This is a genomic window from Streptomyces sp. NPDC023838 (assembly GCF_040639555.1).
Classification (GTDB): domain Bacteria; phylum Actinomycetota; class Actinomycetes; order Streptomycetales; family Streptomycetaceae; genus Streptomyces.
This window is the reverse complement of record NZ_JBFAAD010000012.1, coordinates 1-55,647: the sequence shown is the minus strand read 5'-3', so window position 1 is coordinate 55,647 and position 55,647 is coordinate 1. Positions and strand designations below refer to the sequence as shown.

At 72.5% G+C, this 55,647-nt stretch carries 52 protein-coding genes; 29 read left to right on the top strand and 23 right to left on the bottom strand.

All coding sequences use genetic code 11. From position 1 onward, the window contains the following. Nucleotides 1-142: 142 nt before the first annotated feature. Complete coding sequence (locus tag AB0G17_RS17240; protein WP_361382533.1) at nt 143-517, bottom strand: STAS domain-containing protein; 375 nt, start codon at nt 515-517, stop codon at nt 143-145. A 241-nt stretch (nt 518-758) separates the two neighbouring features. Between AB0G17_RS17240 and AB0G17_RS17235 the strand changes: the two genes are divergently transcribed. From AB0G17_RS17235 to AB0G17_RS17225, 3 genes are all read left to right on the top strand, one after another. Beyond that, on the top strand, nt 759-1,340 hold the full coding sequence (locus AB0G17_RS17235) for a sigma factor (protein WP_361382530.1): 582 nt from the start codon (nt 759-761) through the stop codon (nt 1,338-1,340). Beyond that, nucleotides 1,337-2,605 carry a zf-HC2 domain-containing protein gene (locus AB0G17_RS17230; protein WP_361382527.1) on the top strand — a complete coding sequence of 423 codons (1,269 nt, stop codon included), beginning with the start codon at nt 1,337-1,339 and terminating at the stop codon, nt 2,603-2,605. Before AB0G17_RS17235 ends, AB0G17_RS17230 begins: the two co-directional genes overlap by 4 nt. A gap of 507 nt (nt 2,606-3,112) precedes the next feature. Then, complete coding sequence (locus AB0G17_RS17225; RefSeq protein ID WP_361382524.1) at nt 3,113-4,435, top strand: hypothetical protein; 1,323 nt, start codon at nt 3,113-3,115, stop codon at nt 4,433-4,435. Between the two features lie 55 nt (nt 4,436-4,490). On the opposite strand, the gene AB0G17_RS17220 is transcribed toward AB0G17_RS17225, so the two are convergent. Then, nucleotides 4,491-5,828, bottom strand: coding sequence for an ABC transporter substrate-binding protein (locus AB0G17_RS17220; protein WP_361382520.1), 1,338 nt, complete (start codon nt 5,826-5,828; stop codon nt 4,491-4,493). Between the two features lie 184 nt (nt 5,829-6,012). Between AB0G17_RS17220 and AB0G17_RS17215 the strand changes: the two genes are divergently transcribed. Both AB0G17_RS17215 and purU read left to right on the top strand, forming a co-directional pair. Continuing rightward, nucleotides 6,013-6,459, top strand: a complete 447-nt coding sequence (locus AB0G17_RS17215; protein ID WP_361382875.1) for a hypothetical protein — start codon at nt 6,013-6,015, stop codon at nt 6,457-6,459. 94 nt (nt 6,460-6,553) lie between these two features. Further along, nucleotides 6,554-7,405 carry a formyltetrahydrofolate deformylase gene (gene purU, locus AB0G17_RS17210; protein ID WP_361382517.1) on the top strand — a complete coding sequence of 284 codons (852 nt, stop codon included), beginning with the start codon at nt 6,554-6,556 and terminating at the stop codon, nt 7,403-7,405. Nucleotides 7,406-7,763: 358 nt separating this feature from the next. Here the strand turns inward: purU and AB0G17_RS17205 are convergent, their stop codons facing one another. Further along, on the bottom strand, nt 7,764-9,146 hold the full coding sequence (locus AB0G17_RS17205; RefSeq protein WP_361382514.1) for a transcriptional regulator: 1,383 nt from the start codon (nt 9,144-9,146) through the stop codon (nt 7,764-7,766). Between the two features lie 330 nt (nt 9,147-9,476). Here AB0G17_RS17205 and AB0G17_RS17200 point away from each other — a divergent pair, with 330 nt between their 5' ends. The 4 genes from AB0G17_RS17200 (at nt 9,477) to AB0G17_RS17185 (ending at nt 13,738) form a co-directional block, all read left to right on the top strand. Further along, the gene (locus AB0G17_RS17200) at nt 9,477-10,154 is read left to right on the top strand and encodes a bifunctional DNA primase/polymerase (protein ID WP_361382511.1); all 678 of its coding nucleotides are present in this window, start codon (nt 9,477-9,479) and stop codon (nt 10,152-10,154) included. 56 nt (nt 10,155-10,210) lie between these two features. Then, nucleotides 10,211-11,026 (top strand): ABC transporter ATP-binding protein, encoded by an 816-nt coding sequence (locus tag AB0G17_RS17195; protein WP_361382508.1) that lies wholly within the window; start codon nt 10,211-10,213, stop codon nt 11,024-11,026. After that, nucleotides 11,023-12,648, top strand: a complete 1,626-nt coding sequence (locus AB0G17_RS17190) for a transporter (RefSeq protein WP_361382505.1) — start codon at nt 11,023-11,025, stop codon at nt 12,646-12,648. The genes AB0G17_RS17195 and AB0G17_RS17190 overlap by 4 nt, the downstream gene beginning before the upstream one ends. 91 nt (nt 12,649-12,739) lie before the next feature. Next, complete coding sequence (locus AB0G17_RS17185; RefSeq protein WP_361382501.1) at nt 12,740-13,738, top strand: polysaccharide deacetylase family protein; 999 nt, start codon at nt 12,740-12,742, stop codon at nt 13,736-13,738. Between the two features lie 31 nt (nt 13,739-13,769). Here the strand turns inward: AB0G17_RS17185 and AB0G17_RS17180 are convergent, their stop codons facing one another. Continuing rightward, nucleotides 13,770-14,753, bottom strand: coding sequence for an alpha/beta hydrolase (locus AB0G17_RS17180; RefSeq protein ID WP_361382498.1), 984 nt, complete (start codon nt 14,751-14,753; stop codon nt 13,770-13,772). Nucleotides 14,754-15,374: 621 nt separating this feature from the next. Next, nucleotides 15,375-16,067: a metal-dependent transcriptional regulator gene (locus AB0G17_RS17175; protein ID WP_344080960.1), complete on the bottom strand. Its 693-nt coding sequence runs from the start codon at nt 16,065-16,067 to the stop codon at nt 15,375-15,377. A 214-nt stretch (nt 16,068-16,281) separates the two neighbouring features. Here AB0G17_RS17175 and AB0G17_RS17170 point away from each other — a divergent pair, with 214 nt between their 5' ends. Then, nucleotides 16,282-17,037 (top strand): SIS domain-containing protein, encoded by a 756-nt coding sequence (locus AB0G17_RS17170; protein WP_361382494.1) that lies wholly within the window; start codon nt 16,282-16,284, stop codon nt 17,035-17,037. 287 nt (nt 17,038-17,324) lie between these two features. On the opposite strand, the gene AB0G17_RS17165 is transcribed toward AB0G17_RS17170, so the two are convergent. Further along, a complete protein-coding gene (locus AB0G17_RS17165) occupies nt 17,325-17,702 on the bottom strand; it encodes a VOC family protein (RefSeq protein WP_361382491.1) in 378 nt (125 codons plus the stop codon). Between the two features lie 10 nt (nt 17,703-17,712). Here AB0G17_RS17165 and AB0G17_RS17160 point away from each other — a divergent pair, with 10 nt between their 5' ends. Together AB0G17_RS17160 and AB0G17_RS17155 are read left to right on the top strand one after the other, a co-directional pair. Then, nucleotides 17,713-18,225 (top strand): GNAT family N-acetyltransferase, encoded by a 513-nt coding sequence (locus AB0G17_RS17160; protein WP_361382872.1) that lies wholly within the window; start codon nt 17,713-17,715, stop codon nt 18,223-18,225. A 165-nt stretch (nt 18,226-18,390) separates the two neighbouring features. Then, nucleotides 18,391-19,770 (top strand): PAS domain-containing protein, encoded by a 1,380-nt coding sequence (locus AB0G17_RS17155; RefSeq protein WP_361382488.1) that lies wholly within the window; start codon nt 18,391-18,393, stop codon nt 19,768-19,770. Nucleotides 19,771-20,103: 333 nt separating this feature from the next. Here the strand turns inward: AB0G17_RS17155 and pdxH are convergent, their stop codons facing one another. After that, a complete protein-coding gene (gene pdxH / locus AB0G17_RS17150; protein WP_361382869.1) occupies nt 20,104-20,730 on the bottom strand; it encodes a pyridoxamine 5'-phosphate oxidase in 627 nt (208 codons plus the stop codon). Between the two features lie 321 nt (nt 20,731-21,051). On the opposite strand from pdxH, the gene AB0G17_RS17145 reads away from it, so the two are divergent. Next, entirely contained in the window at nt 21,052-22,152 is a 1,101-nt protein-coding gene (locus tag AB0G17_RS17145) for a citrate synthase 2 (RefSeq protein ID WP_361382485.1), read from the top strand. A 178-nt stretch (nt 22,153-22,330) separates the two neighbouring features. Then, entirely contained in the window at nt 22,331-22,588 is a 258-nt protein-coding gene (locus AB0G17_RS17140; RefSeq protein ID WP_361382482.1) for a hypothetical protein, read from the top strand. Between the two features lie 46 nt (nt 22,589-22,634). Here the strand turns inward: AB0G17_RS17140 and AB0G17_RS17135 are convergent, their stop codons facing one another. Genes AB0G17_RS17135 through AB0G17_RS17100 form a run of 8 tightly spaced genes read right to left on the bottom strand, consistent with a single transcriptional unit; the run spans nt 22,635 to nt 32,934 of the window. Beyond that, nucleotides 22,635-23,249, bottom strand: a complete 615-nt coding sequence (locus AB0G17_RS17135; RefSeq protein WP_361382479.1) for a TetR/AcrR family transcriptional regulator — start codon at nt 23,247-23,249, stop codon at nt 22,635-22,637. After that, a complete protein-coding gene (locus AB0G17_RS17130; protein WP_361382476.1) occupies nt 23,237-23,974 on the bottom strand; it encodes an enoyl-CoA hydratase family protein in 738 nt (245 codons plus the stop codon). The genes AB0G17_RS17135 and AB0G17_RS17130 overlap by 13 nt, the downstream gene beginning before the upstream one ends. Continuing rightward, nucleotides 23,971-25,608 carry an AMP-binding protein gene (locus AB0G17_RS17125; protein WP_361382473.1) on the bottom strand — a complete coding sequence of 546 codons (1,638 nt, stop codon included), beginning with the start codon at nt 25,606-25,608 and terminating at the stop codon, nt 23,971-23,973. Before AB0G17_RS17125 ends, AB0G17_RS17130 begins: the two co-directional genes overlap by 4 nt. A 20-nt stretch (nt 25,609-25,628) precedes the next feature. Further along, complete coding sequence (locus tag AB0G17_RS17120; RefSeq protein ID WP_361382471.1) at nt 25,629-26,780, bottom strand: acyl-CoA dehydrogenase family protein; 1,152 nt, start codon at nt 26,778-26,780, stop codon at nt 25,629-25,631. Then, nucleotides 26,777-28,690: a biotin carboxylase N-terminal domain-containing protein gene (locus AB0G17_RS17115; protein WP_361382468.1), complete on the bottom strand. Its 1,914-nt coding sequence runs from the start codon at nt 28,688-28,690 to the stop codon at nt 26,777-26,779. The genes AB0G17_RS17120 and AB0G17_RS17115 overlap by 4 nt, the downstream gene beginning before the upstream one ends. Before the next feature lie 7 nt (nt 28,691-28,697). Beyond that, complete coding sequence (locus AB0G17_RS17110; RefSeq protein WP_361382465.1) at nt 28,698-30,305, bottom strand: carboxyl transferase domain-containing protein; 1,608 nt, start codon at nt 30,303-30,305, stop codon at nt 28,698-28,700. Next, a complete protein-coding gene (locus tag AB0G17_RS17105; protein WP_361382462.1) occupies nt 30,302-32,140 on the bottom strand; it encodes an acyclic terpene utilization AtuA family protein in 1,839 nt (612 codons plus the stop codon). The genes AB0G17_RS17110 and AB0G17_RS17105 overlap by 4 nt, the downstream gene beginning before the upstream one ends. Continuing rightward, the gene (locus AB0G17_RS17100) at nt 32,140-32,934 is read right to left on the bottom strand and encodes a TIGR03084 family metal-binding protein (RefSeq protein WP_361382459.1); all 795 of its coding nucleotides are present in this window, start codon (nt 32,932-32,934) and stop codon (nt 32,140-32,142) included. The genes AB0G17_RS17105 and AB0G17_RS17100 overlap by 1 nt, the downstream gene beginning before the upstream one ends. Before the next feature lie 226 nt (nt 32,935-33,160). Between AB0G17_RS17100 and AB0G17_RS17095 the strand changes: the two genes are divergently transcribed. The 4 genes from AB0G17_RS17095 to AB0G17_RS17080 all read left to right on the top strand — a co-directional run bounded on the left by AB0G17_RS17095 (nt 33,161) and on the right by AB0G17_RS17080 (nt 35,160). Then, nucleotides 33,161-33,421 (top strand): hypothetical protein, encoded by a 261-nt coding sequence (locus AB0G17_RS17095; protein WP_361382456.1) that lies wholly within the window; start codon nt 33,161-33,163, stop codon nt 33,419-33,421. Then, nucleotides 33,393-33,923: a DUF6879 family protein gene (locus tag AB0G17_RS17090; RefSeq protein WP_361382453.1), complete on the top strand. Its 531-nt coding sequence runs from the start codon at nt 33,393-33,395 to the stop codon at nt 33,921-33,923. Before AB0G17_RS17095 ends, AB0G17_RS17090 begins: the two co-directional genes overlap by 29 nt. Before the next feature lie 20 nt (nt 33,924-33,943). Continuing rightward, nucleotides 33,944-34,792 carry a helix-turn-helix transcriptional regulator gene (locus tag AB0G17_RS17085; protein ID WP_361382450.1) on the top strand — a complete coding sequence of 283 codons (849 nt, stop codon included), beginning with the start codon at nt 33,944-33,946 and terminating at the stop codon, nt 34,790-34,792. A 62-nt stretch (nt 34,793-34,854) separates the two neighbouring features. Next, on the top strand, nt 34,855-35,160 hold the full coding sequence (locus AB0G17_RS17080) for a hypothetical protein (protein WP_361382447.1): 306 nt from the start codon (nt 34,855-34,857) through the stop codon (nt 35,158-35,160). Here the strand turns inward: AB0G17_RS17080 and AB0G17_RS17075 are convergent. Beyond that, nucleotides 35,157-36,095 carry an EamA family transporter gene (locus tag AB0G17_RS17075; protein ID WP_361382444.1) on the bottom strand — a complete coding sequence of 313 codons (939 nt, stop codon included), beginning with the start codon at nt 36,093-36,095 and terminating at the stop codon, nt 35,157-35,159. The two genes, AB0G17_RS17080 and AB0G17_RS17075, sit on opposite strands and share 4 nt — an antisense overlap. Before the next feature lie 148 nt (nt 36,096-36,243). Continuing rightward, nucleotides 36,244-39,225: an FAD-binding and (Fe-S)-binding domain-containing protein gene (locus AB0G17_RS17070; protein ID WP_361382866.1), complete on the bottom strand. Its 2,982-nt coding sequence runs from the start codon at nt 39,223-39,225 to the stop codon at nt 36,244-36,246. A 145-nt stretch (nt 39,226-39,370) separates the two neighbouring features. Between AB0G17_RS17070 and serC the strand changes: the two genes are divergently transcribed. Beyond that, the gene (serC, locus tag AB0G17_RS17065) at nt 39,371-40,489 is read left to right on the top strand and encodes a phosphoserine transaminase (protein ID WP_361382441.1); all 1,119 of its coding nucleotides are present in this window, start codon (nt 39,371-39,373) and stop codon (nt 40,487-40,489) included. Between the two features lie 52 nt (nt 40,490-40,541). Here the strand turns inward: serC and AB0G17_RS17060 are convergent, their stop codons facing one another. Next, entirely contained in the window at nt 40,542-41,558 is a 1,017-nt protein-coding gene (locus tag AB0G17_RS17060; RefSeq protein WP_361382438.1) for a WD40 repeat domain-containing protein, read from the bottom strand. 68 nt (nt 41,559-41,626) lie between these two features. Here AB0G17_RS17060 and AB0G17_RS17055 point away from each other — a divergent pair, with 68 nt between their 5' ends. Continuing rightward, nucleotides 41,627-42,310, top strand: a complete 684-nt coding sequence (locus AB0G17_RS17055; protein ID WP_361382435.1) for a GDSL-type esterase/lipase family protein — start codon at nt 41,627-41,629, stop codon at nt 42,308-42,310. A 46-nt stretch (nt 42,311-42,356) separates the two neighbouring features. On the opposite strand, the gene AB0G17_RS17050 is transcribed toward AB0G17_RS17055, so the two are convergent. Then, a complete protein-coding gene (locus tag AB0G17_RS17050; RefSeq protein WP_361382863.1) occupies nt 42,357-42,815 on the bottom strand; it encodes a carboxymuconolactone decarboxylase family protein in 459 nt (152 codons plus the stop codon). A 73-nt stretch (nt 42,816-42,888) separates the two neighbouring features. On the opposite strand from AB0G17_RS17050, the gene AB0G17_RS17045 reads away from it, so the two are divergent. From AB0G17_RS17045 to AB0G17_RS17020, 6 genes are all read left to right on the top strand, one after another. Beyond that, a complete protein-coding gene (locus AB0G17_RS17045) occupies nt 42,889-43,419 on the top strand; it encodes a MarR family winged helix-turn-helix transcriptional regulator (RefSeq protein WP_361382432.1) in 531 nt (176 codons plus the stop codon). Nucleotides 43,420-43,522: 103 nt separating this feature from the next. Then, complete coding sequence (locus tag AB0G17_RS17040) at nt 43,523-44,113, top strand: Uma2 family endonuclease (RefSeq protein ID WP_361382429.1); 591 nt, start codon at nt 43,523-43,525, stop codon at nt 44,111-44,113. A gap of 69 nt (nt 44,114-44,182) precedes the next feature. Further along, nucleotides 44,183-45,193, top strand: a complete 1,011-nt coding sequence (locus AB0G17_RS17035) for an aldo/keto reductase (protein ID WP_361382426.1) — start codon at nt 44,183-44,185, stop codon at nt 45,191-45,193. Between the two features lie 59 nt (nt 45,194-45,252). Next, on the top strand, nt 45,253-46,251 hold the full coding sequence (locus AB0G17_RS17030) for an aldo/keto reductase (RefSeq protein WP_361382423.1): 999 nt from the start codon (nt 45,253-45,255) through the stop codon (nt 46,249-46,251). A 313-nt stretch (nt 46,252-46,564) separates the two neighbouring features. After that, on the top strand, nt 46,565-47,191 hold the full coding sequence (locus tag AB0G17_RS17025) for a hypothetical protein (RefSeq protein ID WP_361382420.1): 627 nt from the start codon (nt 46,565-46,567) through the stop codon (nt 47,189-47,191). A gap of 15 nt (nt 47,192-47,206) precedes the next feature. Then, nucleotides 47,207-48,070 carry a hypothetical protein gene (locus AB0G17_RS17020; protein ID WP_361382417.1) on the top strand — a complete coding sequence of 288 codons (864 nt, stop codon included), beginning with the start codon at nt 47,207-47,209 and terminating at the stop codon, nt 48,068-48,070. 14 nt (nt 48,071-48,084) lie between these two features. On the opposite strand, the gene thpR is transcribed toward AB0G17_RS17020, so the two are convergent. Genes thpR through AB0G17_RS17005 form a run of 3 tightly spaced genes read right to left on the bottom strand, consistent with a single transcriptional unit; the run spans nt 48,085 to nt 50,504 of the window. Beyond that, complete coding sequence (thpR, locus tag AB0G17_RS17015) at nt 48,085-48,648, bottom strand: RNA 2',3'-cyclic phosphodiesterase (protein ID WP_361382414.1); 564 nt, start codon at nt 48,646-48,648, stop codon at nt 48,085-48,087. 31 nt (nt 48,649-48,679) lie between these two features. Continuing rightward, entirely contained in the window at nt 48,680-50,029 is a 1,350-nt protein-coding gene (locus AB0G17_RS17010) for an MFS transporter (protein WP_361382410.1), read from the bottom strand. A 31-nt stretch (nt 50,030-50,060) separates the two neighbouring features. Then, nucleotides 50,061-50,504, bottom strand: a complete 444-nt coding sequence (locus tag AB0G17_RS17005; protein ID WP_067162750.1) for a MarR family transcriptional regulator — start codon at nt 50,502-50,504, stop codon at nt 50,061-50,063. Between the two features lie 157 nt (nt 50,505-50,661). Here AB0G17_RS17005 and AB0G17_RS17000 point away from each other — a divergent pair, with 157 nt between their 5' ends. Continuing rightward, on the top strand, nt 50,662-50,844 hold the full coding sequence (locus AB0G17_RS17000; RefSeq protein ID WP_101388865.1) for a ribbon-helix-helix protein, CopG family: 183 nt from the start codon (nt 50,662-50,664) through the stop codon (nt 50,842-50,844). A 43-nt stretch (nt 50,845-50,887) separates the two neighbouring features. Here the strand turns inward: AB0G17_RS17000 and AB0G17_RS16995 are convergent, their stop codons facing one another. Further along, nucleotides 50,888-52,336 (bottom strand): NCS2 family permease, encoded by a 1,449-nt coding sequence (locus AB0G17_RS16995; protein WP_361382405.1) that lies wholly within the window; start codon nt 52,334-52,336, stop codon nt 50,888-50,890. A gap of 241 nt (nt 52,337-52,577) precedes the next feature. Between AB0G17_RS16995 and AB0G17_RS16990 the strand changes: the two genes are divergently transcribed. Both AB0G17_RS16990 and AB0G17_RS16985 read left to right on the top strand, forming a co-directional pair. After that, the gene (locus AB0G17_RS16990; RefSeq protein WP_361382402.1) at nt 52,578-52,841 is read left to right on the top strand and encodes a DUF2530 domain-containing protein; all 264 of its coding nucleotides are present in this window, start codon (nt 52,578-52,580) and stop codon (nt 52,839-52,841) included. Nucleotides 52,842-52,950: 109 nt separating this feature from the next. Further along, nucleotides 52,951-55,368, top strand: a complete 2,418-nt coding sequence (locus AB0G17_RS16985) for an HAD-IC family P-type ATPase (protein WP_361382399.1) — start codon at nt 52,951-52,953, stop codon at nt 55,366-55,368. Nucleotides 55,369-55,647: the final 279 nt, after the last annotated feature.

Sequence of the window (55,647 nt, the reverse complement as noted above, 5' to 3'; positions counted from 1 at the left end):
CGCGCCGTTCCCCGCGCCCCTTAAATGCCGCTGCGCGGCAATCCCCTGGGCGGCCCGGAGGGGCGCATCTCAGGGGCGCGGGGAACTGCGCGAGCAACCCACCACCGGGCCGCAGACGAACCCCGGGCCCCCAGCGGAGCGTTCACGCGGAGAGGGGTTGCTCCTCCTCCCTCGCCGCCGCGTCCACGTCCCCGTACACGTCGAACAGGCGCCGTACCCCCAGGGCCGCCAGCACCCGGTTCACATGCGAGCCCTCGACCGCGCCCCGGGCCGGGAGGATCAGGCGGAGCCTGCCCCGGCAGGAGCGGATCAGGCGGCGGGTGGCGATCAGGACGCCGACGCCGCTGGAGTCGCAGAACAGCACCCCGGACAGATCGAGCACCAGATCGCGCCGGCCCGCCGCCACCGCGTCATGGACCACGCGCCTGACCTGCGGCGCCGTCACCAGGTCCAGTTCCCCGCGGACGCACACCACGGCCCATCCGCCCTGCTCGGCCTCGTTCACGATCAGCGTCACGCGTCCGGTACCTCTCTGTGCCGTCGGCCCCCGCCCGTCCCCGGCGCGCCTGCCCGGACCGGTCCGCGCGAAACCACTTCGCCACTATCACGACCTGCCGCTTCGGGGCGCACTTACCGCAAAGGAGCGTGTCTTCTCGGCCGGGCGCACTACATTCGAGGAGACACGAGTACACAGGGGTGCGGACAAAAGGCACAAAGAACGCACGACGGTACACGCGTAACACGGTTTGGGGAGCCGCATGGTGAAGGACGCACCACCTCGCTGGGACCGCAGGATGCAGCAGCGCCTGGCGCGCGGCGAGGCGGCCGCGCTCGGCGAGCTGTACGACCGGTTCGCCTCGCTCGTGCACAGCCTGGCCCACCGGGTGCTCGGCGAGGACTCCGCCGCCGACCAGATCACCCGCGAGGTGTTCGGTTACGTGTGGGAGAACCCGGACGCGTACGACCCCAAGCAGGGCTCCATGCGCTCCTGGGTCGCCAAGCTCACCCAGCGCCAGGCCGTGCTGCGGCTGCGCCAGGCCGAGGCGGCGCAGTACGCGGAGCACGGCGGCGGCTCCACCGAGGAGCTGGAGGCGAAGGTGCTGCGGGCCACGGCCGCCGCCCGCGCCGACTACATCGTGACGTCGATGCCCGCGCCGCTGCGCCAGGCCCTGGAGCTCGCGTACCACCAACGGCGCGACTACCGCCAGGCCGCCGCCGACCTCTCCATCAGCGAGGACGAAGCCCGGCGCCGGCTGCGGCTCGGACTCCAGCTGCTGTCCACGGCCAACACCCGCCCGCCGGAGGGCTCCTCGCCGCCCGGTTACGGACGTGCGCTGTGAACGGGCCCGCCGAGCACGGTCCTGCGCTTCCCGACGACGAGAACGGCACGCCGCGCATACCGCCACCGCGCCGGGCGGCGGACGACATCGAACGACTGCCGTCGCCGGGGCCGCTGCCGGAGCCGCTGCCGTCCTCCCCGTCGCCCTCGCCCTCGCCGAAGCCGGCCGCCCGTTCGCACGCCGTACTGAAATCGCTGCTCGGGGCGTGGGCGCTGACCGCGTGCTCGGCGGAGGAGACCGAGGCCGTGGAGGCGCACCTCACCGAGTGCGCGCCCTGCGCGGAGGAGGCGCTGAGGCTGCGCGACGCGGTGGGGCTGCTGCACACCGACCGCAGCCTGGACCTGGACCCGCTGCTGCGGTCCCGGGTCCTGGAGAACTGCCTGGGCCGGCGCCCGGCCCGTATCCCGGTGCCGGACTGGGCGTCCGCGTACGACGCGGAGGCCGCCCGGCTCGACGCCCTCCTCAATGACTTCGGCGACGCGGAGTGGCACGCGCCGGTACGGCTGAAGTGGTTCGAGCGCGAGCAGCAGGTGCAGCGCAAGACCACGGTCGCGGGCGTGATCGGCCATCTGATGGCCGTGGACGGGCTGGTGACGGCGGCGCTCGGCCTGGACGACCCGGCGGGCGCGGGCCTGCCGGCGGGTCCGACGGCGCGGACCGAGGCGTTCTGGACCTCGACGCGTTTTCCGCTGACGCGGGCGGTACGGGAGCCGTGGCGCGAGCAGACGCACACGCTGATCCGTACGGTGTCGTTCGCGGGCCGTGGCGCGGCCGAACTCGCCGTTCCCTACGGCGACTTCGCCCTTCCCCTCCAGGACGCGCTGCTCGACCGGGCCTTCGAGTGCTGGATCCACGCGGGGGACATCGCGGACGCGGTGGACTATCCGTACGACCCGCCGTCCGGGGCGCATATGCGCCAGATGATCGGGCTGGCGGCGCGGATCCTTCCGGACGTGCTGGCGGCCCGGCGGCGGGCGGGGCTGGCGGCGCCGCCGCGTCACCTGGTCGCGGCGGGGTCGCCCGGGCGCTCCCTCCGCCTCGAGATCGAGGGCGCGGGAGGAGGCGACTGGTACATCTCCCTCGACTCCCCCGCGGCGGTCGGCTCCCCCGACCACGAGGTGGGCCACATCGCCCTGGACGGCGTCGAGTTCTGCCGCCTGGCGGCGGGCCATGTGCCGCCGGAGGACGCGGCGGCGGGCCGCCTCGGCGACCACGAGGCGATCAGGGACGTCCTACTGGCGACGGCGTCGTTGAGCAGGCTTTAGGGCCCCCACCCCGCCCCTTCCCGAAACCCTCCGGGTGGGCGGGGGCGAAGGCGGTCTCCCGGGGGCTACGCCCCGGACCCCGGGCGGGGCCTGCGGCCCCTGCACCCCGGCAGCGTTCGTCTACAGGTCCTCTGTGGCTGGTCGCGCAGTTCCCCGCGCCCCTAAAAGCGCCCCTCCGGGGCGCCCAGGGGATGCCGCGCAGCGGCACTTAAGGGGCGCGGGGCTGTGACATATGCGGCTCCGCCGCGTGGGCGCGACCAGCCACATACGGCCCGCGGACGAACAGGGGCCCCGGGGCGCAGCCCCGTGAGCGGGGTGCGGGGGCCGCAGGCCCCCGCACAGGGGGCCGGGGGGCGCAGCCCCCGGGAGACCACCTTCCGCCCCCTCTCCCCCGGAGGGTCTCGGGAAGGGGCGGGGTGGGGGCTCAACCCGGTGGGCGTGGCACCCCGCCCCGGGGACCCGGTAGCGTGGCTCGATGATTCCGTAGTCCCACGCGTAGGAGTCCCGGTGACGCAGAGCCGACAGGGTGACGAGCCGCAGCTTCCCGCTGTACGGCCCGCACACGAGGGCGTCGTGCTGCCCGCCGACGGATCCGCCCCGCTGCCCCCGTCGCCGCCCGGCGCCCAGCCCTGGGGGCAGCCGTGGGGACCCGAGGCCCCGGCACCCGCCTGGGGGCAGCCCCTGCCCGCCGAGAGCGGCGAGGCCACGCAGTACATCGCCCCCGTCCCGGCGAACGGCGGCGGCGCCGAGGAGACCCAGTACCTCACCCCGCCCCCGGTGGACCCGGCGAACCCGGCGAACCCGGCGAACGCCTCGGACGCGACCCAGTACATCGCGCCCATCCCCTCCGCCTCGGAGGCCACGCAGTACATCGCGCCCGTATCCCCCGGCGCCCTCCCCCCGGAGGCCCCCGGCGGCAGCGAGGCCACCCAGTTCCTGCCGCCGGTTCCGGCCGCCCCGCAGGACACGCCGTACGGCATCCGTCCGGGCGCGCCCGAGGAGCGGCAGCCGCCCGCCGAGTTCGACAGCCTCTTCAGGAACGACGGGCCCCCGTCGCAGGGGCAACGCCCGGGTGAGCAGCAGTTGCCGCGGTTCGCCCCGGCGCCGCCCGTCCAGGTCCAGATGCAGACCCCGCAGGCGCCGCCGCAGCAGGCCCCGTACGACGCGTACGACTCCTACGACGACGAGCCCCCGCGCCGCTCCCGCCTCGGCGTCATCGCCGCCGTCGGCGTCGGCCTCGCCGTCGTCGGGCTCGGTGCCGGGTATCTGATCAGCGGCACCGGCGGCGACGGCGGCGAGAAGAAGAACGACAACGCGCCCATCGCCGCGACCACCCCGACCACCGGCGGCGGTGACGGCAAGGCCGAAGCCGACCCCGCCAAGGCGCAGGCCGTCGAGCTCGACAAGCTGCTCGCCGACAGCAACAACAGCCGGGACGCCGTCATCGGCGCGGTCGCCGACATCCGCGGCTGCGACAAGCAGGCCGCCGCCGCCGCGACCCTGCGCGACGCGGCCCGCCAGCGCGGCGAGCTGGTGACCCGGCTCCAGAAGGTCGCCGTCGACAAGCTGCCGAACAACGCCAAGCTCACCGCCGAGCTCACCAAGGCGTGGCAGGCGTCCGCGTCCGCCGACAACCACTACGCCGCCTGGGCCGACCAGTCCGGCAAGGACAAGGGGTGCAAGCACGGCCACGCCCGCCGTACGGCCGACGCCGCCCAGGGCGACCGCGCCAGCGGCGAGGCGACCCTGGCCAAGAAGCAGGCGGCGGGGCTGTGGAACGCCATCGCGACCAAGTACGGCCTGACCAAGCGCTCCTCCGCGCAGCTGTGACTTTTGGGCTCGGTTCGCCTCCGGGGCGCCCGTAACGGCGTACGAGAGGCGCGCCTCAGCCCAGGGCCGACGCGTCCTCCAGCGTCGCGCTCACGTCCGTGAAGCCGCGTTGCGCCGCCGTGAGGCGGCCCGCCTTCACCACCTGGAACGTCACATCGCGGTTGACGATCCGGGGGAAGTCCGGCGCCGCCAGCATGTCCTCGAACTTCCACCGCAGCGTGGGCGTCAGCCCGCCCGTCTCCACGCTGACGCCCCTGTTGAGGGCGCGTACGAGGTCGTGCGCGGCCACGCCGCTCTGGTCGAGCGACTCGACGACCTTCTTCAGGACGGTGTACGCGATCCAGGTCGTCTGGACGCCCGCGTCCGCCGCGTCGATGGTGTCGTCCCGGAACGCCTGCTCCCGGATGACCTGCCGCATCGGCCCCCAGCGCGCGTCGCCCGCCTCCGGGTACCAGCCGGTGATGTACGCGCCCTCGAACGGCCCGTCCGCGCCGCCCGTGCGGTCGACCAGGGGCTGGCCGACCGAGCCGAGCACCGAGGCGATCTGCACCTTCTGGTCGTCGCTCTCCACGCGCCGGAACGAGTCGAAGAACGTCTCGGTGCGGTCGCCCAGGACCGCGGTGACACACCCCTTGCGGGCCCGTTCCGCGGCCGCCTTCCTGCCGACCTTCCCGGGCAGTTCCGGGTCCGCCCCGGCCCGTACGAGAGCCTCCTGGGCCTGCGGGGTGTAGTCGCCCGCGTCCTCGGTCGTACGGATGTCGGCGGACGGCTTGCGGTGGCCGGCGGCCAGGCCGGAGTTGAGGAGTAAGGGCATGATGTCGCCGGAGACGGTGTCCGGCCGCACCAGCGCGACCTTCTCGCACCACACCGCGAGCTGCTTGCCGGTGCCGGCGAGGAGCGTGGCCTGGCCGCCGTTGACGGGGTAGGAGAGCGCGCTGGTGAACTCCTCGTCGGAGACGCCGTATCCGCCTATGTACGGGATCCCGGCGGCCTCCAGGGGGGCCATGAAGGCGCGGCCGTGCTGGCTGTAGGAGCCGACGACGGCGACCGCGTTCTCCTTGACCGCGCGGCGCGCGCACTCGGCGGCGCCGGTGGCGGTGTTGTGCTCGTTGCAGGTGAGGACCTGGAGCTTGTGCCCGTCGATGCCGCCGTGCGCGTTGACCCAGCGCGCGTACGCCTGCGCCATGGACGGCATTCCGGGCATATTGGTCGCACGGGTCTCGTCGGGCGCCCAGGTCATGACCGTGACGGGCTCCCTGGATCCCCCCGTGGTCCCAGGGAGCGCGCCACAGCCGGTCACCAGCGGGGCTCCGACCGCCGCACACGCGGCGACCAGCGCGGTCGCCACGGAGTGGAAGGGGCGGGGAGAGGAGGAGCTGCGCCATCCGGTCATGTCCCTGCACACTTCCGCCTCATGGGTAACGGCAGAGTGAGCACTTCCCAACACTGGGTGACGCACGGGTGAATTACGGAGTCGCCCGGGGCCCCCGGGAGGGTGGGGGGAGAGTGAACGTACGATCGTCCGCGTGCAGCAAGGTTCAGCCAGCTCTTCCCGTCGCGGCCGTCGCTCCCCCACCATGGGCGGCATGCCGTTGAATGACATGCCGTGGTGGCGCTGGCGCGCGAACGTGCGATCCGCGCTGCACATGCTCTCCGACGAGACCTTCCAGCAGGAGGTGTGGCTGGCCGGGCGGGAGGGGTACGGGGACATCACCGACGCCGTGTACCGGCTGGTGGAGGACACCTGGCTGGACAACTGGTCGGCCGAGAAGTACGTGGGCACGGTCTTCCGGGACTCCGGCGAGGCCGCGCTCGTCGACGTGGCGGTGCTGCGGGTGCTGCGGATCATGCACCAGGTCGGCGCGGACGCCCCGGTGTCGGCGTTCCTGGCCCACCACGGGTGGCCGGAGGCGGTACGGGCGGCGCGCGACGCGCACGTACGGCTGGCGGCGAACGACGGGGAGGACCCGGACGAACAGCCGCGCTCGCTGGAGGTCCTGCGCATCCTGACGCGGGCGGCGTAGGGGTCCACGCGGGGGTCCATGCTGGGAGTCCACGCAGGGGTCCGCATCCTGAGCGGTGCCCGGCGGGCCGACGGGGTTGTGGCATCCTGCCTGGATGACTGACCAGTACGTCCTCACGCTCTCCTGCCCGGACAAACAGGGCATCGTGCACGCCGTGTCGAGCTATCTCTTCATCACCGGCTGCAATATCGAGGACAGTCAGCAGTTCGGAGACCGCGACTCGGGTCTCTTCTTCATGCGGGTCCACTTCTCGGCCGAGGCGCCGGTGACGGTGGAGAAGCTGCGGGCCAGCTTCGCGGCCGTGGGCGACTCGTTCCAGATGGACTGGCAGATCCACCGCGCGGACGAGCGCATGCGGATCGTGCTGATGGTGTCGAAGTTCGGCCACTGCCTCAACGACCTGCTCTTCCGCTCGAAGATCGGCGCGCTGCCGGTCGAGATCGCGGCGGTCGTCTCGAACCACACGGACTTCGCGGAGCTGGTGTCCTCGTACGGGGTCCCCTTCCGCCACATCCCGGTGACGAAGGAGACGAAGGCGGCGGCGGAGGCGGAGCTGCTGTCGCTCGTACGGGAGGAAGGCGTCGAGCTCGTCGTGCTCGCCCGCTATATGCAGGTCCTCTCCGACGACCTCTGCAAGCAGCTCAGCGGCCGGATCATCAACATCCACCACTCCTTCCTGCCGAGCTTCAAGGGCGCGAAGCCGTACCACCAGGCGCATGCGCGCGGCGTGAAGCTGATCGGCGCGACGGCGCACTACGTCACCGCGGACCTGGACGAGGGCCCGATCATCGAGCAGGAGGTCGAACGGGTGGGCCACGAGGTCACCCCCGACCAGCTGGTGGCGGTCGGCCGCGACGTGGAGTGCCAGGCGCTGGCGCGGGCGGTGAAGTGGCATGCGGAGCACAGGATCCTGCTGAACGGCCGCCGCACGGTGGTCTTCGCGTAACCCCATCTGGGGGGAGGCCCCCAGTCCCCTTATGGCCGTTCCCCGTCGGGGGTGCGTGTTCGCCTGCGGGCCGGCAGGGGCTTTCGAAGGATGCGTGTTCACCTGCGGCCCGGTGGGGGCTGGTCGCGCAGTTCCCCGCGCCCCTAAAAGATTGGCCGTCAGTCGGGTGCAGGTCCGTTTGGGCTGAGCGCGCAGTTCCCCGCGCCCCTGAGATGCGCCCCTGCGGGGCGCACAGGGGATGCCGCGGAGCGGCATTCAAGGGGCGCGGGGAACTGCGCGGCCAGTTGGGGACGGCCCGCAGACGAACGAACACCCCGGGGCCCGGGGGCGTAGCCCCCGGGAGAGGCACGGTGGGGGCTCAGGCCGCCTGGAGTTCCAGGCGGGCGCCGAACTCCCGTACCGACGGCTCGTCCGCGTACGGCTCCAGCCGCTGCTGGAGGTCCTCGAGATAGTCCGCGCCGCGGTTCGTGCGCAGCGTGGACAGCAGGTCGACTGCCCGAGAACCCGTCGCGCACGCCAGCTCCACCTCCCGCTGCTGCACCTGCGCCGTCGCCAGCAGGATCAGCCCGATCGCCCGGCGCCGCGCCCGCGTCTCGGGGAGGCCCGCCAGGGACTCCTCGGCGCGCCGCGCCGCCGCCTCGGGCTGCCCCAGATCCCGGTGGCAGTGGGCGAGTTCGTCCGACAGGTACGCGTGGTCGAAGTGGGCGATCCACGACGGGTCGTCGCCGGAGTCCGAGGACGCCGCCTCCATCGCGGCGAGGGCCCGCCCCGCCACCGTCTGGCACGTACGCGCGTCCCCGAGCAGCGCGTGCCCCCGCGCCTCCGCCGCGAAGAACATCGCCTCGGCGCGAGGGGTGACCCGGCCCCGGGAGCCCTCCTGAGCCGCGCGCGCCAGCTGCGCGATCTCGCGCGGATTGCCCAGCTGCGCCGCGAGGTGGCTCATGGAGGCGGCCAGCACGTACCCCCCGTACCCCCGGTCCCCCGCCGCCTGCGCGAGCCGCAGCGCCTGGATGTAGTAGCGCTGGGCGAGACCGGGCTGGCCGGTGTCGACGGCCATGTAGCCCGCCAGCTCCGTCAGCCGCGCCACCGCCGCGAACAGCTGGCGCCCGACCGTCTCCCGGTACGAGCCGGCGAGCAGCCCGGACACCACGCTGTTGAGGTAGTGGACGACGACCGGACGTACATGCCCGGACCCGAACCGGTGGTCGAGCTCGACCAGCGCCTCCGTCATCGCCCGTACCGCGTCGACGTCCGCGACCCCGACCCGCTGCCCGGCGTTCCGCGCGACCTGCGTGTCCGCGCCGGTGATCAGCCAGTCGCGGCTCGGCTCGACGAGCGCCGAGGCGGCGACCGTGGAGCCGGTCAGGAAGTCGCGGCGGCCCACGTCGCTGCGCCACAGCTCGCAGACCTGCTCGATCGCACCGAGGACGGTGGGCGAGAACTGGAGCCCCACCCCCGACGCCAGGTTCTTGCCGTTCGCCATGCCGATCTCGTCGATCGTCACGGTGCGCCCGAGCTTGCGCCCCAGCGCCTCCGCGATGATGCCCGGCGCCCGTCCCCTGGGCTGCTGGCCGCGGAGCCAGCGCGCCACCGATGTCTTGTCGTACCGAAGGTCGAGCCCGCGCTCGGCGCCGACCATGTTGACGCGCCGGGCTAGACCCGCGTTGGAGCACCCGGCTTCCTGGATGAGCGCCTGCAGCCGTTCATTGGGCTGGCGGGCGACTAGAGGCCTGGCTGCCATGTGAACCCCCTGATGCGGCAGTTGATCACTCGTGTGATCACTGCCCTGCGAAAAGGCAGAGAATGCGGCGGAAGCGAAGGGAACGAAGAAAAGCATGGGAAACAGAGAATGTGCGGTAAATCGGATGAATGCCGGTCACGGATGATGTCGGACGAACGCGCGCATTGCCTGATTCCCCGGAGCCCCCCGCTTGTGGCTACCCGCCACGAGAGGCGCGGCCGCACGCGCGCCCCCGTCCATGCACCCATGCGCCCCGGATGCAGGATCGATGCTCCTGCCCCGCCCGCCGCGCGCCCGTAACCCGCGGTGATGGCGGGAGTTGAGTTCTGCGTGGAAGAGACCATCACAGGCACGGAAGCCGCACAGATTCCCAAGCAGCGCGGTGACCAGCTCCTCGACAGCGCGGTGCGGTACGCGGAAGAGCGGCACTGGGACGTGTTCCCCGGCACCTGGCTGGAGGCGGCCGAGGGCGTGGAGCACTGCTCGTGCGGCGACGCCGCATGCCCGTCGCCGGGGGCGCACCCGTCCCGGCCGGACTGGGCGACCCAGGCCACGGGGAGCGCGGTCGCCGCCCGCCGCCTGTGGTCGAAACAGCCGAAGGCGTCGATCCTGCTGCCCACGGGGCGCACGTTCGACGCGATCGACGTCCCGGAGTCGGCGGGCTTCCTCGCGCTCGCCCGCATGGAGCGCATGGAGCTCACGCTCGGCCCGGTCACCTGCACCCCGGACCGCCGGATGCTGTTCTTCGTGCTGCCCGGAGCCGGCGCGAAGGTCCCCGACCTGGTGTGCAAACTGGGCTGGACGGCCGCCTCGATCGACCTGATCACCCGGGGCGAGGGGGAGTACGTGGCGGCGCCGCCGACCCGCATCGGCGGCCGCGGCGCGGTGCAGTGGGCCCGCCGCCCCACCCCCGCCAACCGCTGGCTGCCCGACGCGGAGGAGCTCATCAGCCCCCTCGCGTACGCCTGCGGACGCGAGGCCGCCGCCGCCCGGGCGCGCCGCTCGTAGGGTTGTCCCCACAACGTACGTAAGGACGTACGGACGGGGACGAAAGGCGCACCACCATGCCGGACCAGACATTCGACGGCGGCTTCGAGCCCGCTCAGCCGCCTCCCGCCGTCCGGGTCAGCGACCTGTGGAAGCGCTTCGGCGAGCAGATCGCCGTCGCCGGGATCGATCTGGAGCTTCCGGCGGGCAAGTTCATCGGCCTGGTCGGGCCGAACGGGGCGGGCAAGACCACCACCCTGTCGATGGTGACCGGCCTACTCCGCCCCGACCGCGGCACGGTTGAGATCGGCGGCCACGACGTGTGGCGCGACCCCGTCGCCGTGAAGTCCCGGATCGGCGTGCTGCCGGAGGGCCTGCGGCTCTTCGAGCGCCTGACGGGGCGCGAACTGCTCGGCTACACCGGCCGGCTGCGCGGGCTGCCCGGCGCCGAGGTCGACAAGCGGGCCACCCAGCTCCTGGACGTCCTGGACCTGGCGGGCTCCCAGCACAAGCTCGTCGTGGACTACTCGACCGGCATGCGCAAGAAGATCGGGCTCGCGGCGGCGCTGCTGCACAACCCCGAAGTGCTCTTCCTGGACGAGCCGTTCGAGGGCGTCGACCCGGTCTCCGCGCAGACGATCAGGGGCGTCCTGGAGCGCTACACCGCCTCCGGCGCGACCGTCGTCTTCTCCAGCCACGTCATGGAGCTCGTCGAGTCGCTGTGCGACTGGGTCGCGGTGATGGCCGCCGGGCGCATCCGCGCGCAGGGCACGCTCGCCGAGGTCCGGGGCAGCGCGAGCTCCCTGCAGAACGCTTTCCTCGAACTCGTGGGCGCCCAGGGCCGCGACACCGGCGAGACCCTCGACTGGCTCGGCGGCGGTGCGGCCCGATGAGCACCACGGCCCCGAAAGCCCCCGCGACGCCGGGCGCGCCCTCCCTCACACCGCTCTTCGTACGGCTGAAGCTGTCGCTGCTCAAGAACGGGCTGCGGCAGTCCGGCGGGCGCAAGGCCGCGTACATCACCTCGGCCGTGCTCGCCCTGCTCTTCGCCGCCCTCCAGCTCCTGGGCCTGCTGGCGCTGCGCGGCGACGCCCACGCGGCCACGGTGGCCGTGCTGGTCACCGCCGTCCTCGCGCTCGCCTGGACCGTGATGCCGCTCTTCTTTCCCAGCGGCGACGAGACCCTGGACGCGACCCGGCTGGTGATGCTGCCGCTGCGCCCGCGTTCGCTGATCGTGGCGCTGCTCGCCGCCTCCCTGGTCGGCATCGGGCCGCTGTTCACGCTCTGCCTGGTGCTCGGCTCGGCGATCGCGGTGGCACAGAGCGCGGCGGCGGGCGCCGTCGCGGTGCTCGCCGTACCGCTGACGATCCTGGTGTGCGTGGCGCTCGCGCGGGCGGTGGCGACCGCCAACACCCGGCTGCTGACCTCCCGCAAGGGCCGCGACCTCGCCGTGCTCAGCGGTCTGGTGATCGCCATCGGCTTCCAGTTCGTCAACTTCGGCGTACAGAAACTCGGCGACTCGGGCGGCCTCTCCGCGCTCGACCCGGCCGGGAAGGTGGTCCGCTGGCTGCCGCCCGCCGCCGCGATCGGCGCGGTCGACGCGGCGAGCGAGGGCGCGTACGGGCGGGCGTCACTGCAACTCCTGCTCACCGCCGTGGCGTTGGCGGCCCTGCTGTACGCCTGGCAGCGCTCGCTGGTACGGCTGATGACGACCCCGGACGGCTCGACGCTGCGGCCCGCCGACACGGCCCGCAAGCAGGCGGACCGGCCGGGCCTTACCGGGCTGCTGCCCGAGGGCCGCACCGGCACAGTGATGCTGCGCACCCTGCGGTACGCCTGGCGCGACCCCAAGACCAAGGCGCAGTGGATCACTTCGCTCGCCCTCGGCCTGATCGTCCCGGTCGTCAACGCGCTCCAGGGCAACGGCACGCTCTACTTCGCCTCGTTCGGCGCGTTCATGCTGGGCTCCCAGATGTACAACCAGTTCGGCCAGGACACCTCGGCGTTCTGGATGGTCGTCCAGACGATCTCCACGCCCCGGGACGCCTTCCTGGAACTGCGCGCCCGGGCGTACGCGATCGCGCTGGTGACGGCCCCGTACACGGTCCTGATCGCGGTGGTCACCGCCTCGCTGGTCGGCAACTGGCCGGCGTTCCCCCAGGTACTGGGGCTCTCGCTCGGGCTGCTCGGCGCGATGCTGGCGACGGGCGCGGCCGGCTCGGCGCTCTTCGCGTACTCGGTCCCGCAGGACAGCCGCAAGAACGTGGCGCCGGGCCAGGGCGGCATCGCGGCCCTGGCCATCCTCGGCGGGATGCTCACCAGCGCTCTGCTCTGCGCGCCGCTGATCGCCCTGACGATCTGGCTGCATGTCTCGGACCGGCACGGCGCGCTGTGGCTGCTGCTGCCGGTGGGGGCGGCGTACGGGGCGCTCGTCGCGTACGCCGGGCTGCGCGTGGCGGCGCCGCGCACGGCGAGGCGGCTGCCGGAGATCCTGACGGCGGTCAGCCGGGGCTGACCGCTCCGGCCGGGCGCTTCGCTGGGCGGGCGTCACCCACGTGGGTGACGCCCGCATGCGCGGCGGACGGGGGCCTGGGTAGATCTTCTGTGTGACCGCGTATCGAGTGACCCTCAGGGCCGCGACCGCAGGGCTGGCCGCCGCGGTACTGCTCGCCTGCGTCGGCTGCGCCACCGGCGCGGGAGCCGTCTCGGACGCGCCCCGGGCCACTCCCGTACACCATGTGCACGAGGGCGACGAGATGCCGCCGGAGGTCATACCGCAAGGCGGCCGGGGGCCGCGCTCGCTGCCGTACTCACCGCTGTGCCGCACCGCCAAGTGCATCGCGCTCACCTTCGACGACGGGCCCGGCCCGTACACCGCACAGCTGCTGGACATACTCGGCCGGGAAGGCGTGCGGGCGACGTTCTTCCTGGTGGGTGAGAAGCCCGTGCACACCTATCCCGATCTCGTACGGCGGATCGCCGCGCAGGGCCACACGATCGGCAACCACACCTGGACGCACCCGGTCCTGACCGGTCTGCCCGAGGCGGAGGTCCTGCGCCAGCTCAGCCTCACCCAGTCGGTGCTCCAGCAGCTCACGGGCGTCAAGCCGACGCTGATGCGGCCGCCCAAGGGCCTCACCGACGCCCGGGTGACGGGCGCGGCCCGGGCGCTCGGACTCGCCCAGATCCTGTGGAACGTGACCGCGACCGACTACCACAACACGACCACCGAGCTCGTACGGAAGCTGGTCCTGGAGCGGGCGCGGCCGGGCGGCGTGGTCCTCCTGCACGACGTCCTGAAGTGGACCGTGCCCGCCGTGCCCGGCATCATCACGGGGCTGCGGGCGGCGGGCTACACGCTGGTGACGGTCCCTCAGCTGTACGAGAACATGCAGGCGGGCGAGCAGTACCCGGTGTGGGCGACGCCGACGCCCAGCAGGCCCGCGGCCAGTACCCCGACGCCCAGCAAGACCGCGACCGGTACCCCGGCGCCCGCCAAACCGACGCCCAGTCAGCCCGCGGCCAGTACCCCGCCGCCCGCCAAGCCGGTGCCCGGTCAGCCCCTGGCCAGTGCCTCGGCCCCGGCGGCCTCGGGGCGCGGCTGACGCCCCCGCACCGGCCCAGTGCGCGACCGGCTCAGGTGGACGACGGCACCGGGTGCCCGGCCGTCTCCTGGAGGAACGGTTCGACCACCGACCGCCAGCCCTCCGGCTGGTCGTAGTGGACGAGATGGCCGGCGTCGGCCACTTCCGCGTACTGACCGCGGGGCAGGACGCGGACCATCTCCTGGGCCTCGGCGCGGCCGAGCTCGCCGTCGAGCCCGCGGACCACCAGCGCCGGGCAGCGGACCTGGGCCAGCTCCTCCCAGTGCGCGTCGTACACCCACGTCTCGCGGGACTTCAGCATCTGGCGGCGGGAGAAGACCGGGCGCCAGCCGTCGGCGCGCTCGGCCATCACCTCGGCGAAGAACTCGCCGCGCGCGGGGCTGGGGCGCTCCACCCAGGGGTCGTCCTCGCCGAACCACTTCCGTACGTCCGCGAGCGTCGCGAACGGGACCGGCCAGGACCTGAACCAGTCCTCCCACTCGCGCTGGGAGGCCGCGCCGAGCGCCGAGGCGCGCATGTCGCAGATCACCAGGGCCCGGACGAGCTCGGGGCGGCGGGCGGCGAGCTGCCAGGCGGTGAGGGCGCCCATGGAGTGGCCGACGAGGGTGACCGGGGCGAGGCCGAGCTGCTCGATCGCCGCCTCGGCGTCCGCCACGTAGGCCTCGCGGGTGAAGGGGCCCTCGGCGGGCTTGTCGCTGCGGCCGTGGCCGCGCTGGTCCAGGGCGACCGCGCGGTGCTTCTCGGCGAGCCAGCGGGCGGTGGGCGCCCAGTGCGCGGCGCGGCCCATCAGTCCGTGGAGCAGTAACACCCCGGGAGCCGGGTCGGTCTCGGGCCCGGGGCCCGGCCGGCCGTTCTCCCGGCCGCCCTGCTCCTGACGGTCGCTCTCCTGGCGGTCCTTCTCCGGGCCGTCCCTTTCCGGGCCGTCCCTCTCCGGGCGGTCCTTGGGCGGGTCCGCGAACTCCCAGGCAGCGAGGCGTACGCCATCGGATCCCGTCACGTCGCTGCGTCGCACCATGTGTCCTGGCACCCCCTTCAGTCCCCCGAAGCTCTGAGGTCAGTTCACGGCAGGGTATCGAACCTCTATTCGAAAACTCGCGTCTCTCGCGCAACACCCCTCGTTCGAGTGACCGGACTCAAGGATTGACGGCCCGCCCCGAGGGGAGATCTTCTGCGGGAGGCGGGCGGCCACGGTGGAACCGACCGGCCGGCCCGAGGGAGCTGACCCCGAGAGCTCGGGGCTCCGGGTCAGCACCGGGGAGGGACGGCCCCGGCGTCGCAGGGCGCCGGGGCCCTCTGCGGCTCCGGGGCGCCCGCCGGGCCCGCCGGAGGCGGGAGACGCCGGCAGCAGGGCTTTCGACACGATCCCCCCTCCCCTCCGCTCCTCGGCCGTACTCCTGCGCTCCTGCGCTCCTTCAGGTCTTCCCCGTCAGGTCCTTCACGTCATATGCCTCACCCGACAGCGTGGCACGCGAACCGCCCGCCCGCTGCCGATCCGACCGGAATGGGCGGGCGGGCACAGCGGTCGGCCCACCCTCTCAACTCCCGTACGCCCCAAAGGAAACGGGGGCGGCGCCGCGCACCCGCGCGACACCGCCCCCGTCCAGCGCCTTGGCGCCCGCCTCTTCCGCCTCTGCTTCTACCTCTTCGCCACAAAGACGTGGGAGGCCACGTCCGCGCCGAGCTCGGCGGCCTCGCCGCTGCTGCCGACCAGGACGCCGCCCGGGGACCGCGTCACGCTGACGACCGCGCCGGGCTGCACGCCCGCGCGACGCAGCGTGTACATCAGCTGGGCGTCCGTCTGGATCGGCTCGCCGATGCGGCGCACGACGACCGTCATGCCGTCCTCCGTCGCCTCCAGCTCGTTGAGGCTGATGATGCCGTCCTCCAGGAAGGCGTCGGCCTCGGCCTTCTCGCCCAGCTCCTCCAGGCCCGGGATCGGGTTCCCGTACGGAGACTCCGTGGGGTGGCGCAGCAGCTCAAGGACGCGCCGCTCCACCGCCTCGCTCATCACGTGCTCCCAGCGGCAGGCCTCGGCGTGCACCTGCTCCCACTCCAGGCCGATCACGTCGACGAGCAGGCACTCGGCGAGGCGGTGCTTGCGCATGACGCGCGTGGCCAGTCGGCGGCCCTCGTCGGTGAGCTCCAGGTGCCGGTCGCCCGCGACCTGGACCAGGCCGTCGCGCTCCATGCGCGCGACCGTCTGGCTCACGGTCGGCCCGCTCTGGTCGAGTCGCTCCGCGATCCGGGCGCGCATGGGGACCACACCCTCTTCCTCAAGTTCGAGGATGGTGCGGAGATACATCTCCGTCGTGTCGATCAGTCCGGACATACGTGCCCCTCGATGCTGTGAATGTTGAAAGCACTCGTGCGCTGGCCCTGGCTCAATTCTGACGCATACCACTGACAACCGTGTCCCGGCCGGGGCGGCGGCCCGGGTGCGGGCGTATTGACAGGGCAATGGTCCAGACCGCAACGTGTGCGGCGGCACGGACATTCCCTCCCCCGAGTATTCCCCCACGCATCCCCCGGAAAGGGTCCAGGCGATGAGCGAGAGCAAACTGGCCGGTCAGTTCTTCGACGCCGCCATCGGGCTGCTCCAGCGGGTACGGGACGAGGAGGCCGGGAACGTCGCCGCCGCCGGGACCGCGATCGCGGACACCGTCGCGGCGGGCGGCCGCCTCTTCGCCTTCGGCGCCGGTCACTCCTCGCTGGCCGCGCAGGACGTGGTGTACCGGGCGGGCGGCCTCGCCCTGATGAACCTGCTCGCCGTGCCCGGCACGGTCGGGGTCGACGTGACGCCCGCGACGCTGGGCTCCGCCCTGGAGCGGGTGGACGGTCTGGCGGGCGCGGTCCTCGACTCCAGCCCCGCCAAGCCCGGCGACGTCCTCGTGATCGTCTCCCTCTCCGGCCGCAACTCCCTGCCGGTCGAGATGGCGATGAACGCGCGCGCTCTGGGCCTGAAGGTCATCGGCGTCACGTCGCTGGCGTACACCGAGGGCACGAAGTCGCGCCACGCCTCCGGCACGTTCCTGCGCGACCACTGCGACATCGTCCTCGACAGCAAGATCGCGATCGGCGACGCGGAACTCACCCACGCCTCGATCCCGGCCCCGTTCGCGCCCGCGTCGACGGTCGTCACGAGCGCCCTGATGCAGGCGATGATGGCCGCGGCCGCCGAGTCCCTCGCGGAACGCGGCATCGAGCCGCCGCTGCTGCGCTCCGGGAACGTGGACGGCGGGCACGAGTGGAACGGGCGCGTGCTGACGGAGTACGGGGACCGGATCTTCTTCCGGCACTGAGGCCGTGCGGGGGCGTGGTTTTGTCCGCGGGCCGGTGGGGGCTTGTCGCGCCCGCGCGGCGGAGCCGCAACTGTCACAGCCCCGCGCCCTGAAGACGCCCCTGCGGGGCCGATACGTGTGATCGCCCCGCAGGGGCGCCCAGTAGGGGCGCGGGGAACTGCGCGAGCAACCCCCACTGACCCGCAGACGAACAGAATCCGGGGCGCAGCCCCGAAAGCGGGGTGCGGGGCCGCAGGCCCCGCCCGGGGCCCGGGGGCACAGCCCCGGGAAAACGCCCCCCTCGGACGCTACTGTCCCGCCCGCTCCCCCGCGCTCCGCTCCACGCAGAACTCGTTGCCCTCCGGGTCGGCCAGGGTGGCCCAGCCCGTGCCGTCGGGGCGGCGGTGGTCGCCGACCAGGGTGGCGCCGAGGGTGAGAAGGCGTTCGACCTCCTCGTCGCGGGTGCGGTCCTGGGGCTGGAGGTCGAGGTGGACGCGGTTCTTCACGGCCTTGGCGTCGGGGACGGTCACGAAGAGGAGGGCGGCGCCCTCACTGGTGACCAGCGCCTCCTCGTCGCCGGGGAAGTCCTCGTCGGAGAGCTTGCCGTCGAGGGCCGCCGCCCAGAACGTGGCCAGGGCGTAGGCGTCGGTGCAGTCGAACGTCACGTGCCGTACAAGTGAGGTCATGAGCGTCACTATGTTCGAAGAGGGTGCGGCGGGAAAGGTCTTTTCGGGGGCGCGGACCGAGCTGGAGCCCCTGAGGGTGGAGCACGCCGAGGAGATGGCCCGGGTGCTCGGGGACCCCGCCCTGCACCGCTTCATCGGCGGCGCGCCGGACACCGCCGAGCGGCTGCGCGCGCGGTACGCGCGGATGACCGCCGGGTCGCCTGACCCGGGGGTGCGCTGGCTCAACTGGGTGGTGCGGCTGCGCGAGGAGGACCGGTTGGTGGGTACGGTCCAGGCCACTGTGGAGGGCGGTACGGCGGAGATCGCCTGGGTCGTGGGGACGCCCTGGCAGGGGCGGGGGCTCGCCCGGGAGGCGGCCCGCGCTCTCGTCGACGGGCTGCGCGCCCACGGCGTACGGGACTTCGTCGCGCACATCCACCCCGATCACACCGCGTCCGCGGCCGTCGCGCGCGCCGCCGGGCTCGCACCGACCGGCGAACGCCAGGACGGGGAGGTGCGCTGGCGCGCGGAGTTCGGCGAGTGAGCCGGTGGGCCCGGTTGCCGACCGCCGCCCGCGTCGAAAAACGATCCCTCCCGTGAAGGGATTTCCGGGAAGTCGATGTGGGATGCGTCACGTTCCAGTTGAATGATCCGACGAGGGTCGGTGCGTCGGTGTGACGCGACGACACGTCCTGCAGGGGGTACCAGGATGAGTGCTTCCCGGAGTGAGACCACCCACGCCCTCGGTCCCGACGAGCCGGACCGGGGACACGACGACGACCCCGGCGGTCCGCCGGCGCCCGAGCCCGAGCACGGCGGCGACCTGCTCGCCGCGCTGCTCGACGGCATGGACGCCGCGCTCTGCGCATTCGACGCGGGCGGTGCGGTCACGCACTGGAACCGCGAGGCCGAGCGGATCCTCGGCTGGAGCGCCGAGGAGGCCGTCGGCCGCCAGGGCTTCGCCGGGTGGGCGGTACGGGCCGCCGACGCCGGTGAGGTGGAGGCCCGGTTGATGGCCGCGATGAACGCGCCGGGCCGCCAGGTGCACGAGTTCGCGCTGCTGACGAGGGACGGCGGGCGCGTTCTCGTACGGACGCAGTCGGCCGGGGTCCGGGGCGCGGACGGCAGACCGGCGGGCGTGTACTGCGCGTTCAGCGAGGTGCACGCGCAGATCGACCTGGAGCGGTCGATCGCGCTGAGTGAGGCGCTGTTCGAGGACGGGTCCTGGGGCGTGGTCCTGGTGGACGTGGACCTGCGGCCCACGGTCGTCAACGCGTACGCGGCGCGGGCGCTCGGCACCGGGCGGGCCACCCTGCTCGGGCGGCCGCTGGGCGAGCTGATCGTGCAGGGCGTCAAGGAGCTGGAGGGCGCGCTCCACCACGTCCTCGCGGAGGGCGCGCCCGCCTCGCCCGCCGAGCTGTGGGTGACGCTGCGCACCGCCGAGGGCGAGCGGCGGCGCTGCTGGCGCACCGGCTTCCTGCGGCTGGCCTCGCCGCTGGCGGAGGAGCCGGTGCCGCTGGGGGTCGCCTGGCTCTTCCAGGACGTGACCGCCGCGAAGCTGGCCGAGCAGGAGGCGGACCGGCTGCGGTTCCGCTGGAACCAGCTGTACCGGGCGGCGCGTACGGCGGCGGAGTGCGAGGACCCGTCGGAGGCGGCGATGGCGTACCTGGACTTCGCGCTCGCCGGGTTCGCGGAGCACGCGCTGGTCGATGTGGCGGTGGGTGAGCGTCTGGTGCGTACGGCGGCGTCGCCCGCGAGCGCGCCGGGCCCGGTCGCACCGGTGTCGGGCGGCGGCATCCCGGTGCGTTACGCGCCGGGCCACCCCGCCCTCCAGGCCGTCGACCGGATCGGCTCGGTGCGGGCGAGCGCGGGAGCGGACGCCCGGAGCTGGGCGGAGGACCGGCAGTGGCCGGCGGACTCCCGGCACGCGCTGTGCACGGTCCTGCGCAGCCGGGGCCGAACCCTGGGCGTCCTCACGTTCCTGCGCGGCCCCGGCCGCCCGGCCTTCGAACGCCCCGACGCGGAGTTCGCGGAGAGCGTGGCGGTCCGGGTGGGAGCGGCCCTGGACCTGGCGTCGGCACTGGGTTAGGCCCACGGTCAGGCCCACCCTCGCTGGTCTCCGGCTGCTCATGCGGCGCCTCGAAAAAGAGACCCCCGAAAATCGGTTGAGGCGCCCCAGAGGCCTGTCTAGTGTGTTGTTCAGCGAAGAAAGGAGGTGATCCGGAAGTGATTTCCAACCGGACGCGTGAGGTGACTGCGGGCTAGCGCCTGCCAGTCGCACTCTTTGTGCAGTGCCGGCTCGTCGCCGGCCGAAATTCCCAGCAGTCACCGACCCGCGGGCTCGCCGGTACGTCCGGCCGGCTTCTCTTCGGAGGAACCCGAGCCCGCGGGTTTCTGCATGCCCGGGACCGAGGACCGAGACCTACGGAGCGAGGCGTTCCACTCGCCAGGCCTCCGGGGGCGCCGGGACGTAGCGCAGGCGGTCGTGGAGGCGGTTCTCGTGACCCTGCCAGAATTCCACCGTTTCCGGGACGATCCGAAAGCCGCCCCACTCCGGGGGGACCGGGACCTCGGCGCCTTCGGGGTAGCGGGTCGCCAACTCCTCGTAGTGGGTCTCCAGTTCCCGGCGGGAGGCGATCACCGTGGACTGGGCGCTCGCCCAGGCGCCCAGCTGGGAGCCGTGCGGGCGGGTGCGGAAGTACGTCTCGGTCTCCTCGCGCGGGACCCGCTCCGCCGTGCCCGTCACGATGACCTGGCGGGAGAGCTGGTGCCAGGGGAAGAGCAGGGAGACATGGGGGTTGGCCGCCAGCTCCCGGGCCTTGCGGGACGCGTAGTTCGTGTAGAAGACGAAGCCCCGGTCGTCGTAGGCCTTGAGCAGGACCGTGCGCGTCGACGGGTGGCCGTCGGGGGTCGCCGTGGCGACCACGACGGCGTTGGGCTCGTGCAGGCCGCCGGTGACGGCCTCCTTGAACCAGCGCGCGAACTGGGCCATGGGGGTGGCGGCGAGGTCCGTCTCGTCCAGGAGCGTGGTGCGGTACTGACGGCGCATGGCGGCGGGGTCGTGATCGGTCACGGCGTCATCCTGCCGCAGGAATGCGCGGGCGCGCCCGGGCTCCCTTCCTCGCATGGCACGGCGTGTCAGTTTTCCCGGCACGGAGGGTCGCCAACCCTCCGCGCGGCAAATGGGGCAGTGTGCCGGATGTCACGCTTCCCCGCACCCGTGGAACCCGCCAAACTCTCCGCTGGGCCACTGTGGCCCCCCTACGACCCGGTGGGTGACTTTCCACCGCACGGGGCATCACGGGGGAAGGGGCGCCCCCTGCCCGACCCAAATCCCGCAGCTGTCGCACGCATCACGAGGAGCCGCCTGATGTCCGACTTCGTACCCGGACTTGAAGGAGTCGTCGCGTTCGAGACCGAGATCGCCGAACCCGACAAGGAAGGCGGTGCTCTGCGGTACCGAGGCGTCGACATCGAGGATCTCGTCGGCCATGTGTCGTTCGGGAACGTGTGGGGGCTGCTCGTCGATGGCGCCTTCAATCCCGGGCTGCCGCCCGCCGAGCCGTTCCCCATCCCCGTCCACTCCGGGGACATCCGCGTCGACGTGCAGTCCGCGCTCGCGATGCTCGCCCCGGTGTGGGGGCTGAAGCCGCTGCTCGACATCGACGAGCGCACCGCCCGCGACGACCTGGCGCGCGCCGCCGTCATGGCGCTGTCGTACGTCGCCCAGTCGGCGCGCGGGCAGGGGCTGCCCATGGTGCCGCAGCGCGAGATCGACAAGGCCGAGTCCGTCGTCGAGCGGTTCATGATCCGCTGGCGCGGCGAGCCGGACCCCAAGCACGTGAAGGCCGTCGACGCGTACTGGACGTCGGCCGCCGAGCACGGCATGAACGCCTCGACGTTCACCGCCCGCGTCATCGCCTCCACCGGCGCCGACGTCGCCGCCGCGCTCTCCGGCGCGGTGGGCGCGATGTCCGGGCCGCTGCACGGCGGCGCCCCCTCCCGCGTCCTCGGCATGATCGAGGAGATCGAGCGGACCGGCGACGCCACGGCGTACGTGAAGAAGGCCCTCGACAAGGGCGAGCGTCTGATGGGCTTCGGCCACCGCGTCTACCGCGCCGAGGACCCCCGTGCCCGCGTGCTGCGCCGCACCGCCAAGGAGCTGGGCGCGCCGCGCTTCGAGGTCGCGGAGGCGCTGGAGAAGGCCGCCCTGGAGGAGCTGCACGCCCGCCGCCCCGACCGCGTGCTCGCCACGAACGTGGAGTTCTGGGCGGCGATCATGCTGGACTTCGCGGAGGTCCCGGCGCACATGTTCACGTCGATGTTCACGTGTGCCCGTACGGCGGGCTGGTCGGCCCACATCCTGGAGCAGAAGCGGACGGGCCGCCTGGTGCGCCCGTCGGCCCGCTACATGGGGCCTGGCCCGCGCGACCCGCGCGAGGTGGAGGGGTACGGGGACATCAGGGCCTGAGCCCCGGTTCCGTAGGTCTGTACGTGTGGCGTCGCCCCGAGGACGGGGGCGGCGCCACACGTGTATGTGCCGCCGCCGCAACCCCCATGATCGACTCGCGGTCCCGATTCGATAGGGTTTTCGCGTACCAGTCCCCCCCACAACGGGCTCTTCGGGCCCGGGATTTGGAGTACCACTCATGCGTCGTACTGTGACCGCTGTTCTGTCCGCCGCGCTGCTCGCCGGTGGCCTGGCCGTGACCGTCGCGCCCGCCGCGCAGGCCGGTGTCATCATCTGCAAGCCGGCCGAACTGCGCCAGCAGGCCGACCAGCTGGACCGCCAGGCCGCCGAGCTCAAGGCGATGGGCGAGCGCACCGCCGCCGCCAAGAAGCACCAGCAGGCCGAGGCCCTGCGCAAGAAGGCCAAGATGTGCGAGGACGCGGACAACAACGCGTAGTCGGCAGGGCGGGTACGGGGGCCGGGCACACGCCCGGCCCCCGTTCTCATGCCCGCTCCAGCGCCTCGTCCACCAGCTCCGCCCACTGCGCCACGACCCGGGCGCGCCGCGCCCCGTCGTCGGTGAGCAGGTTGGCCAGGCCCAGGCCGCGGGCCATGTCGAGGAGGCCCTGGACCGTTTCGCGTACGCCGGGGACCGACTCGTCCGCGCCCAGCAGCGCCACCGCGATGCGGTGCGACTCGCGGCCCACGCGGGCCTCCAGCTCCCGTACCCGGGCGTGCAGTTGGGGCTCGTTGGCGGCGGCCACCCACAGGTGCAGGGCGGCCCGGAACAGCGGGCCGGTGTAGAGGTCGACGAGGCTGGCGACCACGGTGTGGCGGTCGGTGGGGCCCAGGGCGCGCAGGGCCGACGAGCGCTCCTCGGCCACGTATTCGACGGCCGCCGTGAACAGGTCCTCCCGGGTGGGGAAGTGGTGCTGGGCCGCGCCGCGTGAGACGCCGGCGCGTTCCGCGACGACCGACACCGTGGAGCCCGCCCAGCCGTGTTCGGCCAGGCAGGCCACCGCGGCCTCCAGGAGGCGCTGCCGGGTGAGCCGGCTGCGGTCCTGCTTCGGCGGGTTGGGGCCCTTCGCGGAGGCAGTCGCCGAGGTCACAACACCCATGGGGGCTCCCGTCGTTCCAGGAACGCCGTCACGCCCTCCTTCGCCTCGGCGGAGGCGAACAGGGCCGCCGAACGCGCGCTCAGATCTTCCGTCCAGCGGTCGAAGGTCTCCACCACGGTAGCCGTGACCAGTGCCTTCGATGCGGCCAGGCCCTGCGGGGAGGCCCGGCGCAGCCCGTCCAGGACCGGGGCGAGGGCCGCGTCCACGTCGTCGGCCGCCTCCGTGAGCAGCCCGGCCCGTACGGCCTCGGCCGCCCCGAACCGTTCCCCGGTGAGGTAGTAGCGCCCGGCGGCGCGCGGGTCCATGCGGGGCAGCAGCGGCATGGAGATCACGGCGGGGGCGAGCCCGAGCAGGGCTTCGGTGAAGGCGTAGGTGGAGTCGGGGCCCGCCACCGCGATGTCGCAGGCCCCCAGCAGCCCGAGCCCTCCTGCCCGTACGTGCCCGGTCACCCGTGCCACGACGGGCTTGGGCAGTTCGACCACGGCCCGCAGCAGCGCCACGAAGGCCGCCGGGTCGGCCGGTGACCTGAGGTCGGCGCCCGCGCAGAACGTGGAGCCGGTGTGGGTGAGCAGCACGGCCCGTACGCCCGGGTCCCCGGCGCAGTCCGCCAGCGCCGCGCCCAGCTCGCCGACGAGCGCGGCCGACAGGGCGTTGCGGTTGGCGGGCGAGTCCAGCGTGAGGGTGGTGATGCCCCGGTCCCGCGAGCGGTGGACGACAGTGGTCATGCGGTGCCCTTCCGGCTCTCCCGGGCTTCCCTGGCTTCCCTGGCTTCCCTGGCTTCCCTACGGTCGCGCAGCTCCCGGCGGAGGATCTTGCCGGTGGCCGCGCGCGGTACCGCGCCGATGAACTCCACCCGGCGGACCTTCTTGTACGGGGCGACGCACTCGGCCACGTACGCCATGACGTCCTCGGCGGTCAGCTCCGGGGTGCCCGGCGCCCGTACGACGTAGGCGCACGGCACCTCGGTGCCGTCCTCGTCGTGGACGCCGACCACCGCCGCGTCCGCGACGGCGGGATGGGTGAGGAGGAGCGCCTCCAGCTCGGCGGGGGCGACCTGGAAGCCCTTGTACTTGATCAGTTCCTTGACCCGGTCGACGACGAAGAGCCAGCCGTCGGCGTCGACGTGGCCGATGTCGCCGGTGTGCACCCAGCCGTCGGCGTCGATCATTTCGGCGGTGGCCTCGGGGCGGCCGAGGTAGCCCTTCATGACCTGCGGGCCCCGGATGGCGATCTCGCCGGGCTCGCCCGGGGCCGCGTCGCGGCCGGGGTCGTCGAGGCAGAGCAGGCGCATCTCGGTGCCCGGCAGCAGTTTGCCGACGGTGCCGGGCGGCGGGTTTGCGGCCGACAGCGGTACGGCGTGGGTGCCGGGCGAGAGTTCGGTCATCCCGTACGCCTGGCGCACCGGCGGGAGCCCCAGCCGGGCCGAGCAGGCGGCGGCGAGCCGGGCGTCCAGCGGGGCGGCGGCGCTGACGATGTACTCCAGGCAGGAGAGGTCGTACTGCGCGACCGCCGGATGCTTGGCGAGGGCGAGCACGATCGGCGGGGCCACGTACAGCCCGGTGATGCGGTGGCGCTCGATGGTGGTGAGGAACTGGCCGAGCTCGAAGCGCGGCAGCACCACGACGGTGGCTCCGTGCCGCAGCGGGGCGTTGAGCAGCGCGGTGAGGCCGTAGATGTGGAAGAAGGGCAGGACGGCGAGGATGCGGTCGCCGGGCTTCATGGGGACGAGCGGGGCGAGCTGGGCGAGGTTGGTGGCGATCGAGCGGTGGGTGAGCATCACGCCCTTGGGGACGCCGGTGGTGCCCGAGGAGTACGGCAGGGCGGCGATGTCCTCGCCGGGGTCGATCTCCACGTCGGGCTCGGGGGCGGTGGAGGCGAACATGTCGAGGACCGAGCGGTGGCCGTCCGCCCGGTCGCAGACGAAGATCTCCGCTATGCAGCCGCTGAGTTCGGCGGCGCGGCGGGCCGTCTCCAGAAGTGGCGCGATCGTGACGATCCAGCGGGCCTTGGAGTCCGCGATCTGTTTGGCGAACTCCTCGGCCGTGGCCAGCGGATGGACGGTGGTCACCGACGCCCCGGCGCGCGTCGCCCCGTAGAACACGGCGGGGAAGAGGACCGAGTTGGGGCTGTGCAGGGCGAGGACGTCGCCCTTGCGCAGCCCGGCCTCGGCGAGCGCCGCGGCGACCCGGCGGTGACGCATGTCGAGCAGGGCGTACGAGACGGAGGTGGCGCCCGTCGGGTCCGTGCCGTCGATGAGGGCGGTGGCGGCGCCGTAGCGGGGCGCCGCGTGCCCGAGGACCGCCTGGTGGATGGGCTCGTCGACGACCGGGACGGCCGCGTACTCGCTGTGGAAGACCATGGGGGCACGTCCTAGTACGGCTAGTAGGACTTGGGAAGCCCCAGCGTCTGATGCGAGACATAGTTGAGGATCATTTCGCGGCTGACCGGCGCTATCCGGGCCACCCGCGCCGCCGTGATCAGCGCGGCGAGCCCGTACTCGCGGGTGAGGCCGTTGCCGCCGAGGGTGTGCACGGCCTGGTCGACGGCCTTGACACAGGCTTCGGCGGCCGCGTACTTGGCCATGTTGGCGGCCTCGCCCGCGCCCGTGTCGTCGCCCGCGTCGTAGAGCGCGGCGGCCTTCTGCATCATCAGCCTCGCCAGCTCCAGCTCGATGTGCGCCTGGGCGAGCGGATGGGCGATGGCCTGGTGGGCGCCGATGGGCTGCTTCCACACCTGCCGTTCGCGCGCGTACGTGAGCGCTCGCCCCAGCGCGTACCGGCCCATGCCGATCGCGAAGGCGGCGGTCATGATCCGCTCGGGGTTGAGCCCGGCGAAGAGCTGGAGCAGCCCGGCGTCCTCGTCGCCGACGAGCGACTCGGCGGGCAGCCGCACCTCGTCGAGGACCAGCTCGAACTGCTTCTCCTGGGCCTGGAGCTCCATGTCGATCTGTGTGCGCCCGAAGCCGGGGGTGTCGCGGGGGACGATGAACAGGCAGGGCTTGAGGCTGCCCGTACGGGCGTCTTCGGTGCGGCCGACGATCAGGGTGGCGTCCGCGATGTCGACGCCGGAGATGAAGACCTTGCGGCCGGTGAGGATCCAGCCGCCGGTCTCGGTGTCGCGCCGGGCGGTGGTGGTGATGCGGTGCGAGTTGGAGCCGGCGTCGGGCTCGGTGATGCCGAACGCCATGGTCCGCGAGCCGTCCGCGAGCCCCGGCAGCCAGGTGCGCTTCTGCTCCTCGGTGCCGAAGCGGGCGATGACCGTGCCGCAGATCGCGGGCGAGACCACCATCATGAGGAGAGGACAGCCCGCCGCCCCCAACTCCTCCAGGACGATGGAGAGTTCGGCCATGCCGCCGCCTCCGCCGCCGTACTCCTCGGGCAGGTTCGCCCCGAGGTAGCCGAGCTTGGCGGCCTCGGCCCACAGCGCCTCGCGGTCGTGTCCCCGGCCGTGCCGCTGCCCCAGGGCGGCGACGGCGGCCCGCAGGTCCTTGAGTTCCCGGCTCTCGATGGCGCTGCTGCGTGCTCCGGTCATGACGGCTGGTCCTCCTGTGCTTCGGGGGCGTCCTGGACGACGGCGAGCAGGGCGCCGACCTCGACCTGGCGGCCGGGGGCGGCGTGGAGTGCGGTGAGCGTGCCGGAGGCGGGGGCGGCGATGGGGTGGGTCATCTTCATCGCCTCCAGCCAGATCAGTGGCTGCCCCGCCGTGACCCGGGCCCCTTCGGCGAGCCCGTCCGCGACCTTGACGACGACGCCCGGCATGGGGGCGAGCAGGGATCCGGGGGCGACGAGTTCGCTGGGGTCGGTGAAGCGGGGGTGTGCGGTGAGGGCGTACGAGCCGGTGGCGGTGTCGACGTACACCTGGTCGCCGTAGCGGGTGACGTGGAAGTCCCGTGCGACTCCGTCGATTTCGAGGCGTACGCGACCGGGCTCGGCCGCTTCCAGGCGTACGTCCGGGAAGCCCTCGGCGAGGAGTCCGTCCCGGGTGAGGCGGTAGCGGATCTCGTGGTCGCCGTACCGTTTCGTCTGCGGCTGGGACGGCAGGTTGCGCCAGCCGCCGCCGAAGCGGGAGGCGCGGCCCGCCGCGTCGGCGAGGGCGGCGGCGAGGGCCGCGTGCGCCTCGCCCGCGCGGGGCTCGGTGAGGGCGTCGAGGTGGCGGTCGTAGAAGCCGGTGTCGACGCGGCCGGAGGTGAAGTCGGGGTGGCGCAGGGAGCGTACGAGCAGGTCGCGGTTGGTCTTCGGGCCGTGGACGCGAGCCAGCTCGAGAGCGCGGGCGAGGGTGCGGACGGCGGCGGCGCGGGTGGGGGCGTGGACGATCGCCTTGGCGAGCATGGCGTCGTAGTGGACGCCGATGGTGTCGCCGTCGCCGTATCCCCGGTCGAGGCGGATGCCGTCGGGCAGGGAGAGGTGGTGCAGGACGCCCGTCTGCGGGGTCCAGCCTCCCGCCGGGTCCTCCGCGTACAGGCGCGCCTCGACGGCGTGCCCGCTCGGCCCGGGTGGCTCGGCGGGCAGGGCGGCGCCCTCGGCGACCTGGAGCTGGAGCGCGACCAGATCGACCCCGAACACGGCTTCCGTCACCGGGTGCTCGACCTGGAGGCGGGTGTTCATCTCCAGGAAGTACGCCCGGCCGGAGGCGTCGACCAGGAACTCGACCGTGCCCGCGCCCCGGTAGGAGACGGCCCGGGCGGCGGTCACGGCGGCGGTGCGGAGCCTGGTGCGCAGGGTCTCGGGCAGGCCGGGCGCCGGGGCCTCCTCGATGACCTTCTGGTGGCGGCGCTGGAGCGAGCAGTCGCGGGTGCCGAGCGCCCAGACGGTGCCGTGCGCGTCGGCCATGATCTGCACCTCGACGTGCCGGCCGCGCTCCACGTACGGCTCGGCGAACACCTCGCCGTCCCCGAAGGCGGACCGCGCCTCGGCGGACGCGGCCTCCACCTCCTCTGACAGGGCCTTGAGTTCGCGTACGACGCGCATGCCGCGCCCGCCGCCGCCCGCCGCCGCCTTCAGCAGGAGCGGCAGGTCGGCGTCGGTGGCCTTCGCCGGGTCCACGGGGGCGAGCAGTGGGACCCCGGCCGCCGCCATCAGCTGTTTGGCGCGGGTCTTGGAGGCCATCGCCTCGATGGCGGCGGGCGGCGGGCCGATCCAGGTGAGCCCGGCGTCGAGGACCGCCCGCGCGAAGTCGGCGCTCTCGGAGAGGAACCCGTACCCGGGGTGCACGGCGTCCGCGCCCGCCGCGAGGGCCGCCTTCACGACGAGGTCCCCGCGCAGATACGTCTCGGCGGGCGTGGCCCCCGGCAGCCGCACGGCCGCGTCGGCCTCGCGGACGTGGGGCAGCGGCGCGTCCGGGTCGGAGTACACGGCGACCGTGAAGATCCCCAGGTCACGGCAGGTGCGGAAGACCCGGCAGGCTATCTCGCCCCGGTTGGCGACAAGTACGGACTGGATCATCAGCGCCTCACATCCTGAAGATGCCGAAGCCGCCGCGCGCGCCTTCGACCGGGGCCGTGTGGACGGCGGACAGACAGATGCCCAGGACCGTGCGGGTGTCGCGGGGGTCGATGATCCCGTCGTCGTACAGGCGCCCGGACAGGAACGCCGGCAGCGACTCGGCCTCGATCTGCTGCTCGACCATGGCGCGCAGCCCGGCGTCCGCGTCCTCGTCGTACGGCAGCCCCTTGGCCCGCGCGGAGGCGCGGGCGACGATCGACAGGACGCCCGCGAGCTGCTGCGGCCCCATGACGGCGGACTTGGCGCTGGGCCAGGCGAAGAGGAACCGGGGGTCGTAGGCGCGCCCGCACATGCCGTAGTGCCCGGCGCCGTAGGAGGCGCCCATGAGCACCGACAGGTGGGGCACCTTCGAGTTGCTCACCGCGTTGATCATCATCGCGCCGTGCTTGATGATGCCGCCCTGCTCGTACTCCTTGCCGACCATGTAACCGGTGGTGTTGTGGAGGAAGAGGAGCGGGATGTCGCGCTGGTTGGCGAGCTGGATGAACTGGGCGGCCTTCTGCGACTCGGCGCTGAACAGCACGCCCTGGGCGTTGGCGAGGACGCCGACGGGGTAGCCGTGCAGCCGCGCCCAGCCGGTGACCAGGCTCGGCCCGTAGAGCGGCTTGAACTCGTCGAAGTCGGAGGCGTCGACGATCCGGGCGATCACCTCGCGCGGGTCGAAGGGCGTCTTCAGGTCGCCCGGCACGATACCGAGCAGCTCGTCCTCGTCGTACTTGGGCGGCTCGTACGGGACGGACGGGCCCGGATCCGGGTGCGCCTTGCGGTGGTTGAGGCGGGCGACGATGCGCCGGGCCTGGCGCAGGGCGTCCCGCTCGTCCACGGCGTAGTGGTCGGCGAGGCCCGAGGTGCGGGCGTGCATCTCGGCGCCGCCGAGCGACTCGTCGTCGCTCTCCTCGCCGGTGGCCATCTTGACCAGCGGCGGCCCGCCGAGGAAGACCTTCGACCGCTCCTTGATCATGACGGTGTGGTCGGACATCCCGGGCACGTACGCGCCGCCGGCGGTCGAGTTGCCGAAGACCACCGCGATGGTGGGGATCCCGGCGGCGGAGAGCCGGGTGATGTCGCGGAACAGCGCCCCGCCCGGGATGAAGATCTCCTTCTGGGAGGGCAGATCGGCGCCGCCGGACTCGACGAGGCTGATGCAGGGCAGCCGGTTGGCGTACGCGATCTCGTTGGCCCGCAGCGCCTTCTTCAGCGTCCACGGGTTGGAGGCTCCGCCCCGCACGGTCGGGTCGTTGGCGGTGATCAGGCACTCCACCCCCTCGACGACCCCGATCCCGGTGATCATCGAGGCGCCGACGGGGTAGTCACTCCCCCAGGCGGCGAGCGGCGACAGCTCCAGGAACGGGGTGTCGGGGTCGACGAGCAGCTCGATGCGCTCGCGGGCGAGCAGCTTGCCGCGCCCCCGGTGCCGTTCGGTGTACTTGGGGCCGCCTCCGGCGAGCGCCTTGGCGTGCTCGGCGTCCAGCTCGGCCAGCTTGGCGAGCATGGCGTCGCGGTGGGCGGCGTACTCGGGACCGCCGGTGTCGAGGGCGGTGGGCAGAACGGTCACGGCCGGGCCTCCGGGTTCTGCGGGTTCTGCGGGTTCTCCGGGTTCTCCGGGTTCTCCGGGTTCTCCGGGTTCTCCGGGTTCTCCGGGTTCTCCGGGTTCTCCGGGTTCTCCGGGTTCTCCGGGTTCATGAGTGCCTCCAGGTCCATCAGCGCCTCCGGGATGTCCAGGTGGCGCGAGCGCAGCCATTCGCCGAGCGCCTTGGCCTGGGGGTCGAAGCGGGCCTGAGAGGCGACGCCCTCGCCGAGGAGGCCGTGGACGGTGAAGTTGAGGGCGCGGAGGTTGGGCAGCTGATGTCGGACGACTTTCAGCTGACGACTTTCAGGTATCAACTCCTGAAATCGCTCAACTGTCAGCGCATGAACCAACCATCGCCAGGCGTCATCGGACCTCACCCACACACCGACGTTGGCGTCCCCGCCCTTGTCCCCGCTACGGGCCCCCGCGACGAGCCCGAGGGGAGCGCGCCGGGTGGGGCCGTGGGGCAGCGGCGCGGGCTGCGTGGGCTCGACGACGGGCTCCAGTGCCCGTGTCCGTACGGAATGGGGCAGCACCTCCCGTACGCCATCGGGCAGAACGGCGATGTGCGTGACCTCGTCCGCCGGGATGTACTCCGCCTCGAACACCCCGTACGGCGCGCCCTTTCCGGGCGGGGCCGTGACGTGGAAGCCCGGGTAGCTGCCGAGGGCCAGTTCGATGGCGGCGCCGCTGACGGTACGGCCGACGGCGTCCGGGTCGGGGTCGCGGACGACGAGGCGCAGGAGCGCGCTCGCGGTCTCCTCGGTGGAGGCGTCGGGGTGATCGGTGCGCGCGAGCTCCCAACAGATCTCGGCGGGCCGGGACTTGGCCCTGTGGAACACGTCCTCGATCTGCGCCCGGACGAGGTCGGCCTTGGCCTCGATGTCCAGCCCGGTGAGGACGAAGACGACCTCGTTGCGCCACCCGCCGATGCGGCACAGGCCCACCTTGAGAGTGGGCGGCGGCGCCTCCCCGCGCACGCCGCTGATCCGCACCCGGTCGGGCCCGTCCTGTGCGAGCCGTACGGTGTCGAGCCGGGCGGTGACGTCGGGCCCGGCGTACCGGGCGCCCCCGGTCTCGTAGAGGAGCTGTGCGGTGACGGTGCCGAGGTCGACGGTGCCGCCGGTACCGGGGTGCTTGGTGATGACGCTGGTGCCGTCGGCGTGGATCTCGGCGAGGGGAAAGCCGGGGCGGCGGAGGTCATGGTGGTGGAAGAAGGCGTAGTTGCCGCCAGTGGCCTGGGTCCCGCACTCCAGGACGTGCCCGGCGACGACGGCCCCGGCGAGCGCGTCGTACTCCTCGGGCCCCCACCCGTGCCACCAGGCGGCCGGGCCGGTGACGAGGGCGGCATCCGTCACCCTCCCGGTGACGACGACATCGGCCCCGGCCGCGAGGCAGGCGGTGATGCCAGTGCCGCCGAGGTAGGCGTGGGCGGTGAGGCCGCCAGGGCGGGGAGGGAGGGCGTCGCCCTCGACGTGGGCGACGCGCACGGGGAGGCCGAGCCTGGCGGCCAACTCCCGTATCTCGTCCGCGAGTCCGGCGGGATTGAGCCCGCCCGCATTGGTGACGATCCGCACCCCGCGTTCGTGGGCGGTCCCGAGGCACTCCTCCAGCTGGCGCAGGAACGTCTTGGCGTAGCCGAGGCGGGCGTCCTTGAGGCGGTCGCGGCCGAGGATGAGCAGGGTGAGCTCGGCGAGGTAGTCCCCGGTGAGCACGTCGAGCGGCCCGCCGGTGAGCATCTCGCGCAGGGCGTCGAAGCGGTCGCCGTAGAAGCCGGAGGCGTTGGCGATGCGCAGGGGCCGGGGGCTGGGGTCGGGCATCAGGCCCCCTTGGGCGCGCGCCCGGGGCCCGCCGGGCCCGCGAAGGCCTGGGCGATGTCGAGCCAGCGGTCGGCGTCGGCGCCCTCGGCGCGTACGGCAGTGTCGGAGCGGTGGACGCGCTGGGTGACCAGGAGACAGAAGTCGAGGGCGGGGCCGGTGACGCGCTGGGGCGCGTCCTCGGGCCCGTACGTCCACAGCCCCTGTCCGTCCGGGGCGGCAAGCTCGACCCGGAACGCCTCACCGGGCGCGGCGAGACCCCGTACCGCGAAGGCGAAGTCCCGGGCCCGCACCCCGATCCGGGCCACGTGGCGCAGGCGGTCCGTGGGCTCGCGGGTGCGGCCGAGCGCGTCCCAGACGTCCTGGCCGTGCGCCCAGGTCTCCATCAGCCGGCCGGTGGCCATGGAGGCGGTGGACATGGGCGGGCCGTACCAGGGGAAGCGGGCCCCGGCGGGCGCCGCCTCCAGGGCCTCGCGCAGTCGTGCCCGGCCGTGCCGCCAGCGGCCGAGGAGCTCGTCGGGGGCGAGCCGGGCGCCCGCGTCGGCACCCTCGTCGACGAAGGTGTCCGGGGCGGCGGCGGCCTTCTCGACCTCCGCCGCGAACGCGTCCGCGTCGGTGACGGCGAGCAGCGCGGCCCCGTCGGTCCAGGCCAGGTGCGCGATCTGATGGGCGATGGTCCACCCGGGGGCGGCGGTCGCCGTCCGCCACGCGTCCGGGTCCAACTTCGCGACGAGCCGGTCGAGTTCGTCCCCCTCGGCGCGCAGGTCGTCGAGCACGGCGGCGGTCGGATCGGACACGGGGCGCTCCCCCTCGGTCGGGTCGGGACACGGCGGTGTGTCCCGGAGCATGGCAGCGCCCCGTAAAACAAGCAAGCGTGCTTGCATTGTTTTTTGCCCAGGGGGCGCAGGGGGGGCGTGGGGTGGTGACCTCAGGTGCTGGAGTGCGCCGTTGACGGTGTGGGACGGGCGGCGGGATGGTCGTGTGTGCAAGTCGGTGTAACCCTCGTCGGCTCGGGAGGCTGACATGGCGCTACGGTTCATCGGGATCGATCCGGAGACCGGACGGGAGGGGTCTCCCACCATTTGGGTGGACGAGAGTCAACGGGAGCTCGTGCTCCAGGGATTCAAGCCGGATGCGGAACTCGAAGCGGAGTGCGCGGCGTTCGAGGCGCCCGGGCACGCACGCGGCATCCCGCCGCACGAGTCAGTGGTCCGGATGCCTTTCCGCATGGTGCCGATGCTGAAGGAGGCATGCGATGTCGCAGAGCGAACCGGGCTTCTTTGAGCTGGTGGAGACGGCCGAGTTCCAGGCCGTGCACCTCGAAATGCGGGACGTGTACGGGGTCGGCACCGAGGCCGAGGACTTCGCGTCCTGGAAGCGGACGGGCGTGTGCGACACGGACCCGGCGTCGGAGCGATGGGCGCCGTGGGTCGATCTGGTGCGCAGGACCATCGGGCGGGGCGTCGCCATGCGGCGCGCTCGCATCGTCTCGGAGCCGGTGACGGACTACATCAAGTACGAGCACACCATCACCGAGGTCAACGTCCACGCCGGCGAGCAGGTCCGCTGGCTGCCCCGCCGCCTGGCCTCCGACCTCGCCCTACCAGGGAACGACCTCTGGTTGTTCGACCGGAAGACGGTCCTCTTCAACCACTTCACCGGCGACGGCGAATGGGCCGACCCCAAGTGGGAGGTCCGGACCGAGCCCGAGGTCGTCCGCCTGGTCTCCACGGCCTTCGAGGCGGTGTGGGAACGGGCGTTCCCGCACGAGAAGTACGCGGTCTGAGCCGCCACGCCGAGAGCCACATGTCCGCCTCGCCCTCGTCCGGAGCCCAGGCCGCCCGCGAAGTGATCGCCGGGCGGCTGCGGGACCTGCGCGTCGAAGCGGAACTGACCGGTCACGAACTGGCCGTTCGCTGCGGCTGGAGCCCCGCGAAGTCATCACGCATCGAGCACGCCCGTACGCCCCCGTCCGACGCCGACATCCGGGCGTGGTGCGCGGCCTGCGGGGCCGATGAGCAGGCCGCGGATCTCGTGGCGGCGAACCGTCACGCCGACCAGATGTACGTGCACTGGAAGAAGCTCCACCGGCACGGGATGCGGCGGGCGCAGGAGGAGGTCGTCCCGCTCTACGAACGCACCCGGCTGTTCCGCGTGTACTGCTCGAACGTCATCCCCGGCATGCTCCAGACCGAGGCGTACGCCACCGCGCTGCTGTCGACGATCGCCGCCTTCCAGAACACGCCGGACGACTCATCCGAGGCTGCGGCCTCGCGGATCGCGCGCTCGCACGTCGTCCACGAGGGCGACCACCGTTTCGCGCTGCTCCTGGAGGAGACGGTCCTGCGCTACCGCATCGGCAGCGCCGACACGATGGCCGGACAACTCGGCTATCTCCTGGCGGTCATGGCGCTGCCGAACGTCAGCATCGGCATCATCCCGTTCACCGCGCAGCGCCAGGTGTGGCCCCTGGAGGCCTTCTACCTCTTCGACGGCCACCGGGCGAGCGTGGAACTGCTGACCGCCGCGGTCACGGTGTCCGCGCCGAGCGAGATCGCCGTGTACGCGAAGGCGTTCGCCGGGCTGTCGAAGATCGCCGTGTACGGCACAGCCGCCCGGGCCCGTATCGCGGAGGCGATCAGCTCTCTCGGGTGATCGTGGTGCAAGGCTATGCAAGACCGTGGCCCGGGGGGCCGATCCGGCCCAACCATGACCCCATGCCCACAAAAAAGCAGACCCCCCAACCATCCCCCCGAGGCTGGCGCATCGACCCCATCCCCAGTCGCCCCGCCTACCGCGACAGCGAGGGGAACATCCGCGTCCCGATGTGGCTGGCCCGGGACGGGAGGCATGTGGCCGACACCGAGATGGTGCTGCTGCCCTCAGAGGCCGAGCTGCTCGCTGAGCGGCTCGCCGACGCCCTCGGCGGGGTCCGGGCCAAGACCCGGGAGCTGTTCGACGGGCGGGCCGGGGTGACTCACATCGGCCCGCCCGTATGGAACTGCGGACCCCCCTGGCGCTAACGCACCTGCGACCGCACAGCCCCCATGCTCGCCCCGATGACCAGGGCGATCGCCAGCGCGTCCGTGCCGGACAGGGCCTGGTGCAGGACCAGGAAGCCCGCCGTCGCCGCGATGGCCGGTTCCAGGCTCATCAGGATCGCGAAGGTGGGCGCGGGGAGGCGGCGCAGGGCGAGGAGTTCGAGGGTGTACGGGAGTACGGAGGAGAGGATCGCGACCGCCGCGCCCAGGCCGATCGTCGACGGCACCAGGAGCTGCGAGCCCGACTGGATCGCGCCCAGCGGGAGCGAGAGGACCGCCGCCACCGCCATCGCCAGCGCCAGCCCGTCCGCCTGCGGGAAGCGTCGGCCCGTACGGGCGCTGAACAGGATGTACACCGCCCAGCACGCCCCCGCCCCGACCGCGTACGCCGCCCCGGCGACGTCCAGCGATCCGAATCCCGCGCCGCCGCTCAGCAGCGCCACCCCCGCCAGCGCCAGGCCCGCCCAGACCACGTTCACCAGGCGGCGGGACGCCAGCACCGACAGGGCCAGCGGGCCGAGCACCTCCAGGGTGACCGCCGTGCCGAGCGGGATGCGGTCGACGGCCTGGTAGAACAGGCCGTTCATTCCGGCCATCGCGACGCCGAAGGCGACCACCGTGCCCCAGTCGGCGCGCCGGTAGCCGCGTACCTTCGGGCGGCACAGGATCAGCAGCACCAGCGCGGCCGCCAGCAGGCGCAGGGTCACTACGCCCGCCGCGCCCGCCCTCGGCATCAGCATGACCGCGACGGCCGAACCGAACTGCACCGATATGCCGCTCGCGACCACCAGCGCGACCGGCGCGAGCGCCGTCCGGCGGCTCCGGGCCCCGCCGAGCCCGCCCGCCGCCTCCGGGGTGGCGACGGTCGCCGCCGCAGTGGCGGTCGTCGGCTCTGCGGCGGCGTGCGGAGTGGTCACCGGGGTTCCCCTAGTTCATTGCATTGGACTGTATAGACAAAATATTGCACCACCGAGCCCGCTCGGTCCAGCACTTTTCTCGCGCTGGCGGAATGGTGCCTTCCGGTTGGCTCCATCCAATGTAAGCGGCGCCGAGCCCTGCTGCCTGCTACCCCTCGTCCGGAAGCCCCTCCCGAGGCCCCTCCCCAGGCCCCTCCGCAAGCCCCTCCGCGAGGACCTCCGCCAGGTGCCGGGCCCGGCGGCCCGCCAGCTGCTCCAGCTGCGTACGGCACGAGAACCCGTCCGCCAGCACCTCCGCCCCGGGCGCCGCCGCCCGTACCGCCGGCAACAGTTCGTCCTCCGCGCAGGCCACCGACACCTCCCAGTGACCCCGCTCGAAGCCGAAGTTCCCCGCCAGACCGCAGCAGCCGCCGCTCAGCGCCCCCGTCAGCCCGGCCCGCTCGCGCAGCCGGCGCTCGGCCGCGTCCCCGAGCACCGCGTGCTGGTGGCAGTGGTTCTGCCCGACGACCGCCCGTCCCACGTACGGCGGGGTCCACTCCGGCGCGCACTCCTCCACCACCTGCGCGAACGTACGCACCGACGCCGCGAGCCGCCCCGCCCTCGGGTCGTCCGGCAACAGCTCCGGCAGGTCCGTCCGCAGCGCCGCCGCGCAGCTCGGCTCCAGGACCACGACCGGCAGACCCCGGTCGAGCAGCGGCTCCACCGCGTCCAGCGTGCGGCGCAGGACCGCGCGGGCGCGGGTGAGCTGGCCGGTCGAGACATAGGTGAGGCCGCAGCAGACCCGGCCCCGGGGCACCACCACCCCCACCCCGGCCGCCTCCAGGACCCGTACCGCCGCCCGGCCCACCTCCGGGGAGAGGTGGTTGGTGAAGGTGTCCGGCCACAGGACGGCGTCGATCGACGCGGCCGACGCGCCCGGTGCGCCCGGTGCGGCCGACGCGGCCGGTGCGGCCGATGCGGCCGATGCGGCCGATGCGGCCGACGCGGCCGACGCGGCCGACGCGCGCCCCCGCAGCCACCCCCGCAACGTCTCCCCCGCCAGCACCGGCAGTGCCCGCTCCGGCGCGATCCCCGCCAGCCGCCTGACCAGAGCCGCCAGCGGCCGCACCCGGGCCAGCGCGTTCAGCCCGCGCGCCCACGGGGCCGCCAGGCGCAGCCAGCGCGGCAGCCACCCCATCGCGTAGTGGGACGCGGGCCGCAGCCGCCCCCGGTAGTGGTGGTGCAGGAACTCCGCCTTGTACGTGGCCATGTCCACCCCGACCGGGCAGTCGCTGCGGCAGCCCTTGCAGGACAGGCACAGATCGAGCGCGTCGCGCACCTCCGGCGAGCGCCAGCCGCCGGTGACGACCTCGCCCGCCAGCATCTCGTGCAGCAGCCGCGCCCGGCCCCGCGTCGAGTGCGCCTCCTCGCCGGTGGCCCGGAAGGACGGGCACATCACGCCACCGCCCGAACTCGCCTCTGCGGTACGGCACTTGGCCACCCCCACACACCGCCGCACCGCCCCCGCGAAGTCCCCGCCGTCCTGCGGATAGCCGAACTCCACCTCCACCGGCCGCCTCGGCAGCACCTCGAAGCGCAGGTTCTCGTCCAGCCGGGCCGGGCGGGCCAGGATCCCCGGGTTGAGCAGCCCCGCCGGGTCCCACACGTCCTTGAACCGGCCGAAGAGCGCGACCAGTTCGTCCCCGTACATCGTCGGCAGCAGCTCCGCCCGCGCCTGGCCGTCGCCGTGCTCGCCGGAGAGCGAACCGCCGTGCGCGGCCACCAGCACGGCCAGCTCCCGCGAGAACCGGCGGAAGCGCGCCACGCCCGCCGCGCTCAGCAGGTCGAAGTCGATGCGCACATGGACGCAGCCGTCGCCGAAGTGCCCGTACGGCGTGCCGCGCAGGCCGTGTGCGCCCAACAGGGCCCGGAAGTCCCGCAGATACGCGCCGAGCCGCGCGGGCGGCACCGCGCAGTCCTCCCACCCGGGCCACGCCTCGCTGCCGTCCGGCATCCGGGTCGCCGTCCCGGCCGCGTCCTCGCGCACCCGCCACAGGGTTCGCTGCCCGGCCGGATCGGTGACCACGGCCGCGTCCAGCGCGCCGGCCGCGCGCACCACCTCCCGGGCCCGCGCCAGCGCCTCGGCCGGTCCGGAGCCGCCGGTTTCCACGAAGAGCCAGGCCCCGCCGCGTGGCAGCCCGGTGTGCCCGCGCACCAGGTCCGCCGCCATGCCCTCGACGGTGAGCGGCCCGTACCCGAGGAGCCCGGGCGCGGCCTCGGCCGCCGCGCTCTCGTCCGGGTAGCCGAGCACCGCCAGTGCCCGCGCCCCGGGCGTCTCCACCAGCCGTACGGTCGCCTCGGTCAGGATCCCCAGCGTGCCCTCGCTGCCGCAGAACGCGCGCGCCAGATCCGTCCCGCGCTCCGGCAGCAGCGCGTCCATGGCGTACCCGGAGATCCGGCGCGGCAGATCCTGCGGATAGCCGGTGCGCAGGGCGGCGAGGTGGCGCTCGGTGAAGGCGCGCAGGCCCGCCGGGGCGCCGCTCCAGCCCCGGCCGAGGCGGAGCGGTTCGCCGCCGCCGCTCACCACCGCCAGTTCGTGGACGTTGTCGGCGGTCGTCCCGTACGCCACCGAGTGCGCTCCGCACGCGTTGTTGCCGATCATCCCGCCGAGGGTGCAGCGGCTGTGGGTGGACGGGTCGGGGCCGAACGTCAGCCCGTACGGGCGGACCGCCTCGCGCAGCACGTCGAGGACGAGGCCCGGCTGGACCACGGCCGTGCGAGCCTCCACGTCGACGGAGAGCAGGGACCGCATGTGCCGGGTGAAGTCCAGGACGACGCCGGTGCCGGTGGCCTGGCCCGCGATCGAGGTCCCGCCGCCGCGCGGCACCACCGGCACGCCGTGCTCCCGGCAGACGGCGAGCGCCGCCGCCACGTCCTCGGCGTCGCGTGGCGCGACCACACCGCGCGGCACCCGCCGGTAGTTGGACGCGTCCATGGTCATCAGCGCCCGCGCGCCCGCCGAGAAGTCGACCGCCCCGCGCACGGCCGCGCGCAGGTCCCGCGCCAACGCGTCCGTCGCCCTGGCCGCGTCCGCCGCCCCCGCCGCTTCTGCTGCTGCCCTCGCCACGCCCGTGCGCCCCCTGTCGTCCATGGCTCGTTCGGCTCCCATGGCTCGTTCGGCTCCCATGGCTCCCAGCCTGCCCTGCGGGGGCCGCCGGGGCCGGGCGGTCCGGCGCGCGCGTCTCGGGAGGTGGACCGGGACCTCGGACTCCCCGGCGGGCCGATACCCTGCGCTCGTGGCTGAGATCCAGATTCCCGCTGACATGAAGCCCGCCGACGGCCGTTTCGGCGCGGGCCCCTCCAAGGTGCGTACGGAGGCGCTGGACGCCCTGGCCGCCACCGGCGCCTCGCTCCTCGGTACCTCCCACCGCCAGGCCCCGGTCAAGAACCTGGTCGGCGAGGTCCGCCAGGGCGTACGCGACCTGTTCTCGCTGCCCGAGGGGTACGAGGTGATCCTGGGCAACGGCGGCTCGACCGCGTTCTGGGACGTCGCGACGCACGGGCTGATCGAGAACAAGTCGCAGCACCTGAACTTCGGCGAGTTCTCGTCCAAGTTCGCCAAGGCCGCCAAGCTCGCGCCGTGGCTGGCCGAGCCGTCGGTGATCTCTTCCGAGCCCGGCACGCACCCGGAGCCGGCCGCCGAGGCGGGCGTCGACGTCTACGCCTTCACCCACAACGAGACCTCCACCGGTGTCGCGGCCCCCGTCAAGCGGGTCGCGGGCGCCGACGAGGGCGCGCTCGTCCTGGTCGACGCGACCTCGGGCGCGGGTGGCCTCCCGGTCGACATCACCGAGAGCGACGTCTACTACTTCGCCCCGCAGAAGTCCTTCGCCTCCGACGGCGGCCTGTGGATCGCGGCGTTCTCCCCGGCCGCCCTGGAGCGCGCGGCGCGCGTCCACGCGTCCGGCCGCCACATCCCGGAGTTCTTCAGCCTCCCGACGGCGATCGACAACTCCCTCAAGAACCAGACGTACAACACCCCCGCGCTCGCCACGCTCTTCCTGCTGAACGAGCAGCTGAAGTGGATCAACGGCCAGGGCGGCCTGGAGTGGTCGACGGGCCGCACCAAGGACTCCTCGACCCGCCTCTACACCTGGGCGGAGGAGTCCAAGCACGCGGCGCCGTTCGTCACCGACCCGGCGAAGCGCTCGCAGGTCATCGGCACGATCGACTTCGCGGACGACATCGACGCGGCCGCGATCGCCAAGGTGCTGCGCGCCAACGGGATCGTCGACACCGAGCCGTACCGCAAGCTGGGCCGCAACCAGCTGCGCGTCGCGATGTTCCCGGCCATCGACCCGTCGGACGTCGAGGCCCTGACGGCCTGCATCGACTACGTGATCGAGCAGCTCTGACGGAGGGCGGCGGCCCCGACCGGGGCCGCCGCACCCGTCCGCCCGGCGGGCCTCACCCCCGCCGGAACTTCCGCTTCAGCCCCACCCAGGCCGCGCCCGCGCCCACGATGACGATCGCCCCGTACACGAGGTTGCGGTTGTCGCCACCGGAGCCGGAGCCGCCGCTGCCGGAGCCGGAGCCGCCGTTCGAGGGCGAACTCCCCTTCCCCGAAGGGGAGTTCCCGCCGTCCGACGCGACCGGCACCCGCACCACATCGCTCTGCGCCCCCTCGGTCCCGAAGAGCAGCGCCTTCCCGTCCGGCGTGTACGTGACGGACTCCGCCTGGCGCATCAGCGGCGCGTCCACGCCGTGCCGCGCACCGAGCTTCCCGTCCTTCCAGTCGTACTCGGCGGCCCAGAGGTAGCCGCGCAGCGCCAGCTTGCCGCCGTCCGGGGAGAAGGCGCCGTCGGTGACCCACGGCACGTCGCCGATCCGCCGGAACACGTTGGTCCCGGCCGTGGAGAGCCGCTCGGGGCCCTCGTACAGCCCGCCGCCGCCTTCCTTCTTGGAGGCGATGTAGAGGCGGCCGGTCTTCGGGTGGACCATCAGCGCCTCGGCGTTGCGCGGACCGTCGGCGTACTTCACGACGTACTGGGTCGCCTTGACCGTCGCGTCCTTCAGCTGGGCGGGCTCGCGGAACTTGTAGATCCAGACGTTCTTCCAGGTCCCGCCCAGATTGTCCCCGATGTCCCCCACGTACACGTTCCCGTCCGACCCGACCGAGATCGCCTCGACGTCGCGCGGGCGCCCGACGCCGGTCATGGTGATGGTGGCGACGGTCTGCCCGGTCTTCGAGTCGACGGCGTAGACGTACGGCCCGTCGTCGCTGTCGTTGTGCGTCCAGTAGATCCCCGGGTGGGCCCGGCTGGCGGCGAGGCCGCTGGACTCCTTGATCCGGGGGTCCTTGATGGTGAAGCCGCCGTCACCGCCGTCGGCGGCGGCCGGTCCGGCGGCCCCCAGCAGGACGAGCCCGGCGGCCGTCGAGACGGCCGTGGCGAGGGACAGAAGCGAACGCATCGGGAAACGCATGGCACCAAGTGTCCATCGTCACGTGGCAGCCCGTCGAAGCCGCCCAGGTGATCCGCCATCATGGCCCCATGCGTTTCATGTTCGTCGGCGACTCCATGACCATCGGACGCGCCGGCGACATCACCTGGCGCTACCGCATGTGGCAGCACCTCACCGCGTCCCTCGACGGCCCCTTCGAGATCGTCGGCCCGCGCACCGAGCTGTACGACACGGACGCCGGGGCGCCGTTGTCGTACGCGTACGGGGCCCCGGACTTCCCGGCCCCGGCCCGCCGCCACCTCTCCGGCTGGGGCGAGGGCTGGCTGCACATGGCCCCGCTGATCGGGGACGCGGTGACGGAATCGGCCGCCGACGTACTGCTGGTCTCCCTCGGCCTGATAGACCTCGGCTTCTACACGGACAGCGCCCAGACGAGCGCGAACGCCCGCACCTTCGTGACCGAGGCCCGGAAGGCGAACCCCGCCATCCGCATGGTCCTGCTCCCGGTCATCCCGAACATCCGGGCCGAGTCGGACGCCCCCTTCGCCGCCGAGGTGGCCCGCTTCAACGAACTCCTGGCGAAGGCGATCGCCGACCTGGACCACCCCTCGTCCCCCCTGCTCCTCGCCTCCCACCCGCCGACGTACGACATCCACCAGGACACGTACGACGGCACGCACCCGTCGGCCTCGGGCGAACACAAACTGGCGGCGGCGTTCGCGGACGCGATGCACCAGGGGTGGGGGCTGGGCGGGGCTTACGGGGGCCGCTGACGCCGGGCGACACCGGGGCGCACGGCCCGTGGAGATCACGCGGCCGTCAGTGCGACGCCCCCGTCAGGCGGTTGGCGAAGGTCGAGACCGTGTACGTGCCGATGCCCAGGACGACCTCCAGGGCGTTCTGGCGGGTGTGACCGTGGGCCAGGAACGCGTTCAGGGTGTCGTCCGGGACCGCGCCCGCCGTCGCGTAGACGGCGAGGGTGAACTCCCTTACCGCGTCCAGGCGTTCGTCCGTCAGCGGCTTCCCCTCGCGCAGCTCCGCTATCAGCTCCTCCCCGGCGCCGAGCTGGCGCAGCCTGGCCGTGTGCATGTTCACGCAGAGGTCGCACGCGTTGCGGGTGGCGACCGTCATGATCACCACCTCGCGGGCGACCGGCTCCAGCGTCGTGCCCTCGAAAAGGGCGCTCATCCTGAGGAAGCCTTCGAGCGTGTGCGGCGAGGTGGCCAGCCGGGCCACGGCCGGGGAGAGGTGCCCCAGCTTCTTGATCGTTCCTTCCATCGCCCGGCGCGACTCGGCCGGTGCGGACTCCAGGGTGTGCTCGACGAAGGTCACTGCGGCCTTGCCCCTTAAGATGGACAACGTGGTTGACGACAAGAAGGTAAACCAGGTTGTCGGTTCTCGCAAGGGAGAAAACCCCGGCGACACCCCCGGCTACGAGCTCCCCCTGCTCCTCCTCGGCGGGTTCCGCTCCCTCATCGACCGCCTCCACGCCGAGCTGGCCCGCCAGGGCCACCCGGACCTCCGGCCCGCCCACGGCTTCGCGCTCCAGGCCATCGGGCCGGGCGGGGCGACCGCGAGTGAGATCGGGCGGCGGCTCGGCGTGTCCAAGCAGGCGGCCGGCAAGACCGTCGACCGCCTGGAGGCGCTGGGCTACGCCGAACGCGGCGACGACCCCTCCGACGCCCGCCGCAAGGTCGTCCGCATCACCCCGCGCGGCCTCGACGCGCTGGCCCGCTCGGCGGCCGTCTTCGACGAACTGCGCGCCGACTGGGTCCGTACGCTGGGCCCCGGCCCCGTACGCGACATGGAGGCGGCCCTGCGCACGGTGGTCCCGCCGGAGGCCTTCCGCCTCGACGCGTCGAGCTGGTTCGCGGGGGCTTAGCCGCGTACGCACTTGCGTTCGACGGGCCGTGTCCTTGCCCCGTGCGTATCGTTGTACCGGGTGGCTGGCCGCCGGGGAGCGACGGCCGGGGAGGAGCGCCACGATGATTGTCGTAGAGACCGACAGGATCGAGATGGCCGAGAGCAACGACGAGCTCACTCTGGACATGTTGTTCGAGTGGATCGAGAAGATGCCCGTCCCCGAGGATTACCGGACCGAGATCGTCGGTGGACACATCTTCATGGCGCCGCAGCGGGACACCCACTGGGAGATCATCTTCGACATCGCCGAGCAGCTGCGCGCCAGGTATTCGAGGAAACAGCTCAAGTCCGACGTCCGCATCGACTTCCCCGGCCATCTCAACGGCTTCGCCTGCGACGTCGTGGCGTTGAAGGACGGAGCGGTCCGGGACGACAAGGGGCGCTGGCGCCATGAGGACGTCGAATTCGTCGTCGAGGTGATTTCCAAGGCCACGGCCTCGAACGACTACGGGCCCAAGAAGACCGCGTTCGCCGCCGCCGGCGTCCCGGCCTACCTGATCGTCGACCCGTACACCGGCAAGTGGCACCTGCACACCCTGCCCAAGGACGACGAATACCACTGCACGCTTTCGCTCGGTTTCGGCGACGCCATCGATCTCACGCGGACCCCCGTCGGACTCACCCTCACCACCGACGAGTTCCCCCGCGACTGACCGCCCTGCCCCGACCGCCGACCGACCGCCCTTGCTTCGAGCGCACTTCAACAGGTTCGCTGGTGCCTCATGAAGTACACGCAGCTCGGACGCACCGGACTCAAGGTCAGCCGCCTCGTCCTCGGCACCATGAACTTCGGCCCCCTCACGGACGAGGCCGACAGCCACGCGCTGATGGACACCGCCCACGACGCGGGCATCAACTTCTTCGACACCGCCAACATCTACGGCATCGCCGAACACAAGGGCCTCACCGAGGAGATCGTCGGGTCCTGGTTCGCGCGCGGCGGCGGGCGGCGTGACAAGACGGTCCTGGCGACCAAGGGCTACGGGAACATGACCCAGGACGGCAGCCCCTGGAGCACCAGCGTCTGGCCCAACCACGACCACCTCTCCGCGCTCAACATCCGGCGCTCGGTGGAAGCCAGCCTCAAGCGGCTCGGCACGGACTACATCGACATCTACCAGTTCCACCACGTCGACCGTCAGACCCCCTTCGAGGAGATCTGGCAGGCCATGGACGTCCTCGTACAGCAGGGCAAGGTGCTGTACGTCGGCACCTCCAACTTCCCCGGCTACAAGATCGCCCAGGCCAACGAAGCGGCCGCGCGGACCGGGCGGTTGGGGCTCGTCAGCGAGCAGTGCCTGTACAACCTCGCCGAACGCCGCGCCGAGATGGAGATCATCCCCGCCGCGCAGGAGTACGGCGTCGGCATCATCCCCTGGTCCCCGCTCCACCAGGGCCTCCTCGGGGGCGCCCTGCGCAAGGAGCGGGAGGGCGACGGGTCGCGCACCAAGGGCGGCCGGTCCGCCGCCGGGCTCGCGGATCCGGCGGTACGGGCGCAGGTGCAGGCGTACGAGGACCTGCTCGCGAAGCACGAACTGGAGCCGGGCGAGGCGGCGTTGGCCTGGCTGCTCACCCGCCCCGGCGTGACCGGCCCGATCGTCGGCCCGCGCACCGCCGAGCAGTTCGCCTCCGCACTGCGGGCGGTGGAGCTGGAGCTGAGCGAGGAGGTGCTGGCCGGGCTCGACGAGATCTTCCCGGGACCGGGGCCGTCGCCGGAGGCGTTCGCCTGGTAGGCGCGCGGCACCGCGTGGCACTTGCTTCGAGCACGCTTCAAGGGGTTCGCTGGTGCCTTATGAAGTACACGCAGCTCGGACGCACCGGACTCAAGGTCAGCCGCCTCGTCCTCGGCACGATGAACTTCGGCCCACAGACGGACGAGGCCACCGGCCACGCCATCATGGACGCCGCCCACGACGCGGGCGTCAACTTCTTCGACACCGCCAACGTGTACGGCCAGAGCGCGGGCAAGGGCCGTACCGAGGAGATCATCGGCAGCTGGTTCGCGCGGGGCGGCGGGCGCCGCGACAAGACGGTCCTGGCCACGAAGGTGTACGGGAACATGTCCGTCGACGGCGCCCCCGTCTGGCCGAACCACGACAAGTTGTCGGCGCTCAACATCCGTCGGGCGGTCGAGGCCAGCCTCAAGCGGCTCGGCACGGACTACATCGACGTCTACCAGTTCCACCACGTCGACCGGGCCACTCCCTTCGAGGAGATCTGGCAGGCGATGGACGTGCTCGTACGGGAGGGGAAGGTGCTGTACGTCGGCACCTCCAACTTCCCCGGCTACAAGATCGCCCAGGCCAACGAACTCGCCGCCCGGACCGGGCGGTTGGGGATCGTCAGCGAGCAGTGCCACTACAACCTCGCCGAGCGCCGCGCCGAGATGGAGGTCATCCCCGCCGCGCAGGAGTACGGCGTCGGGATCATCCCGTGGTCCCCGCTGGGCGGGGGGCTGCTCGGAGGCGCCCTGCGCAAGGAGCGGGACGGGAGCGGGTCGCGGTCCATGGGCGGGCGCGCGGCGGCGAGGCTCGAGGACCCGGCGGCGCGCGGGCGGATCCAGGCGTACGAGGACCTGCTCGCGAAGCACGGCCTGGAGCCGGGCGAGGTGGGGCTGGCCTGGCTGCTCACCCGGCCGGGGGTGACCGGCCCGATCGTCGGCCCGCGCACGGCCGAGCAGCTCGCCTCCGCGCTGCGGGCGGTGGAGCTGGAGCTGAGCGAGGAGGTGCTGGCTTCCCTGGAAGAGATCTTCCCGGGGCCGGGGCCGTCGCCGGAGGCGTTCGCCTGGTAGGGGGCTCGCGGGCGGCCTCGGGGGCGGCTTCGCGGGTGGCTTCGCGAGCGGCCTCGCGCGGCGGCTTCGGGGGTGGCTTCGCCTCGCCGGGGGCGCGGCCGCCCTTGGCGAGGCCCGGCGGCCCGCGTGCCTCAGCCGCGTGCCGCCGCCACCGCCACCACGACGAACATCAGCACGAGCACGCCGGCCATGATCCGGTTCCTGGTCTTCGGGTTCACGCATACGAGCGTAACGAACCCCCGTCCGTCCCCGTTCGGCCGCCCCGGGCGCGCCAGCCGTACACGAGTGATGACGGAGTGTTACGGTCCGGAAGGTGGATCACACACGGCGCCGACGACACCGCCTCGTTCCGGTCACCCTCCTCGCGGTGGGCCTGGTGCTCGCGGGCTGCTCTTCGGGGGGCGGTCAGGACGAACCGCCGCCCGCGCCCACGGACACCGCGCAGACCGACGACAGCACGGGGGCGCCGCCTCCGGAGCCGACCGGGACGAGCGACGACACGAGCGGCCAGCAGGGCAACGGCGGCACGGACGGCAACAGTGGCGGCAGCGGCGGCAGCGGCGGTTTCAACACGGCGGGGCGGGTCTCGACCGACTTCGACGGGGTGTGGCCCAGCGTCAAGGTGACGTTCACCAACCACGCCAGCGACACGTACAGCGGCACCGCGACGGTCTACGACTGCAGTCCCACGGGCCGCTGGACGAGCAGGACGGCCCCTCAGCCGGTCAACCTCGAGCCTGATGAATCCGTGACGCTCGAATGGGTGTTTGAGAACACCTCCCATGCGCCACTCATCCCCGTCCACGTCGCATGCGTGAAACTGACCGGCAACCCCAACCCGCAGAGCAGCTCGTTCCCGGCCGACACCGTGCCGCCGGAGCCGGAAGAGGAGCCCGAGGAGCCTCAGCTCTCCCCGCCCTCCTCCGCCGACGCCGCCTGATCCAGGAGGCAGCACATGGAGGAGGAGCCCACTCCGGCCCGGCCCCCGTGGGGCAGCTGGCTCAAGGCCGTCGCCGGGTTCGTAGCGCCGACGACCCTGCTCACCGGGCTCCTCCTCTACTTCGGCTTCGCCTACAGCTCCTCCTTCTACGGGTACTTCGGCATCGATCTCGCCACCCTCGGCCTGTCCACCCAGGACCTGCTGCTGCACAGCGCGGCCGGCTTGTACATGCCCTTGGCCGTGGCGCTCGCCGCCGGGCTCGTGGGCGCGGTCGGACTCGCGTGGATCTCCTCCCTCGGTGACGCACGACCGGGCCTCGTGCGCCGCCTGGGGCACGTGGGCGTGGGGCTCATCGGGTGCGGCGGCGCGCTCTTCGTCCTCGGGATGCTCGGCGGTTTCCAGGTGTGGCCCGCCGGGCCGCTCGACACCCCGCTGCTCTTCGGCGGCGGCCTGCTGCTCGTGGTGTACGGGCGCACGGTGCACCTCAAGACCACCGGGCACCCCGTCCCCGGCGAGCTGAAGGCGCTCGTCATCGTGGTGGCCATGGTCGCCCTGGGCTGCTTCTGGGCCGTACAGGCCTACGCCCAGACCCACGGCAGGGACGACGGGCGGGAGCTGGCCGGGCATCTGTGGCACAGGCCGACGGTGGTCGTCGACACCGCCGAGCGGCTCTACTTCGGGCCCGTGCCGGTGAAGGAGACCTCGCTGCCGGCGGGCGGCCCCGCCCAGAAGTTCAAATACCGCTACCGAGGCCTGCGCCTGCTCGCCCAGTCCGGCAACCGGATGTTCCTCATCCCGGACGGCTGGTCCCGCACGCGGGGCATCGTGATGCTGGTGCCCGCCGACGGCAGCGTCCGCGTCGCCTTCCGCCCCCGCTGAGGCGGCTCACCGGTTCACACCCCCAGCCCCCACCGCCCCACCACCTCGTACCGAGGCGTCTCCCCCGGCACCCCCGCGACCGGCAGCCGGCTGCGCACCAGCAGCACCTCCCCCACCTCCCACCCCGCCCCCTCGAACCCCGCCAGGGACTCCACGTACGGGTGCAGGTCGACGCCCGCCCGGCTGCGGGCGAGCGTGAGGTGGGGGTGGTAGCGGCGGTGCTCGTCCATCGGCACGCCCGCGCGGCGGGCCGCCGCGTCCGCGCGTTCGGCCAGCAGCCGCAGCGCGTCGGTCGTGCCCGCGACGCCCGCCCACAGCACCCTGTCGCCGAACCGGCCGCCCGCGTGCAGGCGCAGCCCGAAGGGCGGGGTGCGGTGGGCGGCCCGGGCGAGGCGGGCGTGGAGGTCCGGAAGTACGTCCTCGGCCACCTCGCCCAGGAACGCCAGCGTGAGGTGCCAGTCGTCGCGGCCCGCCCAGCGCAGCCGGTCCGCGCCGGGCAGGGTGTGCAACTCGTCCACCGCCACGCCCAGTTCGGCCAGCCGGGCGGCCGGGGGCAGCACGGCCACGAAGAGTCTCATGGGATCAGTCTGGCCCCGGGGGGCGGGACCGTCACGCCGCAGTGGCCAACTGCTCCCTCGGGACGAACTCCAGGTGCCGGCGGCCCCGCCGCAGGTCCACCTTGAGCCGCAGGTTCGCCGCCCGCGCCAGCATCAGACCGACGCCGACCGCCGCGAACGCGCAGATCAGACCGCCCAGGGCGAGGCTGACCCGTACGCCGTACTCGTCCGTGAGCCAGCCGAAGAGCGGGCCGCCCAGCGGGGTGCCGCCGGTGAAGACCATCATGAACAGGCTCATCACCCGGCCGCGCATCTCCGGGTCGGTGGCCATCTGGACGGACGCGTTGGCGGTGACGTTCACCGTGAGGCCGAGGACGCCGATCGGGATCAGCAGGGCGATGAAGAGCGCCATGTCGGGCGCGGCCGCCGCCGCCATCTCCAGGACCGCGAACAGGCCCGCCGCCACCGCGAGCAGCCGCAGCCGCGAGGTGCCCCGGCGGGCCGCGAGCAGCGCGCCGATCAGGGAGCCGATCGCCATCAGGCTGTTGAACAGGCCGTACATCCCGGATCCGCCGTGGAAGACGTCGTGGGCGTACGCGCTGAGCCAGATCGGGAAGTTGAAGCCGAAGGTGCCGACGAAGCCGACCAGGACGATCGGCCAGATCAGCTCCGGGCGCTTGGAGACGTAGTCCAGGCCCTCGCGGAGCTGGCCCTTGCCGCGCGGCGCGAGCTTGGTGGGCCGCAGCTCGGCCGTACGCATCAGCGCGAGGCCCGCCAGCGGCGCCAGGAAGGAGAGGCCGTTGGCGAGGAACGCCCAGCCGGGGCCCACCGCCGCCATCACGCCGCCCGCGACTGCCGGGCCCACCAGCCGCGCCGACTGGAAGTTGGCGGAGTTGAGGCTGACCGCGTTGCGGACCTGGTCGGGGCCGACCATCTCGGAGACGAACGACTGCCGGGTCGGGTTGTCGACCACCGTGACCAGGCCGGTGAAGAACGCGGTCAGATACACGTGCCAGACCTCGACGTGGCCGGAGAGCGTCATGGCCGCCAGGAACAGGCCGCCGAGGCCCATCGCACTCTGGGTGACGAAGAGGATGCTCCGCTTGGCGAAGCGGTCCGCGATGACGCCGCCGTACAAGCCGAAGAGCAGCATCGGCAGGAACTGCATGGCGGTGGTGATGCCCACCGCCACCGAGGAGCCGGTGATCTGGAGGACCAGCCAGTCCTGGGTGATCCGGGCCATCCAGGTGCCGATGTTGGAGACGATGGCACCGGAGAAGAACAGCCGGTAGTTGCGGATCGCGAGGGAGGAGAACGTCCCCCGCCTGCTGCCGTCGCCGGCAGCGGTGTCGTGGGTGGATTTGTGTGCGGGGGCGGAGTCTGCTCCGGATCCCGTACTCAAAGGGGTTCGCCTCCTATCGTGCGCGTTCAGTTCACAGGTGTGCGAGCTTCTCCAGTACGGGTGCGGCGGCGCGCAGCTTCGCCCACTCGTCCTCGTCCAGGCCTTCCGCGAGGGAGGCCAGCCAGGCGTTGCGCTTGCGGCGGCTCTCTTCGAGCATCGCCTCGGCCTCTTCGGTCTGGCTGACCACCTTCTGGCGGCGGTCGTCGGGATGCGGCTCCAGCCTGACCAGTCCCTTCGCCTCCAGCAACGCGACGATGCGGGTCATCGACGGCGGCTGGACGTGTTCCTTGCGGGCCAGCTCACCGGGCGTGGCCGAGCCGCAGCGGAACAGGGTGCCGAGCACCGACATCTCGGTGGGGCTCAGCGACTCGTCGACGCGCTGGTGCTTCAGGCGTCGGCTCAGGCGCATGACCGCCGAGCGGAGGGAGTTCACGGCGGCGACGTCGGCGTCGCTGTCGTGGGGCAGGTCAGACATGTTCGTTAGAATAACTCATTACTCTGGCTAAATACCAGTCGTGGTGCCACCGGCGCGCCCGGGACACCGGAGCACACCACCACACACATCACCCGAACGAGTGAGAGCTATCGGAAAAGTGACGCGCGGGGGCCCGGCCTGCGGCGACCCTCGTCCCATGGGGACCAGCGTGCTCAGCCTGCGGATAGACGGTGAGCTGCTCGAACGGCTCCGGCAACATGCCGCCAAACGCGGAATGAGCGTCCAGGACTATGTGGTCCGGACGCTCATTCGCGACGACTTCGACGAGCGGCTCCAGGCCGCGGCCGCCGAGACGGAGAAGTTCTACGGGGCGGCGTAGGGCCTGCCCCGACGTGAGGCTCGCGCCCCCTCTGACGTGAGGCTTACGTGAGGCCCAGCGCCGGCATCAGGTAGTAGAAGCCGAACACCGCCGACACGACGTACATCGCCACCGGGACCTCGCGGCCGCGGCCGGCCACCAGGCGCAGCACCGTGAAGGTGATGAAGCCCATGCCGATGCCGTTGGTGATGGAGTACGTGAACGGCATCATCACCATCGTCACGAACGCCGGGATCGCGATCGTCCAGTCTTCCCAGTCGATCTGCCGGATCGAGCCGGACAGGATCAGGAAGCCCACCGCGAGCAGCGCCGGGGTGGCGGCCTGGGACGGGACCATGGTGGCCAGCGGGGTCAGGAACAGCGCGACCGTGAACAGGCCGCCGGTGACCACGTTCGCGAACCCGGTGCGCGCACCCTCGCCGACGCCCGCCGTGGACTCCACGAAGCAGGTGGTGGCCGAGGAGGACGACGCGCCGCCCGCCGCGACCGCGATGCCGTCCACGAACAGGACGCGGTTGATGCCCGGCATGTTGCCCTCGGCGTCCGTCAGCTTGGCCTCGTCGCTGATGCCCATGATCGTGCCCATCGCGTCGAAGAAGCACGACAGCAGCACGGTGAAGACGAACAGGACGCCGGTCAGGACGCCGACCTTGTCGAAGCCGCCGAACAGGCTGACCTTGCCGATCAGCCCGAAGTCGGGGCTGGCGACCGGGTTGCCGGGCCAGGTCGGGGTGGTCAGGCCCCAGGACGGGACGGTCGCCACCTCGTTGATGACCATGGCGAGGCCGGTCATCGCGACGATGGAGATGAGGATCGCGCCGGACACCTTGCGGACGAGCAGCGCCAGCGTCAGCAGGACGCCCAGGATGAAGACCAGCACCGGCCAGCCGAGCAGATGGCCGTTGGCGCCGAGCTGGAGCGGGACGGTGGTGTGGGCGGCGTCCGGGATGCGGGTGACGAAGCCCGAGTCGACCAGGCCGATCAGCATGATGAACAGGCCGATGCCGATCGCGATGCCCTTGCGCAGCCCCAGCGGCACCGCGTTCATCACGCGCTCGCGCAGCCCCGTGGCGACCAGGAGCATCACGACGAAGCCCGCCAGGACGACCATGCCCATCGCGTCCGGCCAGCTCATCCGGGGCGCCAGCTGGAGGGCGACCACCGTGTTCACGCCGAGCCCGGCGGCCAGCGCGATCGGCACGTTGCCGATGACACCCATCAGGAGCGTGGTGAAGGCGGCGGTCAGCACGGTGGCGGTGACCAGCTGGCCGCCGTCGAGCTGGTGCCCGTACATGTCCTTCGCGCTGCCCAGGATGATCGGGTTCAGCACGATGATGTAGGCCATCGCGAAGAAGGTGGCGAAGCCGCCGCGGATCTCCCGGCCGAAGGTGGAGCCGCGCTCGGAGATCTTGAAGTAGCGGTCCAGGGCGTTGACCGGAGTCTTCGGGGCTGACGGTGTTTCGTCGACCTTGGCGGTGGCCGAGGGGGACATGCGGAACCTCAGTCGTGAGACGGGGCGGGGGGAGGGAGGGGCGAGTAAATGCCGGGAACTACAGAAACAGCCGTAACCCGAACTTCTTTGGACGTTTCAACGAACAAAACGAGTCAGCCGTAAGCGGTTTCAGTATGAATACATAAGCCAAAGATCGCTATCTCCGCGCGTAGACGCAAGGGGCGCCTGGCCTCCCGGAGCGGCAGGGGGCCCGTGAAGTGGCTCCCCCTACACTGATCGCATGGCGAAGTGGACACCCAAGCACGAGGCGCCGGAGCCCCTGGAGGGGCCCGTCGTCGCCACCATCACCGGCGGCACGATCCTCTGGTTCGTCCTCTTCCTCGTCCAGCTGCCGTTCTACGGCTGGTTCGACGACCACGGACACCTGTGGTGGGTGTGGACCTGCCTGGCCGGCGGCGGTCTCGGCCTGATCGGCATCTGGTACGTACGAGGGCGCGACGCGGCCCTCAAGCGGCACGCGGCCGCGCGGGGGACCGACGGGTAGGAGGCGCTCCCTCCGCACATACCGCCACGGGACCATTCGTCTCCTCCCTTGGTCTGATGTTCGACGTCCCGGCAGGTGAACCCGGAATTCCCCCCGTACCGTCGAAAACATGACGCAGCGCGCCAATATCGACGCCGGGGCGGAACTCGACCCCGTCCATCCCGTGCCGCCGCCCGAGGCGTCCGGCCGGGCCGCCGGGCTGACCGCCGCCGAAGTCGCCGAACGCGTCGCCCGGGGCGAGGTCAACGACGTACCGGTGCGCAGCAGCCGCTCCACCGCCGAGATCGTCCGCGCCAACGTCTTCACCCGCTTCAACGCGATCATCGGCGTGCTGTGGCTGATCATGCTCTTCGTGGCGCCGCTCCAGGACAGCCTCTTCGGCTTCGTGATCATCGCCAACACGGGCATCGGCATCATCCAGGAGCTGCGCGCCAAGAAGACCCTCGACGGGCTCGCGGTCATCGGCGAGGCCAAGCCGACGGTCCGGCGCGACGGGAGCGCCGCCGAGATCTCCACCTCCGAGATCGTCCTGGGCGACCTGGTGGAGCTGGGCCCCGGCGACAAGGTGGTGGTCGACGGCGAGGTGGTCGAGGCCGACGGCCTGGAGATCGACGAGTCGCTGCTCACCGGCGAGGCCGACCCCGTGCTGAAGAAGCCCGGCGACCGGATGATGTCCGGGGCGTTCGTGGTCGCGGGCGGCGGCGCCTTCACCGCGACCAAGGTCGGGCGGGAGGCGTACGCGGCGCAGCTCGCGGAGGAGGCCAGCCGCTTCACGCTGGTCCACTCCGAGCTGCGCTCGGGCATCTCGATGATCCTCAAGTACGTGACCTGGCTGATGGTCCCGACCTCGATCGGGCTGGTGATCAGCCAACTGGTGGTCAAGAACGACAACTTCAAGCAGTCCGTGGCGTACACGGTCGGCGGCATCGTCCCGATGATCCCCGAGGGCCTTGTCCTCCTGACCTCGGTCGCCTTCGCGATCGGGGTGATCCGGCTCGGCCGCAAGCAGTGCCTGGTGCAGGAGCTCCCGGCGATCGAGGGCCTCGCGCGCGTGGACGTGGTGTGCCTCGACAAGACGGGCACGCTCACCGAGGGCGGCATGGACGTCACGGAGCTGCGGCCACTGGGGGGCGCGGACGAGGCGTACGTACGCAAGGTGCTCGGCGCGCTGGGCGAGTCCGACCCGCGGCCGAACGCGTCGCTGCAGGCGATCATCGACGCGTATCCGGACAGCGAGGAGTGGCGGTGCCGGGAGTCGCTGCCGTTCTCCTCGGCGCGCAAGTACAGCGGCGCGGCGTTCAGCGAGGGCGACGGGGAGAACTCGACGTGGCTCCTTGGCGCGCCGGACGTCCTGCTGCCGACGGGCGACCCGTCCCTGGCGGAGATCGACGCGCTCAACGAACAGGGCCTGCGCGTCCTGCTGCTGGCCCGGACCCCGCGCGAGCTGGACGACCCCCGGGTCGCGGCGGACGCGCGCGCGACGGCGCTGGTGGTCCTGGAACAGCGGCTGCGGCCCGACGCGGGGGACACGCTGCGCTACTTCGAGGAGCAGAACGTCCACGCGAAGGTCATCTCCGGTGACAACGCGGTGTCGGTGGGCGCGGTGGCGGGGAAACTGGGCCTGTCGGGCGCGTCGCGGACGGTGGACGCGCGGAAGCTGCCGGACGGGCAGGCGGAGATGGCGGGGGTCCTGGACTCCCACGCGGTGTTCGGGCGGGTGACGCCGCAGCAGAAGCGGGAGATGGTGGCGGCGCTGCAGTCGCGCGGGCACACGGTGGCGATGACGGGGGACGGCGTCAACGACGTCCTGGCCCTGAAGGACGCGGACATCGGCGTCTCGATGGGGTCGGGCTCGGAGGCGACGCGGGCGGTGGCCCAGATCGTGCTGCTCAACAACAGCTTCGCGACACTGCCGTCGGTGGTGGCGGAGGGGCGCCGGGTGATCGGCAACATCACGCGGGTGGCGACGCTGTTCCTGGTGAAGACGGTGTACTCGGTGCTGCTCGCCCTGCTGGTGGTCTGCACCCAGGTCGAATACCTGTTCCTGCCCCGCCATCTGACGCTGCTGTCCACACTGACGATCGGCATCCCGGCGTTCTTCCTCGCGCTGGCCCCGAACACGGAGCGCGCGAAGCCGCACTTCGTACGGCGGGTGATGCGGTACGCCATCCCCGGCGGGGTGATCGCGGCGGTGACGACGTTCGCGACGTACCTGCTGGCGCGGCACTACTACGAGGGGCCGGGCGCCCGGGAGGCCGAGACCAGCGCGGCGACGCTGACGCTGTTCCTGGTCTCGATGTGGGTCCTGGCGATCATCGCCCGCCCCTACACGTGGTGGCGGATCTGCCTGGTCCTGTCGATGGGAGCGGCCTTCCTCCTGGTCCTGGCGGTCCCGTCGCTCCAGACCTTCTTCGCCCTGAAACTGGTCGGAACGACGCTGCCGTGGGCCGGGGTGGGGATCGCGGCGGTGGGGGCGGGGTTGTTGGAGGGTGCGTGGAGGTGGGTGGACCGGAAGTTCCCGGCGTAGTCCCTCCGGGGGGCGGTGTGTTTTGCCTGCGGTTGCCCTCCGGGGGTGCGCGAATTTCGCCTGCGGGCCGGTGGGGGCTGGTCGCGCAGTTCCCCGCGCCCCTTATCGGCCCGGTGTTCGTCTGCGGGTTGTATGTGGCTGAGCGCGCAGTTCCCCGCGCCCCTAACCCCTCTGGACCTGCGGGTTGTGGTGGGTTGCTCGCGCAGTTCCCCGCGCCCCTTAAATGCGCCCCTGCGGGGCGCCCCTTCAGGGGCGCGGGGAACTGCGCGGCCAGCCCAC

Excerpts from the sequence above, each read along its gene's own strand:
- AB0G17_RS17085 (WP_361382450.1), top strand. The coding sequence starts at position 33,944 with ATGTCCGCCTCGCCCTCGTCCGGAGCCCAGGCCGCCCGCGAAGTGATC.
- AB0G17_RS17175 (WP_344080960.1), bottom strand. The coding sequence starts at position 16,067 with ATGTCCGGACTGATCGACACGACGGAGATGTATCTCCGCACCATCCTC.
- AB0G17_RS17170 (WP_361382494.1), top strand. The coding sequence starts at position 16,282 with ATGAGCGAGAGCAAACTGGCCGGTCAGTTCTTCGACGCCGCCATCGGG.
- AB0G17_RS17135 (WP_361382479.1), bottom strand. The coding sequence starts at position 23,249 with ATGGGTGTTGTGACCTCGGCGACTGCCTCCGCGAAGGGCCCCAACCCG.
- AB0G17_RS17090 (WP_361382453.1), top strand. The coding sequence starts at position 33,393 with ATGTCGCAGAGCGAACCGGGCTTCTTTGAGCTGGTGGAGACGGCCGAG.
- AB0G17_RS17180 (WP_361382498.1), bottom strand. The coding sequence starts at position 14,753 with ATGGTGCGACGCAGCGACGTGACGGGATCCGATGGCGTACGCCTCGCT.
- purU (WP_361382517.1), top strand. The coding sequence starts at position 6,554 with ATGACTGACCAGTACGTCCTCACGCTCTCCTGCCCGGACAAACAGGGC.
- AB0G17_RS17145 (WP_361382485.1), top strand. The coding sequence starts at position 21,052 with ATGTCCGACTTCGTACCCGGACTTGAAGGAGTCGTCGCGTTCGAGACC.
- AB0G17_RS16990 (WP_361382402.1), top strand. The coding sequence starts at position 52,578 with ATGGCGAAGTGGACACCCAAGCACGAGGCGCCGGAGCCCCTGGAGGGG.
- AB0G17_RS17005 (WP_067162750.1), bottom strand. The coding sequence starts at position 50,504 with ATGTCTGACCTGCCCCACGACAGCGACGCCGACGTCGCCGCCGTGAAC.
- AB0G17_RS17040 (WP_361382429.1), top strand. The coding sequence starts at position 43,523 with ATGATTGTCGTAGAGACCGACAGGATCGAGATGGCCGAGAGCAACGAC.
- AB0G17_RS17205 (WP_361382514.1), bottom strand. The coding sequence starts at position 9,146 with ATGGCAGCCAGGCCTCTAGTCGCCCGCCAGCCCAATGAACGGCTGCAG.
- AB0G17_RS16995 (WP_361382405.1), bottom strand. The coding sequence starts at position 52,336 with ATGTCCCCCTCGGCCACCGCCAAGGTCGACGAAACACCGTCAGCCCCG.
- AB0G17_RS17195 (WP_361382508.1), top strand. The coding sequence starts at position 10,211 with ATGCCGGACCAGACATTCGACGGCGGCTTCGAGCCCGCTCAGCCGCCT.
- AB0G17_RS17050 (WP_361382863.1), bottom strand. The coding sequence starts at position 42,815 with ATGGAAGGAACGATCAAGAAGCTGGGGCACCTCTCCCCGGCCGTGGCC.
- AB0G17_RS17080 (WP_361382447.1), top strand. The coding sequence starts at position 34,855 with ATGCCCACAAAAAAGCAGACCCCCCAACCATCCCCCCGAGGCTGGCGC.
- AB0G17_RS17030 (WP_361382423.1), top strand. The coding sequence starts at position 45,253 with ATGAAGTACACGCAGCTCGGACGCACCGGACTCAAGGTCAGCCGCCTC.
- AB0G17_RS17140 (WP_361382482.1), top strand. The coding sequence starts at position 22,331 with ATGCGTCGTACTGTGACCGCTGTTCTGTCCGCCGCGCTGCTCGCCGGT.
- AB0G17_RS17120 (WP_361382471.1), bottom strand. The coding sequence starts at position 26,780 with ATGACCGGAGCACGCAGCAGCGCCATCGAGAGCCGGGAACTCAAGGAC.
- AB0G17_RS17020 (WP_361382417.1), top strand. The coding sequence starts at position 47,207 with ATGGAGGAGGAGCCCACTCCGGCCCGGCCCCCGTGGGGCAGCTGGCTC.
- AB0G17_RS17115 (WP_361382468.1), bottom strand. The coding sequence starts at position 28,690 with ATGATCCAGTCCGTACTTGTCGCCAACCGGGGCGAGATAGCCTGCCGG.
- AB0G17_RS17045 (WP_361382432.1), top strand. The coding sequence starts at position 42,889 with ATGGACAACGTGGTTGACGACAAGAAGGTAAACCAGGTTGTCGGTTCT.
- AB0G17_RS17160 (WP_361382872.1), top strand. The coding sequence starts at position 17,713 with ATGTTCGAAGAGGGTGCGGCGGGAAAGGTCTTTTCGGGGGCGCGGACC.
- AB0G17_RS17235 (WP_361382530.1), top strand. The coding sequence starts at position 759 with ATGGTGAAGGACGCACCACCTCGCTGGGACCGCAGGATGCAGCAGCGC.
- AB0G17_RS17035 (WP_361382426.1), top strand. The coding sequence starts at position 44,183 with ATGAAGTACACGCAGCTCGGACGCACCGGACTCAAGGTCAGCCGCCTC.
- AB0G17_RS17060 (WP_361382438.1), bottom strand. The coding sequence starts at position 41,558 with ATGCGTTTCCCGATGCGTTCGCTTCTGTCCCTCGCCACGGCCGTCTCG.
- AB0G17_RS17105 (WP_361382462.1), bottom strand. The coding sequence starts at position 32,140 with ATGCCCGACCCCAGCCCCCGGCCCCTGCGCATCGCCAACGCCTCCGGC.
- AB0G17_RS17190 (WP_361382505.1), top strand. The coding sequence starts at position 11,023 with ATGAGCACCACGGCCCCGAAAGCCCCCGCGACGCCGGGCGCGCCCTCC.
- AB0G17_RS17155 (WP_361382488.1), top strand. The coding sequence starts at position 18,391 with ATGAGTGCTTCCCGGAGTGAGACCACCCACGCCCTCGGTCCCGACGAG.
- AB0G17_RS17130 (WP_361382476.1), bottom strand. The coding sequence starts at position 23,974 with ATGACCACTGTCGTCCACCGCTCGCGGGACCGGGGCATCACCACCCTC.
- thpR (WP_361382414.1), bottom strand. The coding sequence starts at position 48,648 with ATGAGACTCTTCGTGGCCGTGCTGCCCCCGGCCGCCCGGCTGGCCGAA.
- AB0G17_RS17095 (WP_361382456.1), top strand. The coding sequence starts at position 33,161 with ATGGCGCTACGGTTCATCGGGATCGATCCGGAGACCGGACGGGAGGGG.
- pdxH (WP_361382869.1), bottom strand. The coding sequence starts at position 20,730 with ATGCGCCGTCAGTACCGCACCACGCTCCTGGACGAGACGGACCTCGCC.
- AB0G17_RS17070 (WP_361382866.1), bottom strand. The coding sequence starts at position 39,225 with ATGGACGACAGGGGGCGCACGGGCGTGGCGAGGGCAGCAGCAGAAGCG.
- AB0G17_RS16985 (WP_361382399.1), top strand. The coding sequence starts at position 52,951 with ATGACGCAGCGCGCCAATATCGACGCCGGGGCGGAACTCGACCCCGTC.
- AB0G17_RS17215 (WP_361382875.1), top strand. The coding sequence starts at position 6,013 with ATGGGCGGCATGCCGTTGAATGACATGCCGTGGTGGCGCTGGCGCGCG.
- AB0G17_RS17165 (WP_361382491.1), bottom strand. The coding sequence starts at position 17,702 with ATGACCTCACTTGTACGGCACGTGACGTTCGACTGCACCGACGCCTAC.
- AB0G17_RS17125 (WP_361382473.1), bottom strand. The coding sequence starts at position 25,608 with ATGGTCTTCCACAGCGAGTACGCGGCCGTCCCGGTCGTCGACGAGCCC.
- AB0G17_RS17000 (WP_101388865.1), top strand. The coding sequence starts at position 50,662 with ATGGGGACCAGCGTGCTCAGCCTGCGGATAGACGGTGAGCTGCTCGAA.
- AB0G17_RS17055 (WP_361382435.1), top strand. The coding sequence starts at position 41,627 with ATGCGTTTCATGTTCGTCGGCGACTCCATGACCATCGGACGCGCCGGC.
- AB0G17_RS17220 (WP_361382520.1), bottom strand. The coding sequence starts at position 5,828 with ATGACCGGATGGCGCAGCTCCTCCTCTCCCCGCCCCTTCCACTCCGTG.